53 protein-coding genes, 1 tRNA gene and 1 pseudogene (2 of these 55 running past the window's edge) are annotated in these 55,803 nt (G+C 73.5%); 24 read left to right on the forward strand and 31 right to left on the reverse strand.

Annotation, left to right across the window (positions count from 1 at the left end; all coding sequences use genetic code 11):
- The 8 genes in view from ACQEU6_RS09965 to ACQEU6_RS10000 are tightly spaced (at most 45 nt apart) and all read right to left on the reverse strand, a layout consistent with a single transcriptional unit that may run on beyond the window.
- Positions 1–285 carry the 5' portion of an ATP-binding cassette domain-containing protein gene (locus ACQEU6_RS09965; RefSeq protein ID WP_499330889.1) on the reverse strand. The gene continues 462 nt to the left of window position 1, outside the view, so 285 of the gene's 747 nt are visible here — the first part of the coding sequence; it begins with the start codon at positions 283–285; the stop codon falls past the left edge of the window.
- The gene (locus ACQEU6_RS09970) at positions 282–1,316 is read right to left on the reverse strand and encodes an ABC transporter permease (protein ID WP_499330890.1); all 1,035 of its coding nucleotides are present in this window, start codon (positions 1,314–1,316) and stop codon (positions 282–284) included. Before ACQEU6_RS09970 ends, ACQEU6_RS09965 begins: the two co-directional genes overlap by 4 nt.
- Before the next feature lie 14 nt (positions 1,317–1,330).
- Positions 1,331–2,464: a sugar ABC transporter substrate-binding protein gene (locus ACQEU6_RS09975; RefSeq protein WP_499330892.1), complete on the reverse strand. Its 1,134-nt coding sequence runs from the start codon at positions 2,462–2,464 to the stop codon at positions 1,331–1,333.
- A 1-nt stretch (position 2,465) separates the two neighbouring features.
- A complete protein-coding gene (locus tag ACQEU6_RS09980; protein WP_499330894.1) occupies positions 2,466–3,626 on the reverse strand; it encodes an aldose epimerase family protein in 1,161 nt (386 codons plus the stop codon).
- Positions 3,627–3,671: 45 nt separating this feature from the next.
- The gene (araA, locus tag ACQEU6_RS09985; RefSeq protein WP_499330896.1) at positions 3,672–5,165 is read right to left on the reverse strand and encodes an L-arabinose isomerase; all 1,494 of its coding nucleotides are present in this window, start codon (positions 5,163–5,165) and stop codon (positions 3,672–3,674) included.
- Positions 5,166–5,188: 23 nt separating this feature from the next.
- Positions 5,189–5,863: an L-ribulose-5-phosphate 4-epimerase gene (locus tag ACQEU6_RS09990; protein WP_499330898.1), complete on the reverse strand. Its 675-nt coding sequence runs from the start codon at positions 5,861–5,863 to the stop codon at positions 5,189–5,191.
- Positions 5,863–7,518 carry a ribulokinase gene (locus tag ACQEU6_RS09995; protein ID WP_499330899.1) on the reverse strand — a complete coding sequence of 552 codons (1,656 nt, stop codon included), beginning with the start codon at positions 7,516–7,518 and terminating at the stop codon, positions 5,863–5,865. Before ACQEU6_RS09995 ends, ACQEU6_RS09990 begins: the two co-directional genes overlap by 1 nt.
- A gap of 38 nt (positions 7,519–7,556) precedes the next feature.
- On the reverse strand, positions 7,557–8,636 hold the full coding sequence (locus ACQEU6_RS10000; RefSeq protein ID WP_499330901.1) for a LacI family DNA-binding transcriptional regulator: 1,080 nt from the start codon (positions 8,634–8,636) through the stop codon (positions 7,557–7,559).
- Between the two features lie 248 nt (positions 8,637–8,884).
- On the opposite strand from ACQEU6_RS10000, the gene fdhA reads away from it, so the two are divergent.
- Positions 8,885–10,099 carry a formaldehyde dehydrogenase, glutathione-independent gene (fdhA, locus tag ACQEU6_RS10005; protein ID WP_499340119.1) on the forward strand — a complete coding sequence of 405 codons (1,215 nt, stop codon included), beginning with the start codon at positions 8,885–8,887 and terminating at the stop codon, positions 10,097–10,099.
- 96 nt (positions 10,100–10,195) lie between these two features.
- Here the strand turns inward: fdhA and ACQEU6_RS10010 are convergent, their stop codons facing one another.
- The 3 genes from ACQEU6_RS10010 to ACQEU6_RS10020 form a co-directional block, all read right to left on the reverse strand.
- Complete coding sequence (locus ACQEU6_RS10010; protein ID WP_499330903.1) at positions 10,196–11,425, reverse strand: acyl-CoA dehydrogenase family protein; 1,230 nt, start codon at positions 11,423–11,425, stop codon at positions 10,196–10,198.
- Positions 11,426–11,516: 91 nt separating this feature from the next.
- Positions 11,517–12,500, reverse strand: a complete 984-nt coding sequence (locus ACQEU6_RS10015; RefSeq protein WP_499330906.1) for a glucosyl-3-phosphoglycerate synthase — start codon at positions 12,498–12,500, stop codon at positions 11,517–11,519.
- 156 nt (positions 12,501–12,656) lie between these two features.
- Entirely contained in the window at positions 12,657–14,093 is a 1,437-nt protein-coding gene (locus ACQEU6_RS10020; protein ID WP_499330908.1) for a helix-turn-helix domain-containing protein, read from the reverse strand.
- 150 nt (positions 14,094–14,243) lie between these two features.
- Here ACQEU6_RS10020 and aceA point away from each other — a divergent pair, with 150 nt between their 5' ends.
- The 5 genes from aceA to ACQEU6_RS10045 all read left to right on the forward strand — a co-directional run bounded on the left by aceA (position 14,244) and on the right by ACQEU6_RS10045 (position 19,979).
- Positions 14,244–15,527, forward strand: coding sequence for an isocitrate lyase (gene aceA, locus ACQEU6_RS10025; RefSeq protein WP_499330910.1), 1,284 nt, complete (start codon positions 14,244–14,246; stop codon positions 15,525–15,527).
- A gap of 236 nt (positions 15,528–15,763) precedes the next feature.
- Positions 15,764–17,281 carry a M1 family metallopeptidase gene (locus ACQEU6_RS10030; protein WP_499330912.1) on the forward strand — a complete coding sequence of 506 codons (1,518 nt, stop codon included), beginning with the start codon at positions 15,764–15,766 and terminating at the stop codon, positions 17,279–17,281.
- 106 nt (positions 17,282–17,387) lie between these two features.
- Positions 17,388–18,176 carry an ABC transporter permease gene (locus ACQEU6_RS10035; RefSeq protein WP_499330913.1) on the forward strand — a complete coding sequence of 263 codons (789 nt, stop codon included), beginning with the start codon at positions 17,388–17,390 and terminating at the stop codon, positions 18,174–18,176.
- Positions 18,169–18,987: an ABC transporter permease gene (locus ACQEU6_RS10040; RefSeq protein ID WP_499330915.1), complete on the forward strand. Its 819-nt coding sequence runs from the start codon at positions 18,169–18,171 to the stop codon at positions 18,985–18,987. The genes ACQEU6_RS10035 and ACQEU6_RS10040 overlap by 8 nt, the downstream gene beginning before the upstream one ends.
- Entirely contained in the window at positions 18,987–19,979 is a 993-nt protein-coding gene (locus ACQEU6_RS10045) for an ABC transporter ATP-binding protein (RefSeq protein WP_499330917.1), read from the forward strand. The genes ACQEU6_RS10040 and ACQEU6_RS10045 overlap by 1 nt, the downstream gene beginning before the upstream one ends.
- Here the strand turns inward: ACQEU6_RS10045 and ACQEU6_RS10050 are convergent.
- Together ACQEU6_RS10050 and ACQEU6_RS10055 are read right to left on the reverse strand one after the other, a co-directional pair.
- Positions 19,928–20,593 (reverse strand): response regulator, encoded by a 666-nt coding sequence (locus ACQEU6_RS10050; RefSeq protein WP_499330919.1) that lies wholly within the window; start codon positions 20,591–20,593, stop codon positions 19,928–19,930. The genes ACQEU6_RS10045 and ACQEU6_RS10050 overlap by 52 nt on opposite strands.
- The gene (locus ACQEU6_RS10055) at positions 20,590–22,218 is read right to left on the reverse strand and encodes a sensor histidine kinase (RefSeq protein WP_499330920.1); all 1,629 of its coding nucleotides are present in this window, start codon (positions 22,216–22,218) and stop codon (positions 20,590–20,592) included. The genes ACQEU6_RS10050 and ACQEU6_RS10055 overlap by 4 nt, the downstream gene beginning before the upstream one ends.
- A gap of 158 nt (positions 22,219–22,376) precedes the next feature.
- On the opposite strand from ACQEU6_RS10055, the gene ACQEU6_RS10060 reads away from it, so the two are divergent.
- From ACQEU6_RS10060 to ACQEU6_RS10070, 3 genes are all read left to right on the forward strand, one after another.
- Positions 22,377–23,222 (forward strand): ABC transporter ATP-binding protein, encoded by an 846-nt coding sequence (locus tag ACQEU6_RS10060; protein ID WP_499330922.1) that lies wholly within the window; start codon positions 22,377–22,379, stop codon positions 23,220–23,222.
- A complete protein-coding gene (locus tag ACQEU6_RS10065) occupies positions 23,212–24,144 on the forward strand; it encodes an ABC transporter permease (protein ID WP_499330924.1) in 933 nt (310 codons plus the stop codon). The genes ACQEU6_RS10060 and ACQEU6_RS10065 overlap by 11 nt, the downstream gene beginning before the upstream one ends.
- Positions 24,145–24,212: 68 nt before the next feature.
- A complete protein-coding gene (locus tag ACQEU6_RS10070) occupies positions 24,213–25,268 on the forward strand; it encodes an ABC transporter substrate-binding protein (protein ID WP_499330925.1) in 1,056 nt (351 codons plus the stop codon).
- 67 nt (positions 25,269–25,335) lie between these two features.
- Here the strand turns inward: ACQEU6_RS10070 and ACQEU6_RS10075 are convergent, their stop codons facing one another.
- Positions 25,336–25,806, reverse strand: coding sequence for a hypothetical protein (locus tag ACQEU6_RS10075; protein WP_499330927.1), 471 nt, complete (start codon positions 25,804–25,806; stop codon positions 25,336–25,338).
- A 181-nt stretch (positions 25,807–25,987) separates the two neighbouring features.
- Between ACQEU6_RS10075 and ACQEU6_RS10080 the strand changes: the two genes are divergently transcribed.
- From ACQEU6_RS10080 to ACQEU6_RS10105, 6 genes are all read left to right on the forward strand, one after another.
- Positions 25,988–26,644 (forward strand): hypothetical protein, encoded by a 657-nt coding sequence (locus ACQEU6_RS10080; protein ID WP_499330928.1) that lies wholly within the window; start codon positions 25,988–25,990, stop codon positions 26,642–26,644.
- 4 nt (positions 26,645–26,648) lie between these two features.
- Positions 26,649–27,290 carry a hypothetical protein gene (locus ACQEU6_RS10085; RefSeq protein WP_499330930.1) on the forward strand — a complete coding sequence of 214 codons (642 nt, stop codon included), beginning with the start codon at positions 26,649–26,651 and terminating at the stop codon, positions 27,288–27,290.
- 232 nt (positions 27,291–27,522) lie between these two features.
- On the forward strand, positions 27,523–28,779 hold the full coding sequence (locus ACQEU6_RS10090; RefSeq protein ID WP_499328903.1) for an IS110 family RNA-guided transposase: 1,257 nt from the start codon (positions 27,523–27,525) through the stop codon (positions 28,777–28,779).
- 176 nt (positions 28,780–28,955) lie between these two features.
- On the forward strand, positions 28,956–30,365 hold the full coding sequence (locus tag ACQEU6_RS10095; RefSeq protein ID WP_499330932.1) for an aldehyde dehydrogenase family protein: 1,410 nt from the start codon (positions 28,956–28,958) through the stop codon (positions 30,363–30,365).
- Between the two features lie 185 nt (positions 30,366–30,550).
- Entirely contained in the window at positions 30,551–31,300 is a 750-nt protein-coding gene (locus ACQEU6_RS10100) for a hypothetical protein (RefSeq protein WP_499330933.1), read from the forward strand.
- Between the two features lie 36 nt (positions 31,301–31,336).
- On the forward strand, positions 31,337–32,185 hold the full coding sequence (locus ACQEU6_RS10105; protein WP_499330935.1) for a helix-turn-helix domain-containing protein: 849 nt from the start codon (positions 31,337–31,339) through the stop codon (positions 32,183–32,185).
- Positions 32,186–32,195: 10 nt separating this feature from the next.
- Here the strand turns inward: ACQEU6_RS10105 and ACQEU6_RS10110 are convergent, their stop codons facing one another.
- From ACQEU6_RS10110 to ACQEU6_RS10125, 4 genes and pseudogenes are all read right to left on the reverse strand, one after another.
- Positions 32,196–32,525, reverse strand: a complete 330-nt coding sequence (locus ACQEU6_RS10110; protein WP_499330937.1) for a DMT family transporter — start codon at positions 32,523–32,525, stop codon at positions 32,196–32,198.
- Positions 32,525–33,391 carry an LLM class flavin-dependent oxidoreductase gene (locus ACQEU6_RS10115; protein WP_499330938.1) on the reverse strand — a complete coding sequence of 289 codons (867 nt, stop codon included), beginning with the start codon at positions 33,389–33,391 and terminating at the stop codon, positions 32,525–32,527. Before ACQEU6_RS10115 ends, ACQEU6_RS10110 begins: the two co-directional genes overlap by 1 nt.
- Positions 33,392–33,461: 70 nt before the next feature.
- Complete coding sequence (locus tag ACQEU6_RS10120) at positions 33,462–33,896, reverse strand: helix-turn-helix domain-containing protein (RefSeq protein WP_499330939.1); 435 nt, start codon at positions 33,894–33,896, stop codon at positions 33,462–33,464.
- A 304-nt stretch (positions 33,897–34,200) separates the two neighbouring features.
- Positions 34,201–34,602: pseudogene (locus tag ACQEU6_RS10125) on the reverse strand (RsbRD N-terminal domain-containing protein); the annotation flags it as partial.
- 126 nt (positions 34,603–34,728) lie between these two features.
- Between ACQEU6_RS10125 and ACQEU6_RS10130 the strand changes: the two are divergent.
- Positions 34,729–35,523, forward strand: coding sequence for a class II aldolase/adducin family protein (locus ACQEU6_RS10130; protein WP_499330940.1), 795 nt, complete (start codon positions 34,729–34,731; stop codon positions 35,521–35,523).
- On the opposite strand, the gene ACQEU6_RS10135 is transcribed toward ACQEU6_RS10130, so the two are convergent.
- Complete coding sequence (locus tag ACQEU6_RS10135; RefSeq protein ID WP_499330941.1) at positions 35,492–36,037, reverse strand: MarR family winged helix-turn-helix transcriptional regulator; 546 nt, start codon at positions 36,035–36,037, stop codon at positions 35,492–35,494. The genes ACQEU6_RS10130 and ACQEU6_RS10135 overlap by 32 nt on opposite strands.
- 30 nt (positions 36,038–36,067) lie before the next feature.
- Here ACQEU6_RS10135 and ACQEU6_RS10140 point away from each other — a divergent pair, with 30 nt between their 5' ends.
- Positions 36,068–36,496 carry a VOC family protein gene (locus tag ACQEU6_RS10140; RefSeq protein WP_499330943.1) on the forward strand — a complete coding sequence of 143 codons (429 nt, stop codon included), beginning with the start codon at positions 36,068–36,070 and terminating at the stop codon, positions 36,494–36,496.
- A 25-nt stretch (positions 36,497–36,521) separates the two neighbouring features.
- Here ACQEU6_RS10140 and ACQEU6_RS10145 read toward each other — a convergent pair whose 3' ends face one another.
- Positions 36,522–37,955: an ATP-binding protein gene (locus ACQEU6_RS10145; protein ID WP_499330945.1), complete on the reverse strand. Its 1,434-nt coding sequence runs from the start codon at positions 37,953–37,955 to the stop codon at positions 36,522–36,524.
- Complete coding sequence (locus tag ACQEU6_RS10150; protein ID WP_499330947.1) at positions 37,952–39,601, reverse strand: NAD(P)/FAD-dependent oxidoreductase; 1,650 nt, start codon at positions 39,599–39,601, stop codon at positions 37,952–37,954. The genes ACQEU6_RS10145 and ACQEU6_RS10150 overlap by 4 nt, the downstream gene beginning before the upstream one ends.
- Before the next feature lie 128 nt (positions 39,602–39,729).
- On the opposite strand from ACQEU6_RS10150, the gene ACQEU6_RS10155 reads away from it, so the two are divergent.
- Positions 39,730–40,785 carry a Gfo/Idh/MocA family protein gene (locus ACQEU6_RS10155; RefSeq protein ID WP_499330949.1) on the forward strand — a complete coding sequence of 352 codons (1,056 nt, stop codon included), beginning with the start codon at positions 39,730–39,732 and terminating at the stop codon, positions 40,783–40,785.
- Between the two features lie 36 nt (positions 40,786–40,821).
- On the opposite strand, the gene ACQEU6_RS10160 is transcribed toward ACQEU6_RS10155, so the two are convergent.
- The 7 genes from ACQEU6_RS10160 to ACQEU6_RS10190 form a co-directional block, all read right to left on the reverse strand.
- Entirely contained in the window at positions 40,822–41,844 is a 1,023-nt protein-coding gene (locus ACQEU6_RS10160) for a coiled-coil domain-containing protein (protein ID WP_499330951.1), read from the reverse strand.
- A 196-nt stretch (positions 41,845–42,040) separates the two neighbouring features.
- Positions 42,041–42,481 carry an HNH endonuclease gene (locus ACQEU6_RS10165; RefSeq protein ID WP_499330953.1) on the reverse strand — a complete coding sequence of 147 codons (441 nt, stop codon included), beginning with the start codon at positions 42,479–42,481 and terminating at the stop codon, positions 42,041–42,043.
- A 25-nt stretch (positions 42,482–42,506) separates the two neighbouring features.
- A tRNA-Asn gene (locus ACQEU6_RS10170) sits at positions 42,507–42,577 on the reverse strand.
- Between the two features lie 92 nt (positions 42,578–42,669).
- Positions 42,670–43,671: a GNAT family N-acetyltransferase gene (locus tag ACQEU6_RS10175; RefSeq protein WP_499330954.1), complete on the reverse strand. Its 1,002-nt coding sequence runs from the start codon at positions 43,669–43,671 to the stop codon at positions 42,670–42,672.
- 79 nt (positions 43,672–43,750) lie between these two features.
- Positions 43,751–44,737, reverse strand: a complete 987-nt coding sequence (meaB, locus tag ACQEU6_RS10180) for a methylmalonyl Co-A mutase-associated GTPase MeaB (protein WP_499330956.1) — start codon at positions 44,735–44,737, stop codon at positions 43,751–43,753.
- A 67-nt stretch (positions 44,738–44,804) separates the two neighbouring features.
- Positions 44,805–47,027 carry a methylmalonyl-CoA mutase gene (scpA, locus tag ACQEU6_RS10185; protein WP_499330958.1) on the reverse strand — a complete coding sequence of 741 codons (2,223 nt, stop codon included), beginning with the start codon at positions 47,025–47,027 and terminating at the stop codon, positions 44,805–44,807.
- Positions 47,024–48,847 (reverse strand): methylmalonyl-CoA mutase family protein, encoded by a 1,824-nt coding sequence (locus ACQEU6_RS10190; protein ID WP_499330959.1) that lies wholly within the window; start codon positions 48,845–48,847, stop codon positions 47,024–47,026. Before ACQEU6_RS10190 ends, scpA begins: the two co-directional genes overlap by 4 nt.
- Before the next feature lie 118 nt (positions 48,848–48,965).
- Between ACQEU6_RS10190 and ACQEU6_RS10195 the strand changes: the two genes are divergently transcribed.
- The 3 genes from ACQEU6_RS10195 (at position 48,966) to ACQEU6_RS10205 (ending at position 50,679) form a co-directional block, all read left to right on the forward strand.
- Positions 48,966–50,144, forward strand: a complete 1,179-nt coding sequence (locus ACQEU6_RS10195) for an acyl-CoA dehydrogenase family protein (protein WP_499330961.1) — start codon at positions 48,966–48,968, stop codon at positions 50,142–50,144.
- Positions 50,145–50,284: 140 nt separating this feature from the next.
- Positions 50,285–50,494, forward strand: a complete 210-nt coding sequence (locus tag ACQEU6_RS10200; protein ID WP_499330963.1) for an HGxxPAAW family protein — start codon at positions 50,285–50,287, stop codon at positions 50,492–50,494.
- Between the two features lie 2 nt (positions 50,495–50,496).
- Complete coding sequence (locus tag ACQEU6_RS10205) at positions 50,497–50,679, forward strand: hypothetical protein (protein ID WP_021600299.1); 183 nt, start codon at positions 50,497–50,499, stop codon at positions 50,677–50,679.
- A gap of 43 nt (positions 50,680–50,722) precedes the next feature.
- Here the strand turns inward: ACQEU6_RS10205 and ACQEU6_RS10210 are convergent, their stop codons facing one another.
- Positions 50,723–50,851 carry a hypothetical protein gene (locus ACQEU6_RS10210; protein WP_499330966.1) on the reverse strand — a complete coding sequence of 43 codons (129 nt, stop codon included), beginning with the start codon at positions 50,849–50,851 and terminating at the stop codon, positions 50,723–50,725.
- Positions 50,852–51,016: 165 nt separating this feature from the next.
- Here ACQEU6_RS10210 and ACQEU6_RS10215 point away from each other — a divergent pair, with 165 nt between their 5' ends.
- Positions 51,017–52,102, forward strand: coding sequence for a carboxylate-amine ligase (locus ACQEU6_RS10215; RefSeq protein WP_499330968.1), 1,086 nt, complete (start codon positions 51,017–51,019; stop codon positions 52,100–52,102).
- Between the two features lie 251 nt (positions 52,103–52,353).
- Entirely contained in the window at positions 52,354–53,301 is a 948-nt protein-coding gene (locus tag ACQEU6_RS10220; RefSeq protein ID WP_499330969.1) for an anti-sigma factor RsbA family regulatory protein, read from the forward strand.
- Here ACQEU6_RS10220 and ACQEU6_RS10225 read toward each other — a convergent pair.
- Both ACQEU6_RS10225 and ACQEU6_RS10230 read right to left on the reverse strand, forming a co-directional pair.
- Positions 53,294–54,211, reverse strand: a complete 918-nt coding sequence (locus ACQEU6_RS10225) for a phosphotransferase (protein ID WP_499330971.1) — start codon at positions 54,209–54,211, stop codon at positions 53,294–53,296. The genes ACQEU6_RS10220 and ACQEU6_RS10225 overlap by 8 nt on opposite strands.
- Positions 54,132–55,079, reverse strand: a complete 948-nt coding sequence (locus ACQEU6_RS10230) for a DMT family transporter (protein WP_499330973.1) — start codon at positions 55,077–55,079, stop codon at positions 54,132–54,134. The genes ACQEU6_RS10225 and ACQEU6_RS10230 overlap by 80 nt, the downstream gene beginning before the upstream one ends.
- 75 nt (positions 55,080–55,154) lie before the next feature.
- On the opposite strand from ACQEU6_RS10230, the gene ACQEU6_RS10235 reads away from it, so the two are divergent.
- A protein-coding gene (locus ACQEU6_RS10235; protein ID WP_499330975.1) for a LysR family transcriptional regulator crosses the window boundary here: on the forward strand, positions 55,155–55,803 show its 5' portion. Its footprint extends 272 nt past the window's final position; only the first 649 of its 921 coding nucleotides appear in the window; the start codon lies at positions 55,155–55,157; its stop codon lies off the right edge, out of view.

The raw sequence follows: 55,803 nt of genomic DNA on the forward strand, positions 1-55,803 counted from the left end.
GCTGAGCTCGTTGACCAGCGCGAGGTCCTGGTAGACGGTGTCGACGCCGAGCGAGCGAGCGTGGTCCACCGAGCGCGGGCTCACCTCCGCGCCGTCGATGAGGATGCGCCCGGAGTCCGGCCGCTGGAAACCGCTGATGATCTTGATGAGGGTGGACTTCCCCGCGCCGTTGTCGCCGATGAGGCCGAGCACCTCGCCCTTGCCGAGGCGCAGCGTGACGCCGGAGAGGGCCTCCACCCCGCCGAAGCGCTTGCTGATGCGCTCCACCCGCAGCGCCTCGCTCATGAGCGCCCCGCCCTTCGCAGCCGGGCCAGATGGACGTTCAGCACCATCGAGATGATGATCGCCGACCCGAGGATGATGTTGAACGGGTTCGCGCTGATCCCGATGAGGTTGAAGCCGTTCTGCATCTCCGCCAGCACCAGCGCCCCGAGCAGCGCGCCGACGACGGTCCCCGAGCCCCCGGCCAGGGCGGTGCCGCCGATGACCGCCGCCGACACCGCGACGAACATCGCGTTCGACCCGCCCGAGCTCGGGTCGATGGAGCCGACCCGGAAGGCCTCCAGGATGCCGGCGAGGGCGCCGAGCGCCCCGGTGAGCATGAAGTTGCCGATCTTGATCCGGCCGGTGCGGATGCCTGCCTCGGCGGCGCCGAGCGGGTTGCCGCCGGTCGCGACCGTGTGCAGCCCCCACCGGGTGCGGGTGAGCACCAGGTGGAAGAACACCACGATCGCCAGGCACCAGGTCAGCTCCGCCCAGGCGGCGCGCCCGAACCAGCCCGCCAGGCCGTCCGCCGCCTCGGGGATCTGCGCCGGGTAGGCGTGGGAGGTGGTGAGCATGATGCCCTGCACCAGGAACATCGAGCCCAGGGTGGCGACGAACGACGGCACCCGCAGCACGACCGTCACCAGGCCGTTGCCGAGTCCGATGAGCGCGCCCGCCAGGACCGCCAGCACGATCGCGATGACCGGGTAGACGCCGGAGAAGTCGACCATGTAGTGCATGAGGAAGGGCGCCAGGGCGAAGACCATGCCGACCGACAGGTCGATCTCGCCGCTGACGAGCAGGAACACCTCGCCGACGGCGATGATGGCGTACGGCGCGGTGCCCTGGGAGACGTTGACCAGGTTGTCGTGGGTCAGGAAGACCGACTTGGCGGTCTGGAAGTAGATCAGCAGTCCGAGCGCCACCAGGAGGATGGTCGCCTCCCGGCGGCGCAGGAACGCGTCGGCGGCGAGGCCGGGCAGGCCCCGGGCACGCCGCCGCGGCGGCGTGCCCGGGGTCGACGCCTGGCCCCGCAGGGTACCTTCGCTCACTGCGCGTCCTCCCGTCAGACGTGAGCGATGGCGCCGGACCGGGGCACCAGCTGCTGGGCCGGGCTGGAGCCCTCGTACCGGGTCCTGGTGGTGAGGTACGGGCCGACGGTCTGCCTGCTGACGAAGGTCAGGCCGGTGTTGGTCACCGGCGGGAAGACCAGGCCGCCCGACAGCTTGTAGAACCACAGGGCCAGCACGGGCAGGAACCCCTGCAGGTAGGGCTGCTGGTCGATGGTGAAGTCCAGGTCGCCGGACTTGACGGCGTTCAGCGTGCCCGGGGTGAGGTCGAAGCCGCCCGCGGCGACGCCCCTGCCCTTGAGGCGGTACTTCTGCATGACCTTGCCGATGCTCTCGGTCGAGCCGGCGTCCACCGCGAACATGCCCTTGACGCCCTGGTGGCCCTGGGCGTAGGCGTCGACGGTCGACAGCTCCTTGGGCAGCTCGGCGCCGCTGGCCACCGAGGTGAACCTGATCGGCTTGCCGGAGGACTTGATGGCGTCCCGGGCGCCGTCGATGCGCGGCTGGATGTTCAGCGAGCCCGGCGTGGCGATGAAGCCGACCGCGTCTCCGCCGGTCATCAGTGCCGCGATCTTGGTGCCGAGCTGGTAGCCGGAGGTGTAGAGGTCCTGGCCGATGTAGGCGAGCCGGTTGGTGCCGGGGTCGTCCTTGGCGCCGTCGGCGTTGTAGGAGACCACCGGGATCCCGGCGTCCAGCGCCTTGTCCACCGGCTGCTTGAAGGCGGTCTTGTCCACCACGGCGACCGCGAGTCCGTCGGCCTTGCCGGAGACGGCGGCGTTGGCGGCGCTGACCATCTCGGGCACCGACGAGGTCTGCGAGCCCGTCCACTGGAATGAGCAGCCCAGCAGGGCGCAGGCGTCCTGGGCGCCGTACTGCGTCGGCGTGAAGAAGGGGTTCGTGGTGACGTGGTTGACGAACACGAACTTCCAGTTCGGCGTCTTCGGGAAGTGCCCGGGCCCGCCCTTGGCCGAGGACGGGCTCTTGTTGTCCGAGGAGCAGGCGGCCAGCAGCGCCGACGCGGCCGCCGTCGCGCTGACCAGGCCGGCGCCGCCGAGCAGCCGGCGCCGGGTGGGCTCGCTCAGGCCGAGGGTGTCGACGGCCTCTTCGACCGCCGGATCGATGCGCTCCATGTCAGGCTCCGAACTGGTAGACGGTCGTGGAGTGGTAGGTCTGGCCGGGGTCCAGCTCCGTCGAGGGGAAGCCCGCGTTGTTCGGCGAGTCGGGGAAGTGCTGGGTCTCCAGCGCGAACCCGTCGCCCTGCCGGTAGGCGCGGCCGCCGGTGCCGACCAGCGTCCCGTCGAGGAAGTTGCCCGAGTAGAACTGGAGCCCGGGCTGGTCGGTGGAGATGGCCAGGGTGCGTCCGCTGGCCGGGTCCTGGACGCGCGCGGCGACCTTCCAGCCGGATCCGTCGAGGGCGAAGTTGTGGTCGTAGCCCTGGCCGTAGAGCAGCTGGTCGAAGCCGTCGCGGATGCGGGCGCCGATCGCGGTGGGCCTGGTGAAGTCCAGTGGCGTGCCGTGCACCGGGGCGATCCGGCCGGTCGGGATCAGCTCCGACGAGCCGACGGGGGTGTACCGGGAGCCGTTGACCTGGAGCCGGTGGTCGTAGACCGTGCCGCCGCCCTCGCCCGACAGGTTGAAGTAGGAGTGGTTGGTGAGGTTGACGACGGTCGGCCTGTCGGTGGTGGCGCGGTAGTCGAACCGGATGGCGTCGTGCCGCGTGACGGAGATGGTCACGTCGGTCTTGAGGGTGCCGGGGAAGCCCTGGTCGCCGTCCGGGCTGGTGTGGGAGAGGCGGAGCGCGACGTCGCCGCCGGCCGTGACCGGGGTCGCGGACCAGACATGCTGGTCGAAGCCGGTCGTGCCGCCGTGCAGCGTGTTCCCGTTGTTGTTGGTGGTCAGCTGGTAGGGGTGCCCGTCGAGGGTGAACCGGCCCTTGGCGATGCGGTTGCCGTACCGGCCGATGAGCGCCCCGAAGTACGGGCTGTTCTTGGTGAGGTAGTCGGAGAGGGTCGGGAAGCCCAGCGTGACGTTGGCGAGCCTGCCGTGCCGGTCGGGCGTCTCGATGGTCTGGATGATGCCGCCGTAGGTGATCACCCGGACGCGCATCGAGCCGTTGGTCAGGGTGTAGCGCCAGACCTCGGCGCCGTCCGGCGTCTTGCCGAACAGGTCCTTGCCGATCCCGGGCTTCAGGTGGCGGCCGGACGCCGTGGAGGAGGGGGCGAGTCCGCCGATCGCGGCGCCGGAGAGCGCGGCCAGCGCGACCAGCCTTAAGGCGAAGCGTGATCTGGTCATGGGACGGGTTTCCTCACAGATCTCGGGGGTGGGGTGTCCTGGCGGCTAGAAGCCCTGCGCCAGGCGGTGGTACGCCTGGTTCCAGCGCATCTCGCGGCGGAACCTGGCGACATCGGTATCGCCGTCGATGACGAGCAGTTCCACACCCGTCATCTCGGCGAGGTCGGCCAGGATCTCGGTGGTGACCGCCTGGGACAGCACCGTGTGGTGCGGCCCCCCGGCCGACAGCCAGGCCTCGGTGGAGGTACGGAAGTCCGGGCGGGGCGCCCACACGGCCCTGGCCACCGGCAGCCGGGGCAGCGGCTCCGGGGGCCCCACCACGTCGATCTCGTTGGCGACCAGCCGGAACCGGTCGCCGAGATCGGCCAGCCCGACGACGATCCCCGGCCCCGGCGCCGCGTCGAACACGAGCCGGACCGGGTCCCGCCGTCCCCCGATGGACAGCGGGTGCACCTCGCAGCTCGGCACGCCGGCGGCGATGGAGGGGCAGACCTCCAGCATGTGGGCGCCCAGGATGAGCTCCCGGCCCGGGACGAGGTGGTAGGTGTAGTCCTCCATGAAGGAGGTGCCGCCGGGCAGTCCCGCGGCGGCGCTCTTGAGGGCCCGCAGCAGCAGGGCCGTCTTCCAGTCGCCCTCCGCGCCGAAGCCGAGACCGTCGGCCATCAGGCGCTGCACGGCGATGCCCGGCAGCTGCGTGAGCCCGCCGAGATCCTCGAAGTTGGTGGTGAACGCCTGGTAGGACCCGGTGGCGAGGAAGTCGCGCAGCCCGAGCTCGATGCGCGCGGCGTCGCGCAGGGCCGGGTGGCGTTCGCCGCCGGAGCGCAGTTCCGGGACGACGGCGTACTCCTGCTCGTACTCCCCGGCGAGCTCGGCGACCCGGTGGTCCGGCACCGCGTCGACGGCGGCGACGAGGTCGTTCACGCCGAAGGCGTTGACCGAGGCGCCGAACCGGATCTGCGCCTCGACCTTGTCGCCCTCGGTGACCGCGACGTCCCGCATGTTGTCGCCGAAGCGGGCGAGCCGCAGCGTCCGCAGGTCGGCGTATCCCCGGGCGGCCCTGACCCACGAGCCGATCCGCGCGCGCACCGCGGGATCGGAGGTGTGCCCGGCCACCGTGGTGCGCGCCGTGCCGAGCCGGGTCTGGACGTGGGCGTGCTCCCGGTCGCCGTGCGCGGCCTGGTTGAGGTTCATGAAGTCCATGTCGATGCTCGACCACGGCAGCGCCACGTTCGCCTGGGTGTGCAGGTGCAGCAGCGGTCGCAGCAGCGCGTTCAGCCCGGCGATCCACATCTTGGCGGGGGAGAACGTGTGCATCCAGGTGATGACCCCGATGCAGTCGTCGTCCGCGCCCGCCTGGAGCATCGTCCGCCGGACGGCCTCCGCGTCGGTGAGCACCGGGCGCCACCGCACCGCCGCGGGGACGTCCGGATCCTCGTCCAGCGCCTGGGCGATCCGCCGCGACTGGACGGCGACCTGGTGGAGCGTGTCCTCGCCGTACAACGACTGGCTTCCGGTGAGGAACCAGATGGTCGGTGCCATCGCGGGCCTGCTCCCTTCGCGGGTCACGGACGCTGTCCGTAGGCGTTCTGGTAGCGCTGGTACAGGCGGTCGACGTCCTCGGGCCGCAGCGGGACGGGGTCGCCGAGCTGGCGGGCGAGGTGCACCGCCCGCGCCGCGTCCTCGCACATCACCGCGGCCTTGACCGCGGCCCGCGCGTCCGCGCCGATGGTGAAGACGCCGTGGTTGCGCATGATCACCGCTGGGGAGCGGTGGCCGCGCAGCGTGCCGACGACGCCGCGCCCGATCGAGTCGTCCCCGATGGGCGCGAACGGGCCGAGGGGGATCTCCGCGCCGAACTCGTCGGCCATGGCCGTCAGGACGCAGGGCACCGGCTCCCCGCGGGCGGCCCAGGCGCAGGCGTAGGCGGAGTGCGTGTGCGCCACCCCGCCGACCTCGGGCATGTGCCGGTAGACGTAGGCGTGCGCGGCCGTGTCGCTCGAAGGGCGCAGGTCGCCCTCGACGACCGCTCCTTCGAGGTCGCAGACCACCATCGCCTCCGGGGACAGGTCGTCGTAGGAGACGCCGCTGGGTTTGATGACCATCAGGTCGTGGCCGGGCACCCGGGCGGACACGTTGCCCGCCGTCCACACGACCAGCCCGTACCTGACGAGCTCGGCGTGCAGGTCGCTGACGGTGCGCCGCAGCGCGCGGACCCGCTCGGCGTGTGTGCCCTGCATCAGAGGTCCTCCTTCGGGCCGAGCGCGTCGTTGCGCAGGCGGCGCAGCCGGTGCAGGACCTCGCTGCTCGCGCCGCCCCGGGCCGCGAAGTGGTCGTGCAACTCGCGGTACTCCGCGTAGAGGAGGTCGTGGACCCGGGCCCGGGCGGGATCCGGCGCGTAGGCCGCGGCGACCACCCGCCCCATCGCCTCCGCGGCCTCCGGGACGTCCCGGTAGGCGCCCGCCGCGACCGCGGCGTGGATGGCGGCGCCGAGCGCCGGCGCCTGGTCGGAGGCGGCGATGGAGACCGGCCGGCGCAGGACGTCGGCGTAGATCTGCATCAGCGCCGCGTTGCGTTTCAGCCCGCCGGCGACGACGAACTCCTCGACCGGGACGCCGGCCGCCTCGAACGCCTCGACGATGACGCGGGTCCCGTAGGCCGTCGCCTCCATGAGCGCGCGGTAGACCTCCTCCGGCGTGGTCGCCAGGGTCATTCCCACGATCACGCCGGACAGGTGGTGGTCGACCAGGACCGAGCGGTTGCCGCCCATCCAGTCCAGCGCCACCAGGCCGTGGGAGCCGACGGGGGCGTCCGCGGAACCGGCGGCCAGTTCGTCGTGGTCCCGTCCGGTCAGGCGGGTCGCCCAGGCGAAGACGTCGCCGACCGCGCTCTGCCCGGCCTCGTAGCCGTAGGCCCCGGCGGTGACGCCGCCGTCCACGACGCCGCAGATCCCCGGCACCTCGGCGAGGACCGCGCTGTTGACCACGTGGCAGGTCGACGTCCCCATGATCGCCAGCAGCCTGCCGTTCCCGACCGCGCGGGCGGCCGGCGCGGTGACATGGGCGTCGACGTTGCCCGCGGCCACCGCGACGCCCTCCGGCAGGCCGGTCCGGCGGGCCGCCTCGGCCGTCAGCGTCCCCGCCCGCGCCCCCAGCGGGGAGAGCGGATGGGCGAGCCGCGTCGCCGCGAAGTCGGCGAAATCGGGGTGCAGCGCGGCCAGAAAGTCGGCGGAGGGGTAGCCGCCGTCCTGGTAGAGGCCCTTGTAGCCGGCCGTGCAGGCGTTGCGCGTCTCGCGGCCGGTCAGCTGCCAGACGATCCAGTCCGCCGCCTCGATCCAGCGCTCCGTGCGCCGGTAGGTGTCCGGATCCTCCTCCAGTACCTGCAGCGCCTTGGCGAACTGCCACTCCGAGGAGACCCGGCCGCCGTACCGCTTGATCCACTGCTCCGCCCGCTCGTGCGCCAGCGCGGTGACGCGGTCGGCCTGCGGCTGCGCCGCGTGGTGCTTCCACAGCTTCGGCCAGGCGTGCGGCCGGGGGGCCAGCTGAGGGAGCTCGCACAGCGGGGTGCCGTCCGCCTGGACGGGGAGCACGGTGCAGGACGTGAAGTCGGTGCCGATCCCGACGATCCGGGCCGGATCCACCCCGGCCTCGGCGACGGCCACGGGGACGGCGGTGCGCAGGACGGCCCGCCAGTCCGCGGGGTTCTGCAGCGCCCAGTCGGGCGGGAGCGGCTCCCCCGTGGCGGGCAGCGCCCGCTCGATCACCGCGTCGGCGTAGTCGTGGACGGCGCCGCCGAGCTCGGCCCCGTCGGCGACCCGGACGACGACCGCCCGGCCCGACAGCGTGCCGAAGTCGACGCCCACGACGCAGGCGGCCTGGTCGATGTTAGCGCTCACAATTCCCCCATCGCCGGAGTACGGGCATCGGTCGTCGGTCAGGTGCGCCGGGCCGGCCGGGCGCTGGACCTGACCACCAGCTCCGGCGGGATCAGCACATTCCCCGGCGGCCCCGAGGGTCCGCCCAGGCGCTGCACCAGCAGCTCCAGCGAACGGCGGCCGAGCTCGCCGAAGTCCTGGCGCACCGTGGACAGCGGCGGGACGAAGTAGGCGGCCTCCGGGATGTCGTCGAAGCCGACCAGGCCGACGTCCTCGGGGACCCGGCGGCCGGCCTCGTGCAGGGCCCGGAGCACGCCGAGGGCCATGTGGTCGTTGGCGCAGAACACCGCCGTGACCTCGGGGTCCTCCGCGAGCCGGCGACCGGCCTCGTAGCCCGACCGGGCGCTCCAGTCGCCGGTCAGCATCTCCGGCACAGCCGCTCCCGCGCCGGCCAGGGTCGCGCGCCAGCCGTCGGCCCGCCCGACCGCGTCGAGCCAGGTCCCGGGCCCCGCGACGTGGTGGACCGTGCGGTGACCGAGGTCGAGCAGGTGGCGGGTGGCCGCCACCGCCCCAGCCCGCTGGTCGATCGCCGCGCCCGGAACCCCAGCGGCCAGCCCGCACCCCGCCCCCACCAGCGGCACGAGACGGCCGGCCTGCGCCAGCGCGTCGTTCGTCGAGATGTGCGGGGCGATCACCACGACGCCCTCGACGGCCTGTTCCGCCAGCCGTCCGACCGCGTCCAGCAGGGCCCGCTGCGTGATCGCTCGCAGGCTGACGATGCTGACGAAGAAGTCGGCGTTCCGGGCGGCCTGCTCGATGCCGTGCAGCATCGACGCCGGACCGTAGAGCGTGGACTCGAAGCTCACCACGCCGAGCGTCCTGGAGCGCCGGGTCACCAGGGTCCGGGCCGCCGGGTTCGGCCGGTACCCGAGTTCGGCGATCGCCGCCCGCACGCGGGCGCGGGTCCGCGCCGAGACGTTCGGATGGTCGTTGACCACCCGCGACACCGTCTGGTGCGACACCCCCGCCAGCTGGGCGACGTCGGCCATGATCGGGGGATTCGACGAGCCGTGGTCCGCCACCGCCTCCTCCTCCGCACTCGCGCCGGTGGTGCGTAGGCCGATTGTGAGCGCGAACATTTCACCCGTCAACCCCCCGCCCACGACAGCCCGGGGGGGGGGCGGCCGGCCACCCCTCGCAGTCCCGCCGTCTCGCGGCGCCCGGGCTTCTGCGGCCCGTGCCAGAAAATCGGACTAATAGATGGAAACCGGGTACATCACGGACGTACGCATCGTGGACACCTGTGACGTCCGAGGACGGGGGCGACGAGCACGGGGCCGCCGCTCCGGGCGCCTGCGAGCCGACTCTCTACACGGAAGGAGAGGACGTGGCGGACACCAACCGAGGCGTCGTGTACCAGGGGCCTGGCGAGGTCACGGTCGAGAACCTGGACTTCCCCAAGCTCGAACTGGCCGAACAGGGCGGGCGCAAGCTGCAGCACGGCGCCATCCTGAAGGTACTGGCCACCAATATCTGCGGTTCCGACCAGCACATGGTGCGCGGCCGGACGACCGCGCCCGCCGGGCTCACGCTCGGCCACGAGATCACCGGCGAGGTGATCGAGACGGGCGGGGACGTCGAGTTCATCAAGAAGGGCGACCTCGTCAGCGTCCCGTTCAACATCGCGTGCGGCCGCTGCCGCAACTGCAAGGAGCGCCATACCGGCGTGTGCGAGAACGTCAACCGTGAGCGGCCGGGCGCCGCCTACGGGTACGTCGACATGGGCGGCTGGCACGGCGGCCAGGCCGAGTACGCGGTCGTGCCGTACGCGGACTTCAACCTGCTGAAGTTCCCGGGCGACCGCGACACCGTGATGGAGAAGCTGCCCGACCTGGCGATGCTGTCGGACATCTTCCCGACCGGGTACCACGGCGCCTACACCGCCGGCGTCACGACCGGTTCGACCGTGTACGTGGCGGGCGCCGGACCGGTCGGCCTCGCGTGCGCGACCGCCTGCCTGCTGCTCGGCGCCGCCGTCGTGATCGTCGGCGACATGAACGAGCAGCGGCTGGCACAGGCCCGCGGCTTCGGCTGCGAGACGATCGACCTGTCGAAGCACGGCGACGTGGCCGCGCAGATCGAGCAGATCCTCGGCGTTCCCGAGGTGGACGCCGCCGTCGACTGCGTCGGGTTCGAGGCGCGCGGCCAGGGGCACGAGGGAGCGAAGACGGAGCAGCCCGCGACCGTCCTCAACACCCTGATGGACGTCACCCGCACCGCCGCCGGGCTCGGCATCCCGGGCCTGTACGTCACCGGCGACCCCGGCGCGTCGGACGAGAACGCGAAGGAGGGGCAGCTCGGGCTGCGGATCGGCCTCGGCTGGGCCAAGTCGCAGTATCTCGTCACGGGCCAGTGCCCGGTGATGAAGTACAACCGGCAGCTGATGATGGCGATCCTGCACGACCGGACGCAGATCGCCCGGAACGTCAACGCGTCGATCATCCCGCTCGAGCAGGCGCCGCAGGGGTACGCCGAGTTCGACCGGGGCGCCGCGCGCAAGTACGTCCTCGACCCGCACGGCACGGTGGGCGCCGCGGCCTGAGCCGGCAGGACGCGCGGCGTGCGCGAAGCGGGGAGACGGCCGGGGCACCGGTGGGGTTGCTGCCGAGGTGGCCCGGCCGTCCGTGCGGGCCCGCCGCTAGCGCACCGGGAGGCCGGTGAGGGTGCGGCCGATGACCAGGCGCTGGATCTCCGAGGTGCCCTCGAAGATGGTGAAGATCTTGGAGTCGCGGTGCATGCGCTCGACGGGGTACTCGCGGGTGTAGCCGTTGCCGCCGAGGATCTGGATGGCCTCCTCGGTGACGTGGACCGACATCTCGCTGGCCATCAGCTTGGCCATCGAGCCCTCGGCGCTCTGGAAGTCCTTGCCGGTGCGGGCCATCCAGGCGGCCCGCCACACCATGAGGCGGGCGGCGTCCAGGCGGCACTTCATGTCGGCCAGCTTGAAGGCGATGGCCTGGAAGTCGCCGATCTTCTTGCCGAACTGCTCGCGCTCCCGCGCGTACTGGAGGGCGTAGTCGTAGGCGGCGCGGCCGACGCCGAGGGCCATCGCGCCGACCGACGGGCGGGTCGTCTCGAACGTCTTCATCGCGGCCTGGCCCTTGGAGCTCTTGCCCGCGCGGCTGCGCGCGATGCGCTCGTCGAACCGGTCCTTGCCGCCGACGATCAGGTGGGACGGGATCCGGACGCCGTCCAGGATCACCTCGGCGGTGTGGGAGGCGCGGATGCCGTGCTTCTTGAACTTCTGGCCCTGCCTCAGGCCCGGGGTGTTCGGCGGCACGATGAAGCTGGCCTGGCCGCGGCTGCCGAGGTCGGGGTGCACCGAGGCGACGATCACGTGGACGTCGGCGATGCCGCCGTTGGTCGCCCAGGTCTTGGTGCCGTTCAGCACCCACTCGTCCTTGGCCTCGTCGAACACGGCGCGGGTGCGGATGGAGCCGACGTCGCTGCCGGCGTCGGGCTCGGAGGCGCAGAACGCGCCGAGCTTGATGTCGTCGGCGCTGCCGAACATCTGCGGCACCCACTCGCTGACCTGGTCCGGCGTGCCGACGGCGGCGACGGACGCGGCGGCGAGGCCGGTGCCCACGATCGACAGGGCGATGCCCGCGTCGCCCCAGAACAGCTCCTCGAACGCCACCGGGATGCCGAGGCCGGTCGGCTCCAGCCACTGGGTGGCGAAGAAGTCGAGGGAGTAGATGCCGATCTTGGACGCCTCCTGGATCAGCGGCCAGGGGGTCTCCTCGCGCTCGTCCCACTCCTCCGCGGCGGGGCGGATGACGTCCCTGGCGAACTCGTGCACCCAGTCCCTGACCTCGCGCACGTCCTCGCTGGGCTCCAGCGAGAACGGCGTCTGCTCCGCGCTCGTCATGATTAATAGACCCTCTCTCCAATATGGCGTGTTACCAACGGTAGCACCTCCCCGAGTTACCACGGGTAACACACCGGCGGGAGAGGGCCGGCTATCCGCGGCCCGGAGAGAAGGACCGGGCGCCGGCGTACCCGGCGACCTCGATCATCGGCGGGCGCTCCCCCACGGCCACGTCGGCCGTGCGCGAGTCGTGCCCGTCCGCGCCGCGCCGGAACGAGGTCAGCGCGGTGGAGGGGGCCGCGAGGGGGATCATTCGCCCGTGCCGCTCCAGCCGCGACCAGGCGGTCAGCATGATCTGGCCCGACATCGCCCCGAGCGCCTCGGTGGACTGGTGCGCGTGGATCCGGCGGCCGAGGTCGACCTGCGCGATCGCGTCGAGTCCGGAGTCCTGGTAGACGTCCAGCAGCAGGCCGAGCTCCACCCCGTAGCCCGTCACGAACGGCAGCCGCTCCAGCAGCGCGCGGCGCCCCGCGTACTCGCCGCCGAGCGGCTGCACGACCCCGGCCAGCAGCGGCCAGTGCAGGTTGATCAGGGGGCGCGCGACCAGTTCGGTCACCCGGCCCCCGCCGCCCTCGACGCGCCGCTCCCCCTCGACCAGCGGCCGGTCGTAGCAGCCCTTGACGTAGCCGACGGAGGGGTCGGTCAGCAGCGGCCCGAGCAGCCCGGTCACGTAGGAGGAGGCGAACTCGCGCAGGTCGGCGTCCACGAACACGATCAGGTCGCCGGACGTCGCGGCGAGGGACTTCCACAGGGCCTCGCCCTTGCCGGACATGCGGCCCCGCTCCGGCAGGACGGCGTCCTGCGCCACCACCCGCGCGCCGGCGGCGGCGGCCGCCGCGGCGGTCCGGTCGGCGGAGCGGGAGTCGACCACGACGATCTCGTCCACCAGCGGGACCCGCTCGACCAGGTCGGCGCGCACGGCCGCGACGATCGCGCCGACCGTCGCCTCCTCGTCGCGCGCGGGCAGCACGACGCTGATCCTGGTCGCGCCCTTGGCGGCGAGCAGGAGGCGCGGCGGCCAGTCCTCCGCCGCGCTCGTACGGCGGGCCAACCACGACGCGACCTCGGGCAGCACGCGCTCCCCCTCCCGTGCGGGGCGGCCCGGACCGGGCGTCCGGCGGCCGACGTCCCCCTCACCTCACAGGAAACGCGAGATCCACCCAGTTCACGCACGGTTCCGGCCGCGCGCGGCGAACCGACCCGAAGGTTTAACGCGGCCACAACACGTCCGTCATCCGGCGGCGTGCCGGTCCAGGAACTCGTAGACGTCGGCCTCGTCGACGCCGGGGAACGCACCCGGCGGCAGGACCGACAGGACGTGCGAGTGGGCGCGCGCCGACGGCCACGCCATCCCCTCCCACCGGTCGGACAGGGCCTTCGGTGGACGCTGGCAGCAGTCGCCGTCCGGGCAGGCCGACCTGACCCGCCGGGTCGTCTCCCGGCCGCGGAACCAGCGGGAGTCCTCGAACCGGACGCCCAGCGTGATCGCGAAGTCGCGCTCGTGGCTGGGGTCGATGTGCGACAGGCACCAGTACGTCCCGTTCGGGGTGTCGGTGTACTGGTAGTAGACGGAGAAGCGGTCCGCGGCGCCGAACACGTGCCGGCCGGCCCACTCCCGGCACATCCGCTGGCCCTCGATCGCGCCGTCCTCGTCCTGCGGGAAGGCCAGGCCGTCGTTGGCGTACGCCTTGTAGATCGTGCCGTTCTCGTCGTTCTTGGTGAAGTGCAGCTGAAGGTCGAGATGGTGGGTCGCGACGTTGGTGAAGCGGTGCGCGGCCATCTCGTAGGAGACGGAGAAGACGTCCGCCAGGTCCTCCACCGACAGCTCCCGCGCGGCCTTGGCCTCCTGGAGGAACGGGACGACGCTGCGCTCGGGCATCAGGATCGCGGCGCCGAAGTAGTTGGCCTCGACGCGCTGGCGCAGGAAGTCGGCGAAGTCGCGCGGCTGGTCGTGGTCGAGGGCGATGTGCCCGAGGGTCTGGAGCAGGATCGTCCGCGGCGTGTGCATGCCGAGCTGCTCGCGCTCCAGGTAGATCCGCCGGTTGCGCAGGTCGGTGATCGACCGGACCGAGCGCGGGAGGTCCTGGACGTACTGGAGGCTGAAGCCGAAGTGCCCGACCAGCGTCATCAGCAGCCCCTGCGAGACCGCGCCGCGCCGGTACCCGACCGAGTCGAGGGTCTGGGACGCGACGCGCTCGATTTCGGCGAAGTGGTTGCCGCGCTCGTGCATCTGGCGGCGCAGCTCCGCGTTGGCCTTGCGCGCCTCCTCGGGGCTCGCCGTGGGCTTGGTGCGGCTGCGCCGGAGCTCTCCGTACAGCGCGAGGATGTGCTCGATGACCTCGTTCGGCATCCGCTTGCCGACCTTCAGGTGCGACAGGCCGAGCGTCCGGTACAGCGGGTCGCGCTGCGCCTCCTCCAGCTGGATCTCCAGCTGGGCGCGCCGGCTGGGGGGCTGGCGCCGCAGGAGCTCCTCCACCGGGCATTCCAGCGCGGCGGCGAGGGCCTGCAGCAGCGACAGCTTGGGCTCGCGCCGCCCGTTCTCCAGCAGGGAGAGCTGGGACGGGGCGCGGCCCACGCGCTCGCCGAGCTCCGACAGCGTCAGGCCGCGGGCGCGCCGCAGATGGCGGAGCCGCTGCCCGAACGTGACAAGATCAACGTCACTCGTCAAGTTGAGAGGTTCTTCTGCCCGCAAGGTCGTCACCGCTTCATCATAGCGGAAATTTCGCACTTCTTCTGTTACTCGCCAGTTCATAACGGGCTTGCGCCGGGGGCATAGTCGTGGACAAGCACCCAGGGGACGACACGGAAGGGCAAGCTGATGAGCGACAGTCGCCTCAAGGGCGCAGCCGAGGAGCTGCAGCGGCAGTGGGAGTCCGACCCGCGCTGGAAGGGCGTCGAGCGGACCTACACGGCCGAGGACGTCGTCCGGATCCGCGGATCGGTCCAGGAGGAGCACACGCTCGCGCGTCTCGGCGCGGAGCGGCTCTGGACCCTCCTGCACGAGGAGGACTACGTCCACACGCTCGGCGCGCTGACCGGACTGCAGGCCGTCCAGCAGGTCAAGGCGGGCCTGAAGGCCATCTACCTGTCCGGCTGGCAGGTCGCGGCGGACGCCAACCTGGCGGGCCAGACCTACCCGGACCAGAGCATCTACCCGGCGAACTCGGTCCCGGCCGTCGTGCGCCGGATCAACAACGCGCTGCTGCGCGCCGACCAGGTGCAGTGGGCCGAGGGCGAGGGCGACACCCACTTCCTCGCCCCGATCGTGGCCGACGCCGAGGCCGGCTTCGGCGGCGTGCTCAACGCCTTCGAGCTGATGAAGGGCATGATCGCGGCCGGCGCGGCGGGCGTGCACTGGGAGGACCAGCTGGCCTCCGAGAAGAAGTGCGGCCACCTCGGCGGCAAGGTCCTCATCCCGACCTCGCAGCACGTCAAGACCCTCAACACCGCCCGGCTCGCCGCGGACATCTCGGGCGTTCCGTCTCTCATCATCGCGCGGACCGACGCCGAGGCCGCGACCTTGATCACGACGGACGTGGACGAGCGCGACCGCGAGTTCATCACGGGCGAGCGCACCGCCGAGGGCTTCTACCACGTCCGCAACGGCATCGAGCCCTGCATCGCCCGCGCCAAGGCCTACGCGCCGTACTCCGACCTCATCTGGATGGAGACCGGCACCCCGGACCTGGAGCAGGCGCGCAGGTTCGCCGAGGCCGTGAAGGCCGACTACCCGGACCAGATGCTGGCCTACAACTGCTCGCCCTCCTTCAACTGGAAGGCGCACCTGGACGACGCGACCATCGCCAAGTTCCAGCGCGAGCTCGGCCACATGGGCTTCAAGTTCCAGTTCATCACCCTGGCCGGGTTCCACGCGCTCAACTACGGCATGTTCGACCTGGCGCACGGCTACGCCCGCGAGGGCATGACGGCCTACGTCGACCTGCAGGAGCGCGAGTTCGCGGCGGCCGAGAAGGGCTTCACCGCGGTCAAGCACCAGCGCGAGGCCGGCACCGGCTACTTCGACCTGGTCAGCACCGCGATCAGCCCCGACTCCTCCACCACCGCGCTGAAGGGCTCGACGGAAGAGGGCCAGTTCCACTGACCCGCGCCGGCCGGCGCCGCCGGCCCCGCTCTCCGGCCTGATCCCCAAGGACCCTAAGGCCCCCGCGTCCCTACACCCGCGGGGGCCTTACGGCGTCCCGGGACACCCGCGCGGCCCCTCCCGCCGCCCTCGTCCGTCCCTCACGTTCCGGCCACATTCGGCAATGGATCTCGACAAGCGCCGCCGCGGGGCGCATCGTGAGCCGCGCCAGCGATCTCTCCGAGAGAGGACCCCTGATGGCGCGTCACCCCCGGTTCATCCGGCCCCGGGCGACCCCCGGCCGGATGCTGCCGCTCGCCGTCGCCGCGGTGGGCGTCGTCGCGCTCGCGCCCGCCGCCTCCGCGGACGGGCAGGGCCAACACGGGCGCTTCACCCCCGGCGCCCCCGGAGTCGGCGACTCCTACTTCCCGTTGGAGGGCAACGGCGGCTACGACGTCCGGCACTACTCGCTGGACCTGGCCTACGACCCCGACTACGACCAGCTCGACGGAACCGTGACCGTCACCGCGCGCGCCACCCAGGACCTGTCGCGGTTCGATCTCGACCTTTCCGGGATGGACGTCGACAAGGTCTGGGTCGACCGGCGCAAGGCCGACTACCAGCGGCGCGGCCAGGAACTGGTCATCACGCCGCGGCAGGGGCTGCGCAAGGGGCGCACCTTCACCGCGGTCATCAGGTACGGCGGCGTGCCGCAGACCATCGTGGGCTCGCCGATCGTCTTCGGCTCCCCCTACGGCTTCCTGCACACCCCCGACGGCGCGTTCGTCGGCGGCGAGCCGAACGGCGCCAGCACCTGGTTCCCCGTCAACGACCACCCGAGCGACAAGGCCACCTACGACTACACGATCACGGTGCCGAAGGGCCTGACGGCGGTCGCCAACGGCCGCCCGGCTGGGCACCGCTCCGCCGTCGCCGGCTTCAGCCGCCGCGGGTCCAAGACCCGCGCCGAGGTCTTCAAGTGGCGCGAGGACAGCCCGATGGCGAGCTACCTCACCACGATCGACATCGGCCGGTGGGACGTGAGGCGGGGCCGGACGCCGCGCGGCGTCCCCAACTACACGGCCGTCGACCCCGAGCTGCTCGCCTCCCAGCCGGACGCCGTGAGCTTCTTCTACGACACCACCAGCGAGGTCACCGACCTCTGGTCGAAGACGTTCGGGGAGTACGCGTTCGGCAGCACCGGCGCGATCGCCGACGACGCCCGCTTCAACGGCCAGCCGCTCGGGTTCTCCCTGGAGACCCAGAGCAAGCCCGTGTACTCGGCCGTGCGCAGCACCGGCACGATCGCGCACGAGCTGGCGCACCAGTGGTACGGCGACGCGGTCTCGCCCGCGCGGTGGAAGGACGTGTGGCTGAACGAGAGCTTCGCCACCTGGGCCGCCTGGTACTACAACGAGGTCCACGGCCGCCAGACCGTGCACGACGCGGCCCGCGCCACCTACGCCGCCCGCCCGTTCCCCGACCGTGAGGGCCGCCCGTACTGGTCGGTGCTCACCGCCGACCCGCAGCGCGACACCATGTTCAACGACCGCGTCTACAGCGGCGGCGGCATGATGCTCCAGTTCCTCAGGGAGAAGATCGGTGACGACCGGTTCTTCACCCTGCTCCGGGCGTGGTACGCGCAGCACAAGTACGGCAACGCCGAGACCGGGCAGTTCACCACGCTGGCCCAGCGGGTCGCCGGGCAGGACCTGAGCGGGTTCTTCAAGGACTGGCTCTACTCCCCTGTCAAGCCCGACATCCCGCAGGACTGACCCCGTCCCGCCCGTCGACCGGGGCCCCGGCGCGACCCGCCGGGGGCCCGTTCTGTGTGCGAAAGTACGTGGTGGGCGGTGAGCCACCGGTCTAGGCTCCTGGCAAGTGGGCGTTCTTCCGTGGGTGTGGTGGTACGGGTTCCGCCGGCACACCGCCTATCCGCTCGGATCCCTGACCGAGTCGCTCACCAACACGATGTTCGGTTTCCTGCGCGCCTACGTTCTGCTGGCGCTGTGGGAGGTCCGGCCGTCGCTCGGCGGGTACGCGGCCGCCGACGCCGTGACCTTCTGCTTCGTCACCCAGGCGCTGATCGGGCCGGTGCAGATCTTCGGCGGGATGGAGCTGACCGAGCGCATCCGCAACGGGGACGTCGCGATCGACCTGCACCGGCCCGCCGGGCTGATGGGCTGGTGGCTGGCCCACGACCTCGGCCGCGCGGCGAGTTCGCTGGTGCTGCGCGCGGGCCCGCCGCTGGTCGCCGGCGCCCTGGCGTTCCCCTTCCGGTGGCCGGCCCCGGGCCATCTGGCCGCGTTCGCGGCGGCGCTGGTCCTCGCGACCCTGGTGAGCTTCGGGCTGCGCTACCTGGTGGCGATGGGGATGTTCTGGCTGCACGACGACCGCGGCCTGAGCGCCGTCACGCTGGTGATGTCGCTGTTCTTCTCCGGGATGATCCTGCCGCTCGTCGTGTTCCCCGGGCGGCTCGGCCGGACCGCCGAAGTCCTGCCGTGGGCGGCGCAGATCCAGGTGCCCGCGGACGTGTTCCTCGGCCGGTACGACGGCGCCGGCCTGGCCGGAGCGCTGGCGTTCCAGGCGGGATGGGCGGCCGTCCTGCTCGGGGCGGGCGCGCTGGTCACGCGGGCTGCCCGGCGGAGGCTGGTGGTCCACGGTGGCTGAGCCCGCGGCGCCCGGGGTCCTGCGCGTGTACGGGCTGCTCGCCTGGACGTGGATCCGGGCGGCGGCGCAGTACCCGGTGTCGATGGTGCTGCTCGGCCTGGCCACGGCGGTCGTCTCCGTCCTGGACGCGGTCGCGATCATGGTGCTGTTCTCGCGGGCGCCGCGCATCGCCGGGTTCGGCGTCTCCGAGGTCCTGTTCCTGTACGGCACGTCGGCGCTGTCCTTCGCGCTCTCCGACATCGTGCTCGGGTCGACCGAGCGGCTCGGGGCGCACGTGCGGGAGGGGACGCTGGACGCGATGCTGGTGCGCCCGGTGAGCCCGCTGGTCCAGATCGCGACGGAGGGCTTCACGCCGCGCCGGCTCGGCAAGCTCGTCCCGGCCGTGCTGGTGCTCGGGTTCGCGCTCGGCCGGCTGGACGTCCACTGGACGGCGGGCCGGCTGGCGATGCTCCCGGTCATGGTGCTGTCCGGAGCGGCGATCTTCGGGGGGCTGTGGGTGCTGACGGGCGCGGTGCAGTTCGTGCTCGTCGACAGCCACGGGGCGAGCAAGTCGCTCACCTACGGCGGCGCGTTCCTCACCCAGTACCCGATGACCGTCTTCGGCCGCGACCTGGTCCGCGGGGTGACGTTCGTCGTGCCGCTGGCGTTCGTCAACTGGCAGCCCGCGCTGTACGTCCTGGACCGTCCGGACCCGCTCGGGCTGCCGGGGGCGGCGCGGTTCGCCTCCCCGGCGGTCGCCGCGGCGCTGTGCGCGGCGGCGGCGGCCGCGTGGCGGGCGGGCCTGCGGCACTACCGATCGACAGGGAGCTGATGCCGGTGCCGATGATCGAGGCCGAGGACGTGGTCAAGACCTTCACCGTCCGGGCGGGCTCGGGCGTCCTGCGGCGGCCGCGCAGGCCGGTGCGCGCGGTGGACGGGGTGTCGTTCGCGGTGGAGCGGGGCGAGTTCGTCGGCTACCTCGGCCCGAACGGGGCGGGGAAGTCCACGACGATCAAGATGCTGACCGGGATCCTCACCGCGTCGTCCGGCGCCCTGCGGGTGTGCGGGCTGGACCCGTCGCGGCGCCGCACGACGCTCGCGCGCCGCATCGGGGTGGTGTTCGGGCAGCGGACGACGCTGTGGTGGGACCTGCCGCTGCGCGACAGCCTGGCGCTCGTGCGGCGGCTCTACCGGGTCGAGGCGGCCGCGCACCGGGCCCGCCTCGCCGAGCTGACCGCGCTGCTGGAGCTGGAGCCGTTCCTGGACACCCCGGTCCGGCAGCTCAGCCTCGGCCAGCGGATGCGGGGCGACCTCGCGGCGGCGCTGCTGCACGATCCGGAACTGCTCGTCCTGGACGAGCCGACGATCGGCCTGGACGTGGTGAGCAAGGCGACCGTCCGCGACTTCCTGGAACGCGTCAACACCGAGCGCGGCACCACGATCCTGCTGACCACCCACGACCTCGGCGACATCGAGCGGCTGTGCCGCCGCGTCCTGATCATCGACCACGGCCGGCTCGCCTACGACGGCGGGCTGGAGGAGCTGCGCCGCACCGTGGACGCCGACCGGCTGCTGGTCGTGGAGCTCGCGCGGCCGGCGCCGCCGATCGTGCTGGACGGGATCGAGGCGGAGCGGGTGGAGGGGCCGCGGCAGTGGCTCCGGCTGCCGAACGCGGCGAACGCGGCGGCGGTGGTCGCCGCGCTGGCCCGCGACCACGACATCCGCGACATCTCACTGCGGGAGGCGGGCATCGAGGACGTCCTCGCGGGCCTCTACCGGGGCGACCACGCGTACTGGTGCTCGGGCCGGCCCGTGGCGCCGTAGCGCAGCGTCACCACGACCCGCCCGGCCTCGGCGAGCGCCGCGAGGTAGCGCTGGGCGGTGGCGCGGGAGATGCCGACCTGGTCGGCGACCTCGGCCGCGGACCGCGGCGCGTCCGCCCGCCGCAGCGCGTCGGTGACCAGGCGCGTCGTCACCGGCGACTGGCCCTTGGGCGCGGGCGTGCGGGCGTGCAGCGGCGCGTACAGGTCGCGGACCGCGCCGTCGAGGGCCGCCTGGGACAGCTCGCTCCCGCCGGACAGCGCCTCCCGGTACCGGGCGTAGGCGGTGAGGCGCTCGTTCAGCGCGGCGGCCGTGAACGGCTTGATCAGGTAGTGCAGGGCGCCGCGCCGGAGCGCCTCGCGCACGGCGCGGGGGTCGGCGGCCGCCGTCGCCATGATGACGTCGGCGTCCAGGTCGGGCAGCAGGGTGAGGCCCGAGGCGTCCGGCAGGTAGACGTCCAGCAGGACGAGGGCGGGCCGCAGCTCGGCGGCCATGGACCTGGCCCGCGCGGCGGTGTGCGCGAGCCCGGCGACCGAGAACCCCCGCAGCGCCGCCACGAACCCGGCGTGGACCTGCGCCACGCGGAAGTCGTCGTCCACCACGAGCACGTCGATCATCGCACCGCCTCCGCCCCCAGGACCCCCGGGAGCCGGGCGACCGCCACGGCCCCGCAGCCGTCCGCCCCGCCCGTACCCGCTTCCACGAACGTCACGTCGCCGCCGCGGGCGCGGGCGGTGCGGCGCGCCAGGCCGAGCCCGAGCCCGCGGGAGCGGCCCGCCGCGGCGTCGCGGGTGGAGACGCCGTCGTCGAACACGGCGTCGCGCAGGCCGTCGGGCAGGCCGTCGCCGGAGTCGGTGACGGTGGCGTGCAGGTCGCGGCCGTCGCCGAGCAGCTCGACCTCGACGCGGGCGGGCCGCCGCCGCCCGAGCCGCGCGGCCTCGACGGCGTTGTCGACGAGGTTGCCGACGACGGTCGTCACGTCCAGCGGGTCGGCGACCCGGCCCGGGACGTAGCTGCCGGCGCCGATGTCGAGCCGGACGCCCTTCTCGGCGGCGACGGCGGACTTGGCCGACAGGAACGCGCGCAGGTACGGGTCCGACAGGGGATCGGGCAGGTTGTCGGGCGCCGGGGCGCGGCGCGCCGCGTCCTCCATCAGGGTGCCGACGTAGTCGGCCGCCTCCTCGCTGTGGCCGAGCTGGAGCAGGCCCGAGAGCGTGTGCAGCCGGTTGGCGTACTCGTGGCGCTGCGCGCGGAGGGCGTCGAAGAGGGTGCTGACCGAGTCCAGCTCGCGGGCGAGGGTCTCCAGGTCGGTGCGGTCGCGCAGGGTGATGACGGCGCCGAGGTCGCGGCGGCGCCGGCGGACCTCCCGGCGGTTGACGACCAGGACGCGCTCCCCCGCCGTGACGAACAGGTTCGCGGCGTCGCGCCGTCCCGTGAGGACGTCGCGCAGCGTCCCCTCCGCGGCGAGGCGCCCGGCGGGGGCGCCGCGCTCCGGCCGGGCGCCGAGCAGCCGGGACGCCTCGTCGTTGCAGACCGCGATCCGGCCCGCGGTGTCGACGGCCACGACGCCCTCGCCGACGCCGTGCAGCACCGCCTCCCGCTCGTGGACCAGTTCGACCAGCTCGTACGGTTCGAGGCCGAGCGTCTGCCGCTTCAGCCTGCGGCCGATCGCGGCGGACGCGACGACGCCGAGCAGCACGGCCCCCGCGACGAACAGCGACATCTCGCGCAGCGCGTGGCCGAGCTCCCGGTCGATGGCGCGGGCGTCGAAACCGACGCTGACCTCGCCGAGGATCCGCCCGTCCGGACCGTAGAGCGGCACCTTGCCGCGCGCGGACAGCCCGAGCGTGCCGCGCTCGACGCGGACGACCTCCCGGCCGGCCAGGGCGTCGGAGGGGTCGGTGCTCACGTGCCGGCCGAGCTCCAGCGGGTTCGGGTGGGACAGCCGCAGGCCGCGGTGGTCGGTCACCACGACGAACAGCGCCCCCGTCCGCGCCCGGACGCGTTCGGCGCGGTCCTGCACGAGCCCGCCGGGGTCGCCGGCGGCGACCGCCGCCGCGATCCGGGGGTCGGCGGCGACGCTGCGCGCCACCGTGAGGGCCCGCTGGCCGTACTGGTCGCGGAGCCGGCCGTCGAGCATCCAGGCGACCAGCCCGTACCCGAGCACCGCCACCACGACGACCACGCCCACCTGCAAGATCAGCACTTGGCGGGCGAAGGAGATGCGGGGCCGGACGGGCATGAGTCGCACCGTAGACCATCCCGGCCCGGCCGCCCAGACCCCGCGTGAGCAGAACGCGCAGAACCCCGGGTATCGCGTTTAACGTGGCTATTCGCGGCTTGCGAGCACATCGCGGGCAAGGGTTCCGGTGACGCGCGCCACATTCGTACGGTGCCGCCGTGTCCACATCAGCATCACCCAAGCGAGAAGGCGCCGGGCGGCCCGCCGGGCCCGTGATCGAACTGGACGGCGCCACCAAGCGCTTCCGGTCGGCGGGCGGCGTCCACACGGCGGTCCGGGACCTGCACATGGCCGTGGGGCCCGGCGAGTTCGTCGCCGTGGTCGGCCCGACCGGCTGCGGCAAGTCGACCACCCTGTCCCTGGTCTCCGGACTGGAGCCGGCGTCCGCGGGCCGCGTCCTGGTCCACGGACGGCCCGTGGACGGGATCCCCGACGGGGTCGGCTACATGTTCCAGAACGACGCCGTCCTGCCGTGGCGGTCCGTCCTGGACAACGTCGCGGCGGGCCCCCGCTACCGGGGCGCCTCCAAGCGGGAGGCCCGCGACCGCGCCCGGGACTGGGTCGCGCGGGTCGGCCTCGCCGGATTCGAGGGCTACTACCCCCACCAGCTGTCGGGCGGGATGCGCAAGCGCGTCGCGCTCGCGCAGACCCTCGTCAACGAGCCGTCCGTGCTGCTCATGGACGAGCCGTTCTCCGCCCTGGACGTGCAGACCCGCGGCCTCATGCAGGACGAGCTGCTGCGCCTGTGGTCGGGGTCCGGCGCCGCCGTCGTGTTCGTCACGCACGACCTGGAGGAGGCGCTCGTCCTGTCCGACCGGGTCGTGGTCATGACCGCGGGGCCGGCGACCATCAAGGGCGTGTTCGAGGTGCCGCTGGAGCGGCCGCGCGACGCCGAGGAGGTCCGGCTCACCGGCGGCTTCCTCGACATCTACCGCGAGGTGTGGGACTCGCTGCGCGAAGAGGTCCAGATCACCCGTGAGAGAGGAGCCGGCCATGCGGCATGAGGCGACGACGCGCGGGGCGGGGGCGGCCCCGGCCGCCGGGGCCGCCGGCCGGACCGGGCCCGCCCTGGGCGCCCCCGCGCCGGACGACCACGGCGACCGGGCCGCGATCGCGCGGCTGCGCACCGCCGGGCTGCGCCGGACCCTCGGGATCACCGCCGTCCGGGCCGCGCTCGTGGCGGCCTGGCTCGGCTCGTGGGAGCTGGCCGCGCGCAGCTGGATCGACCCGTTCTACTACTCGATGCCGTCGAAGATCTGGGAGCGGCTCGTCGAGTGGTTCACCGAGGGCACCTCGCAGGGATCGATCTGGGAGCAGATCTCGGTCACGCTGCAGGAGGCCGTCGCGGGCTTCGCGCTCGGCGCGGCCGGCGGCGTCGTGCTCGGCATCGTGCTCGGCCGCAGCCGGTTCCTGTCGGACGTGTGCGCGCCGTTCATCAAGGCCGTCAACGCGATCCCGCGCATCATCCTGGCCTCGCTGTTCATCATCTGGTTCGGGCTCGGCATGCAGTCCAAGATCGCGACAGCGTTCGTGCTGGTGTTCTTCGCGGTCTTCTTCAACGCCTTCCAGGGCGCCCGCGAGGTCGACCGGAACCTCGTCAACAACGCGCGGATCCTCGGCGCGGGACGGATGCAGGTGCTGTGGACGATCGTGGTCCCGAGCGCCACCTCGTGGATCCTCGCCTCGCTGCACTCGGCGTTCGGGTTCGCCATCATCGGCGCGATCGTCGGCGAGTACACCGGCGCCGACCGGGGCCTCGGCCTGCTCATCAACCACTCCCAGGGCACCTTCGACGCCGCCGGGATCTACGCCGGGATGATCATCATCACCGTGCTGGCCCTGCTCGCCGAGTACCTGCTCACGCTGATCGAGGGTCGGCTGCTGCGCTGGCGCCCCACCGCGTCCGGGCACGACGTCCAGCTCTGACCCGCCCCGCCCGGCCCCGCCACCGGGCCCTTCCACCCCCGTCACCCCGCACGACCAGGAGAACCGTCATGCCCAGCACCTCCGTCCGGGCGGGCGCCGCCGCGCTCGCCGCCCTCACCGCCCTGTCGTCCCTGTCCGCCTGCCGCGACTCCCGTTCCGGGTCCGGGGCGGACGGCGGCTCCGGCGGCACCGTCAAGATCATGGTGGGCGGGATCGACAAGGTCATCTACCTGCCCGCCAAGCTCACCGAGCAGCTCGGGTACTTCAAGGAGCAGGGCCTGGACGTCCAGCTGCTCACCGAGCCCGCCGGCGCGCAGGCCGAGAACGTGCTGATCTCCGGGGACGTCCAGGGCGTCGTCGGCTTCTACGACCACGCCATCCACCTGCAGACCAAGGGCAAGTGCGTGCAGAGCGTCGTGCAGATGGCGGACGTGCCCGGCGAGGCGGAGATGGTCGCGACGTCCAAGGCGGGCTCCCTGACGTCCCCGGCCGCGTTCAAGGGCAGGAAGCTCGGGGTGACCAGCCCGGGATCGTCCACCGACTTCATCACCCGTGCGCTGGCCGTGCGCAACGGCGTCAAGACCTCCGACTACACGACGGTGAAGGCGGGCGCGGGCCAGACCTTCATCTCCACCATCGAGAACGGCGGGATCGACGCCGGCATGACGACCGACCCGACCATCGCCAAGCTCGTCAGCACCGGCAAGGCCAAGGTCATGGTCGAGATGCGCACCGAGGACGGCACCCGCAAGGCGCTCGGCGGGCTCTACCCGTCCAGTTCGCTCTACATGGACTGCGCGTACGTGAAGTCGCACGGCGAGACCGTGCAGAAGCTCGCCAACGCCTTCGTCAGGACGCTCGGCTGGATCAGGCAGCACAAGGCGGCGGAGATCGCGGCGAAGATGCCGAAGGACTACGCGGGCGGCGACCCCGCGCTGTACGAGAAGGCGGTCGGCGACTCGATCAGCATGTTCAACGGGGACGGCGTGATGAAGCCGGACGCCGCCGAGAACGTCCTGAAGGTGCTGGCGCAGTTCTCCCCCGAGGTCGCGGAGAAGAAGGGCCAGATCAACCTGGCCGACACCTACACCACGCAGTTCGTCACCAAGGCGAAGCAGGGCTGACCCGCTCCCGCCGGAGCCGACCGGACGCCGCGGCGGCGGGCCGGGCCTCGCGTGGAGGCCCGGCCCGTCAGCGTCCGACGGCGGAGTGGAAGTCCGCGTCGGCCGGATCCTCCCGGCGGCCCGAGCCCCAGCGCCGCGGCGCCCAGGCGGGCATCAGCAGCGCGAGCCCCATCATCCCGTACACGCCGGACCCGAGCAGCATGCGCAGGCCGAAGTCCATGTCGCCGGCCGGCGGCACCCGGCCGGGCAGGTCCAGGGCGCGGCCGGGGTCGGCCAGGAAGTAGGCGGACGCGCCGAGCAGCGCCAGCGCCGGCACCAGCGCGACCAGCGGCGACGCCCACCGCGCGACGATGATCACGCCCATCACCAGGCCCACGGCGGCGAGCAGGGCGAACGCGCCGTAGATGCGCGTGCGGTCGGTGATCTCCTGTCCGGTGCCGTCGAAGGACTGGCCCGCCTGGACGTACCCCCAGGCCGCGCCGTACACCAGCGCCGGGGTCAGCAGGACTCCGAGGACGAGGCCGAACGCGTGGCGCACCGCGCATCACATCCATTCGAACGCGCCCGCCGCGGGGCGCGGGATTCCGGTAGCGCCCCAATCAGAACACGCGCGCCGGTGACGGCGCAGGAAATCCGTACCGTTTTATGGCGGTTCGTTTTGAACGCCTTTGGCTGGGCATCGCGGTCTCATTCGATCCGGCAGCACGTTGGAGGAGACAATGTCGACCGCGATAGGGGTCGTCGTCGCCGTGGTGGTCGTGGCCGTTCTCGCCGCGGCCGGGTACCTCGTGATGGCCCGGTCCCGCACGGCGCGGCTCAGGCGGCGGTTCGGCCCCGAGTACGACCGGGTCCTGGAGCGCCAGGGCGGCCGCGCGGCCGCCGAGCGGGAGCTGCGCTCCCGCGAGCAGCGCCACGAGGAGCTGGAACTGCGCGACCTCGACCCCCGGCGCCGCGAGGAGTACCGCGAGCAGTGGGTCCGCGTCCAGGAGCGCTTCGTCGACGCCCCCGAGGCGGCGGTCGAGCAGGCCGACCAGCTCGTCACGGTGGTGATGGGCGAGCGCGGCTACCCGACGCACGGCTTCGAGGAGAAGGTCGCGCACCTGTCGGTCGAGCACGGCCGCACAATGGACCACTACCGGCGGGCCCACACCATCAGCGGGAGGGCCGCGACCAAGGAGGCGTCCACCGAGGACCTGCGCCAGGCCATGGTGCACCACCGCGCCCTGTTCGAGGAGTTGCTCGCCCCGCACGGCGAGGCGCACCACGGCGGGGAGCACGGCACGAAGAACCCCGCGGAGCGGCGCGCCGACGAGCCCGCCGCCCCCGTCGGCCCGGCCGCCGGGCACCGCGGCGACGACCCGACCACGAGGAGCTGACCCGATGGAGCACAGGCGAACCGAGCCCGGAACGCCCGCGGCCGCCGGGCCGCTCACCGGCGGGCGCGCCCCCGCCGCGGGAACGGCGGAACCCGGGACGACCGACGACCGGCGCGTCGCCGGGCCCGCCCCGGCCGCCCCCGGAGCGCCGGAGCCGGGGACCGTGCCCGACACGGTCCCGGACCCGATCCCGGCCGGCCGCGGCGCGGACCGGCCCGAGACCCCCGTCAGGGAAGCGGGCGCGACCAAGCCCCCGAGCCGGGGGGCCTCGGCCCGGGACACCGACCCGGTCGGGACGCCCGTCCGGGCCGCGGAGCCGAAGCACGCCGCTCACGGGAAGCCGGGCACGGCTCCCGGCGCCGCGGCCGGCGGCGTCCAGGAGAAGCTGATCGCCTCGACCGAGGCCGAGCGGTTCCGGGAGCGGTGGCACGCGGTCCAGGCCGGCTTCGTCGACGACCCCGGCGAGTCGGTGCGCCAGGCGGACGGCCTCGCCTCCGAGGCGGTCGACGCCCTCGGGCGCGCGCTCGCCGCGCACCGGCGCTCGCTCACCGGGGCGCTGGACGGCGGCGCGCCCGCCGACACCGAGCGCCTCCGGCTGGCGCTGCGCGGCTACCGCGACCTCCTGGACCGCATCTTCGCCGCCTAATGAGAGCTACCGGGTCACTCCAGTCGCTGGAGGAGACTCGGGTCCGTAGCCGCCGTCGAGTGAGCACCCGTTTCACCAGGGAGCAGTTGAGCCCTTGAAGCAGATCGTGCCCTTGCCGGTGGCCGGAAGAACCGACCGCCGATGGGATGTCGTCGCCCGGCCGATACGCCGTGAGCACTTGATCATTAGGTCGCTGGGGTTCTTTCGCAGGCTCGCATTGATAGGGAGATCCGTGAAGCTGTTCGTCGGCGACGACTGGTCCGAAGACCGCCATGACGTGGAGATCCAGGACCCCGCTGGACGCCGTCTGGCCAAAGCCCGGCTGGACGAAGGGGTGGCCGGTGTCGCGCGACTCCACGAGCTGATCGCCGCGCACCTGCCCGAGGACGCGAAGGCGGCCCAGGTGGAGATCGGAATCGAGACCGACCGCGGACCGTGGGTGCAGGCGCTGCTGGCTACTGGCTACCAGGTGTTCGCGATCAACCCGTTGCAGGTCGCCCGCTATCGGGAACGTCACAGCGTTTCGGGCGGAAAGAGCGACACCGCCGACGCGCACACGTTGGCGGACATGGTCCGCACCGACTCCCACCAGCTGCGCCCGATCGCCGGAGACACCCCGCAAGCTGCCGCGATCAAGGTCGTCGCCCGCACTCACCAGACCCTGATCTGGGAGCGCACCCGGATCATCCTGCGACTTCGGCACGCGCTGCGCGAATACTTCCCCGCCGCGTTGGCCGCCTTTCCCCAGCTTGCCGAGCCCGAGGTCCTCGAACTTCTCCTGGCCGCTCCGGATCCTCAGACCGCCGCCGCCTTGACTGCGGCCCGGATCAAGTCGGCGCTCAAAAGAGCACGCCGTCGCGGCATCGACGCCAAGGCCCAGGCGATCAAACAAGCGCTCAGGACCGAGCAGCTGACCCAGCCACCGGCGGTGGTCGCGGCCTACGCCGCTGCCGTCCGAACTCACGTGGCGCTGTTGCTCACGTTGAATGAACAGATCGCAGCCATGGCGACGCAGGTCGAAGCCTCGTTCATGCAGCACCCTGACGCCGAGATCTACCTGTCCCAGCCCGGCCTGGCCACCGTGCTCGCCGCCCGGACACTCGGCGAATTCGGCGATGATCCCGACCGCTACGCCACCGCCAAGGCGCGCCGCAACTACGCCGGCACCAGTCCCATCACCCGCCAATCCGGCAAGAAGAAGGTCGTCTCAGCCCGCTACATCCGCAACGACCGGCTCGCCGACCCCCTCATGAGACAAGCGTTCACCGCCATCCGCACCTCACCCGGAGCGCGCGCCTACTACGACAAGCAGCGCGCACGCGGCCTCAGCCACTTCCCAGCCCTGCGTCAGGTCGCCAACCGCCTCGTCGGAATCCTGCACGGATGCCTCAAGAACGCTACGCCCTACGACGAAGCAATCGCCTGGTCCAACCAGGCCGCCCTTGAGACACCGACACCTCCAGGACGTCGACCAGCGCATGCAGCTTGACATCCAAACGACATGGGATGTCTGACCTCTCGAAACGGGCGCCCCCGCGGATCCCGCGGGGCGCCCGTCGCCGTCCGGGATCACGGGACGGCCGGGTCAGGGCCCGGCCGCTCGTCAGGGAGGCGGCGAAGGTGAATACTGAATCTCGTTCGGTATCCCCGTGAGCGGAGGACAAGGTGTCCGAGAACTTCTCGATGACCATCGACGGCCGGGCCGTGACCGCGCCCGGCACCTTCGGCGTGATCGATCCGGCGACCGGTGAGGTGGCCGAGCAGGCGCCCGACGCGTCCCGGGAACAGCTCGACGCGGCGATGGCCTCGGCGCACGCCGCCTACGCCGAGTGGCGCCGCGACGAGGCCGCGCGCCGCAAGGCGCTGCTCGCGGCGGCCGAGGTCATGTTCGCCAGGTCCGAGGAGATCGGCCGGATCCTCACGCTGGAGCAGGGCAAGCCCCTGGCCGACGCGACCATGGAGGTCGTCGGCGCGGGCGTGTGGCTGAAGTACTTCGCCGACCTCGAACTGCCCCGCGAGGTCATCCAGGACGACGCGAGCGCGCGGGTGGAGGTCGTGCGCCGCCCCATGGGGGTGGTCGCGGCGATCACGCCGTGGAACTACCCGCTGCTCCTGGCGATCTGGAAGCTGGCCCCGGCGCTGCTCGCGGGCAACACGATGGTGCTCAAGCCGTCCCCGTTCACCCCGCTGTCCAGCCTGAAGCTCGGCGAGGTGCTGCGCGACGTCCTGCCGCCGGGCGTGCTGAACGTCGTCACCGGCGGCGACGAGCTCGGCGCCTGGATGACCGGGCACGACGTGCCCCGCAAGATCAGCTTCACCGGCAGCGTCGCGACCGGCAAGCGCGTCGCGGCCGCCGCGGCGCCCGACCTGAAGCGCGTCACGCTGGAGCTCGGCGGCAACGACCCGGCGATCCTGCTGGACGACGCCGACCCGGCCGCCGTCGCCGACCGGCTCTTCGGCGCCGCGTTCCAGAACAACGGGCAGGTCTGCTCGGCGATCAAGCGGGTGTACGTCCCGGAGTCGCTCTACGGGGACGTGGTGGACGCGCTCGCCGAGCGGGCCAGGGCCGCGCGGGTCGGCAACGGGATGGACGAGGGCGTCCAGTACGGGCCGATCAACAACCGGCCGCAGTACGAGCGGGTCGGCGAGCTGGTCGCCGACGCGCTCGCGGGCGGCGCCCGCGCGGCGGCGGGCGGCCGGCCGATCGACGGGCCCGGCTACTTCTTCGAGCCGACCATCCTCGCCGACGTCTCCGACGGAACCCGGATCGTGGACGAGGAGCAGTTCGGCCCCGCGCTGCCGATCGTCGAGTACACCGATCTGGAGGACGCCGTCGCGCGCGCGAACGGCACCCACTTCGGGCTGTCCGGCTCGGTGTGGGGCGCCGACGCCGACCGGGCCGCGGAGGTCGCCGGTCGGCTGGAGTGCGGCACCGCGTGGGTCAACACCCACCTGGCCCTCGCCCCGAACCAGCCGTTCGGGGGGTTCAAGTGGAGCGGCGTCGGCGTGGAGAACGGCCCGTGGGGCCTGTACGGGTTCACCGAGCTCCAGGTGATCCACCGCTCGAAGGCCTGAGCACGTCCGGTAGGGGCCCGGGGCGAGCCGCCGGGCCCCTACCCCTTTTCGGTGCGTCCCACATGAGCGGAAAGGCACGACTTCGAAGTGAGAAAGTAATGCCGCCGCTACTGGCGGCCTGATCCCGGAATGGGACACTTTCTGGACGGGGGCGTGGATCACCGCACCGACCGTGGAGGAGCCGGATGGACACCTGGGACGTCATGCGGCGGGACGACCTCGGCGACGTCGTCCGCGTCGCGGTGCACGACTCCCGGGTCTCCGCGCTGGCGCAGGTCATGGTCCTGGAGAGCGACGTCCGGCACCGGGCGACGTACCGGGTGGACGGGCCGCCGGGCCCGGCCGTGCGCACCAACCGCGATCTGTACCTGGTGTTCCTGCAACTCGGCCAGGAGGCGAGGGCGGCCTCGTGGTCGCTGTCGGCGTTCCTGCGCTCGCTGTGGAAGGTCGGCGCCGCGCTCGCCGACCGGCCGCGGCTGGAGCCCGACGACGTGGCGGCGATGTTCGCCGCGGCCGCCACCACGCCGCCCGCCGCCTTCGACCCCGCCTGGAGCGGCAAGGACCTGTCGCTGCCCGGCGACGAGCCGGACGGGTACGCCGACTGGGAGCGGGTGCTGCTCTCCCAGATCGCCGACCTGGAGGACTTCCTCGCCGCTCCCCCGGGCCCGCAGGCCCGGTTCGGCGTGGAGGCGCCCCGGCCCCCCGGCTCGGGCGCCCGCGCCACCCCGGCCCGCTGGTACAACTTCGATCCGGCGACGTACCTGGAGTGCGCGGTCGCGGGCAGCCTCGGCGGCTGGGACGCGGCCGACGGCGCCCGGGTGCCGCTCCCCCCGGCCCCCGGCGAGCCGCCGGCCCGCTCCTACGTCCGCACCGTCACCACGATGAGCTGGACCGATCTGGCCCGCATCGCCGTGTGCGGGCAGATGTACGAGTAGCCCGTCCTGTCCTCCTCAGGTGGTAGGACTGGCACCATGGGCGACAGGCCGGTCGAGTTCAGCGACCTGGGCGGCTGGTGCCGGGCGCGGGGCCGCCCGCATCCCGCGCTGCGCCCGTTCCTGCGCGCCTACGACGGCTACTGGGAGACGGAGGCCGTGCCGTCCCGGATGCGGACCCTGCCCACCCGCACCACCGTCATGATCCTCAACCTGGGCCCGCCGCTCCACCTGGAGGTCCCCGACCCGGGGGTGCGCGACCGCGCGTACGGGTCGTTCGTCGCGGGAATGCACGACGGCCACGGCATGTACCTCAGCCCCGGCGGGCAGCGCGGCATCCAGCTGGACGTGACGCCGCTCGGCGCCTACACGCTGCTCGGCGTCCCGATGGCGCGGCTCACCAACGCCGCCGTCGACCTGCCCGACCTGCTCGGCCGGGAGGCGCGGACACTGGTCGAGCGGCTCGGCGACACGCGAAGCTGGGCCGCGCGGTTCGCCCTCCTGGACGCCTTCCTCCTGCGCCGCCTCGACTCCGGCCCGGTCCCCGACCGGGAGGTGGTCCGGGCGTGGCGGCTGCTGGACGGGGACCCCGCGGTACCGGTCGCCGACATCGCCGCCGACGTCGGCTGGAGCCGCAAGCACCTGACCCACCGGTTCCGGGAGCAGGCCGGGCTGCCGCCCAAGGTGATGGCGCGGGTGCTGCGTTTCCAGCGCGCCGTCGGGCTGCTCCAGGACGGCGCCGGGCTCGCCGAGGCCGCGTTCACCTGCGGCTACTACGACCAGGCCCACCTCAACCGTGACTTCCGCGCCCTGTCGGGCTGCACGCCGACCGAGCTGATCGGCGGCCAGCTGGAGCAGCAGCGCGTCTCCACGCTGGGCGAGGCCTGAGCCAGGCGGGTCAGCCCTGGTGCACCCCGCCGCCCAGGTTCATCACGACGACGCCGAGCACGATGATGACGGCGCCGGCGATGGTCGCGGGTCTGACGGGCTCGTCGAACAGCAGCACGCCGCCCGCGAACGCGCCGATCGTGCCGAGCGCGGACCAGATGGCGTAGACGGGCCCGACGTTCAGCGACGTCAGCGCCTTGGCCATGAAGACGAACGAGATCAGGTACCCGGCCACCACGATCAGCGACGGTCCGAGCCGGGTGAAGCCCTCGCTGGCGCGCATCGCCAGCGTCGCCGTGACCTCGAAGGCGATCGCGAGGCCGAGCAGGACGAACGGCATCAGCTTCCGTCGCCGTGCTCGGCGGCGATCGCCTCGAAGACCTTCGTGTCCGCCGCGAACGGCGAGCCGGGGCGGGGCCAGTGCAGCGCGATCTCGGTGATGCCGAGTTCGGCGTAGCGGCCGGCCAGGTCGGCGAACGCGCCGGTCGACTCCAGCCAGGGCTCCTCGTTGAAGCCCGTCAGCAGGACGAGGTCGTCGAGGCGGCGGCCCTCGGCGTCGCACGCGGCGCGCAGGGCGTCGAGCCGGGAGCGGACGATGCCGTACGGCTCGTCTCCCTCGCCGTGGGCGCTGGTCACCCAACCGGTGCCGTGCCGGGCGGCGACCCGCATCCCGCGCGGCCCGTTCCCCGCGATGACGAGCGGCACGCGGGGCCGCTGGACGCAGCCGGGTTCCTGCACGACCTCGCGCGCGGTGTAGTACTTCCCCTCGAACGAGGTCTCGGGGGCGGTCAGCAGGCGGTCGAGCAGGTCCACCCACTCGGCGAAGCGGGAGGCGCGCTCGTCCGGGCTCCAGTCGTCGCCGACGATCCCGGCGTCGGACGCGCGGCGCGTGCCGCCCGCCCCGACGCCGACGGTCAGGCGCCCTCCGCTCACGTGGTCGATCGTCTTGATCGCGTGCGCGGTCGGCACGGGATGCCGGAAGTTCGGCGAGGTCACCAGCGTGCCGATCCGGACGCGGGAGGTGACCGCCGCGGCGGCGGCGAGCGTGGTGTACGCGTCGTACCAGGGCGTCGTGCCGCGCCAGGCGATGTGGTCGTACACCCACGCGTGCCGGAACCCGAGGTCCTCGGCACGCCGCCACAGCTCCCCGGCCTCAGGCCAGGACTGCATGGGCCACATCACGGCGCCGATCCTCGGTGCGGTCACCGGCTCCTCCGTTCTCTCCGGCGTCCCCCGCGGAACGCCCCCACCCATAGATACATGCCGCCGCGGCCGCTCACGCCCCGGACCCCGCAAGCCAGCGGTGCAGGGCCCACCACCAGTTCGCGGTGCGCGACACGGCCGCGCCCGCCGCGGGATCGAGCAGCGGCCGCCCGGCCAGCTCCTGGAAGCGGCGGATCCGGTACTTCACGGTGTTGCCGTGGACGTGCAGCGCCTCGGCCGTGGGCTCGATCCGGCCGCCGTGGTCGAGGTAGGCCAGCGCGGTCTCGGCCAGCTCCCGGTGGAACGGCTCCCCGGGGTCGAGGCCCGGCAGCAGCGCGGCGGCGAGCAGCCCGCCGAGCTCCGGCTCGGCCTCGGTGGCGGTGAGCAGCGCGAGGTCGGCCAGCTCCCGCATCCCGGTGAGCCCGGCGGCGGCGCCCGCGCGCAGCGCCCGCCGCCCGAGCGCGTACATCGGGGCGACCTCGCCGGGGCGGACGGGCGGCGCCGCCACCAGCAGGGGGCCGGCGCCCCGCGCCCGCGGGGCGAGGGAGCCGGGCGGCGAGGGCCGCGAGCCGCCCGTCGACGAGACCGCACAGCCCCGGCCCGGCGGCGGTGAGCGCCGCCTCCAGCCGCCCCGCCACGGCCGGGTCGCTGACGTCGGAGACCACGCAGTGGTAGGCGGCGCGGGCGTCGAGCGGGGCGAGCACGGGGACGGCCTCCCCGTGCAGCAGCTGCCGGAGCATCTGGAGGCGCCCCTCGCGCACGGTCCGCGCCATCTCCAGCTCGGCGACCCGGTGCGCGTGCACCATCCGCTGCACGAGCGCGGTGGTGATCTCGTCGATGCGGGTCACGCCGTCCAGCAGCGCCGCGTCCGGGACCCCCATCCGGCGGCCGTCGGTGACGAGCGCCCGGACGAGGTGGGCGCGGCCCGCCTGGAAGCCGTCCAGGAACGCCGCGACGGGCACCCCCTGCCGGGCCCGGTCCGCGCCGAGCCGCTCCGCCGCCGCGAGGACGTCCTCGCTCGGCTCGCCGTCCTCCAGCGCGGCGAGCACCCCGCGGACCAGGGCGCGGGTGTGGCGCCTGGTCTCCTCCTCCGGCAGCGCGGCCACCAGCTCCGACCGGCCGCGGGCGGCGCGGACCGTCGCCTCCAGCAGCACCGGATCGTCGGTGTGCTCAAGCAGCAACCGCAGGAACCGATCGCCCGGACTGGGCCTCATCCCCCCATTGTGCGTCCTGGTTGTCCCTTCCGGACAACCAGGACCGCGGCATTGGGCGCCGCCGGTCTAGCCGGCCGGCCGGGCCATGGTGTTCGGTGGTCGTGAGACGAGCCCGAGGAGTGAGCGATGTCCGACGAGGAAGAGTTCCTGGAGAAGCTGCCGACCGACCTGATCTTCCGGCTGCCGCCCACGTTCGACGACGTCGCGGACGAGCGCCGGCACCGCAAGGAGCGGCTCGCCGCGGCGCTGCGCGTCTTCGGCAAGTTCGGCTTCGAGGAGGGCGTGGCCGGGCACATCACCGCCCGCGACCCCGAGCGCACCGACCACTTCTGGGTGAACCCGTTCGGCATGTCGTTCAAGCACATCCGGGTCAGCGACCTGATCCTGGTGAACCACGAGGGCAAGGTCGTCGAGGGCCGCTACCCGGTCAACGAGGCGGCGTTCGCGATCCACTCGCAGGTGCACCAGGCGCGCCCGGACGTGGTGGCGGCCGCGCACAGCCACTCCACCCACGGGCGGGCGATCTCGGCGCTCGGCCAGAGGCTGGAGCCGATCACGCAGGACGTGTGCGCGTTCTACCAGGACCACGGCCTGTTCGACGACTACACCGGCGTCGTCACCGACCTGGAGGAGGGCAAGCGCATCGCCGCCGCCCTCGGCGGCCACAAGGCCGTCATCCTGCGCAACCACGGCCTGCTGACCGTCGGCGACACCGTGGACGCCGCCGCCTGGTGGTTCATCACGATGGAGCGCTCGTGCCAGGTGCAGCTGCTGGCCAAGGCCGCCGGGCAGGTCGTCCCGATCGAGCACGACAACGCCGTCCTGACCCACGAGCAGATCGGCAACGACCTCGTCGGCTGGATCAACTACCAGCCCCTCCACGACCAGATCACCCGCGAGCAGCCCGACCTGTTCGAGTAGGCCGCCCGTCCCCCGGCCCCGGCGCGCCCGGCGGAGCCGGGGCCTTCGCGTCCCCCGGCCGCGCCCGCGGGTCGTGGTGGGCGAGCAGGACGCGGGCGATGCGCTCGAAGGCGGCCCGGTCGTCCGGGGTGAGCGGCGCCAGCAGCTCGGCGTCCAGCTCGGCCGCGCGGCGGGTGACCTCGTCCAGCTCCGCGCGCCCCTCGGAGGTCAGCTCGACCACGTAGCGGCGGCGGTCGGCCGGGTCGCGCTCGCGGCGGACGAGCCCGGCCCCCTCCAGCCGGCCCACGACCTCGACGAGGTCGCTCGGGTCGATGCGCAGCCGGACGCCGAGGTCGCGCTGCGAGGCGGGTGCGGCGTCGTCCAGCGCGGACAGGACGGCGAAGTGCCAGAGGCCGAGCCCGTGCTCGTCCATCATGCGGCCCATCCGGGCCCGTCCGGCCCGCCCGACCCGGGCGAGCACGAACGCGGTGATCCCGAGCAGGCGGGGCGGCAGCGGCCCGGCGTTCTCGTCCATCCGCCTATTGTAGGGTTACCCCAATCATTGGTGAATACCCATGAACAGGGGACGGCGATGGACGGGCTGTATCCGCGCCTTCTGGTGGACGACTTCCGCGCCTGCGCGGGCTTCTACGAGGCGGCGCTCCGCGCGCTGCTCGGGATCGAACCGGTCAAGCTGATCCCGGAGGCCGAGTACGCGAACTGGGACCTGCGGGGCGAGGCCGCGCTGGTCGTGATGGGGCGCTCGCGCATGGCGGAGGCCGCCGGAACCGCCGGCCTGCCCGCCCCGTCCGGGCAGGACGGCTCGATGCTGGTGTTCCGCGTGGACGACGTGGACGCGGCGTCCGGGACGCTCCGCGGGCTCGGCGCCGTCCAGGTCGCCGAGCCGCGGGACCGCCCCGAGTGGGGGCCCGGGCTGCGCACCGCCCATCTGCGCGACCCCGGCGGGAACCTGCTGGAGCTCCAGTCCTACTGAGCGGGAGTCCCCGTGAGCGGGAGTCCTACCGAGCGGGCTCGCCCGCGGGCTCCTCGGCGGGCCCGGCGAGCGGGAGCAGCACCTGGAACCGGGTGTCGCCGGGCAGCGACTCCACCCGGATGTCGCCGCCGTGCCGTCCCGCGACGATGCGCCAGGAGATGTCGAGGCCGAGCCCGGTGCCCTGCCCGACCGGCTTGGTGGTGAAGAACGGCGTGAAGATCCGGTCGAGGTCCTCCTCGGGGATGCCGGTCCCGGTGTCGGCGATCTCCACCAGCGCGTAGTCGTCCTCGCGGGCGGTGCGGATCGTCAGCGTGCCGCTGCCCTGCATCGCCTGCAGCGCGTTGACGATCAGGTTCGTCCACACCTGGTTCAGCTCGGCCGCGTAGACCGGGACGGGCGGCAGCGCCTCGTCGTAGACGGTCTTGACCGTCACGCCGTCCCCGAACTTGCGCTTCAGCATGGTGAGCGTGCTGTCCAGCAGCTCGCGCAGGTCGGTGAGCTGGTAGGGCGCCCGGTCGAGCTGGGAGTACTGGCGGGCCGAGTCCAGCAGGGCGGTGATGCGGCCCATCGCCTCGGAGATCTCCGCCTGGAGCTGGGTCACCTCCATCACCTCGGCCAGCCAGCGCGTCGCGGCGGGCAGGTGGCCGCCCGCCGCCCGCTCGACCTCCTCGGCCTGCTCGACGCCGATCCCGGCGGCCACCAGGCCCGGCGCGAGTTCCCACGCGTCGCCGACGCCGTGCTCCTCCAGCCAGTCGCCGAGCTCGTCCTCGGCGTCGCTGACCTCCAGCGGGCTGCGGCGACCGCCGGGCGCCGCGGGCAGCGCCGGGCGCAGCGAGACGAGCGCGCTCAGATGGGTGCAGTCGACGCCCTGCGCGGCGAGGTCGGCGAGGCTCTTCTGCGCGCCGATCAGCCGGTCGCCGAGCTCGGCGCTGGCCCGCGCCGCGGCGGCGGCCGGGTTGTTCAGCTCGTGCGTGAGGCCCGCGGTGATCGTGCCGAGCGCGGTGAGGCGCTCGCGCTGGTCGACGACCCGCCGCGCGTTGGTCATCCCGAAGAAGATGCCCTCCAGCAGGTGCGTGGCCATCGGGAACCACTTGCGGACCATCTTCGCGAACTTGTACGCCGGCAGCACGAAGACCCGCGAGGGGCGCGTCGCGCGCAGCGAGTGCTGGTACCTCTGCTCGATCTTGTCGCCCAGGTACGCCTGCACGGCCCCGCCGTAGGTGCCGGGCCTGTCGGTCCGGCTGACCTGCGCCACGTGGCCCCGGACGTTCTGGGTCATCACCATCTCGCCGTCGAGCAGCACGTAGAGGAACTCGGCGGCGTCGCCCTGGGCGCAGATGATCCCGTCCTGGGGGTAGGCCGCGACCGTCCCGCAGGCCGACAGCCAGCCGAGCTTCTCGTCGTCCAGGTTCTCGAAGAGGAACAGCTCCCGCAGCTGCTCCGGTGTGGCGGTGCTCATGCCTGCTCCAGGTAACGGTGGACCAACGCGACGGCCATCGCGCCGTCGCCGACCGCGGACGCCACCCGCTTCATCGACTCCGAGCGGACGTCGCCCGCCGCGAACACCCCGGGGACGCTGGTCTCCAGGTGGTAGGGCTGGCGGCCGAGCTGCCACCCCGCGGGGCGGCGGCCCCCGCCGACGAGGTCGGGCCCGGTCAGGACGTACCCGCGCGCGTCGCGCTCGACGAAGCCGTCCAGCCAGCCCGTGCCGGGTTCCGCGCCGATGAACACGAACAGCCAGTGCGCGTCGATGGTCTTCTTCCCGCCCGGCCACGCGAACGTGAGCCGCTCCAGCCGGTCGGCGCCCTCCGCCGCGCACACCGTCTTGCCGGTGTGCACCTCGATGTTGGGCGTCGCCGCGATCTGCTCGACCAGGTAGTGCGACATCGACTTCTCCAGGCTGCCGGCCCGGACGATGATGTGCACCTTCCGCGCGTACTTGGCCAGGTGGACGGCCGCCTGGCCCGCGGAGTTGGCGCCGCCGACGACGGCGACCTCCTCGTCCGCGCACGACGGAGCCTCGGTGAGGGCGGCGCCGTAGTACACGCCGCGCCCGACGAAGTCGTCCACGCCCTGCGCGTTGAGGCGCCGGTAGGAGACGCCGGTGGCGAGGATGACGGCGTGCGCGGCGATCTCCGAGCCGTCCGACAGCCGCGCCACCCGGGCCGTGCCGCGCGACTCCAGCGCGGTGACCTCGCCCGCCTGCAGCAGCTCGGCGCCGAACCGGTCGGCCTGGCGGCGGGCCCGGTCGGCGAGCTGCGCGCCGCTCACCCCGTCGGGGAACCCGAGGTAGTTCTCGATGCGGGAGCTCTGCCCGGCCTGGCCGCCGAGGGCGCGGCGCTCCACGACCACCGTCTTCAGGCCCTCGGACGCGCCGTACACGGCCGCGCCGAGCCCGGACGGGCCTCCGCCGACGACGATCAGGTCGTAGAAGCCGGTGGACGGGGTGCTCGGCAGCCCGACCGCGGCAGCCAGCTCGGCGTCGGACGGAGCCGACAGCGTCCCCCCGTCCGCGGTCACGATCAGCGGCAGCTCCGGGCACGCGGCCGCCGCGACCAGCTGCGCGCCCTCGGGGTCGCCGTCCATCAGCCAGGTGTAGGGCACCTGGTGGCGGGCCAGGAAGTCGCGGACCTCGTAGCAGCGGGCCGACCACCGGTGGCCCACCACCCGCAGCTCGCCCGGCGGGCGCCGGTCGACGCGCGCCCAGGCGTCCAGCTGCTCGTCGATCACCGGGTAGAACTTCTCCTCCGGCGGGTTCCACGGCTTCAGCATGTAGTGGTCGAGGTCGACGTCGTTGATCGCGCGGATGGCCGCGTCGGTGTCGGCGTAGGCGGTGAGCAGGATCCGGCGCGCGAACGGGAACAGGTCCATGGCGCGTTCCAGGAACTCCACGCCGTCCATCCCGGGCATCCGGTAGTCGGCGAGCAGCACGGCCGTGTCGTCGCCGCGCAGCCGCAGTTCGCCCAGCGCCTCCAGGGCCTGCCCGCCCGACTCGGCGCGCACGATCCGGTACGCCTCGGCGTACCGGCGGCGCAGGTCCCGTGCCACGGCCCGGGACACGCCCGGGTCGTCGTCGACCGTCAGCAGCACTGGTTTGGACAACATGTCCCCCTCCATCCGGCACAACCCCGTACGAAAGCCTACGTCGATCCGGACCCGTCCCGCGGCACCGGATCGGCCGATCGGGGGCCCCGCCGCCCCGCCGCCGCCGCGCCATCGGCCATGATCGAGTCATGGACCTGCGTGTTGCCCTGATCGGATACGGCACCGGCGGCTCGGTGTTCCACGCCCCGCTGATCTCGTCGGTGCCGGGGATGCGGCTGGCCGCGGTCGTCACCGGCGCGCCGGAGCGGCAGCGGGCCGTGCGCGAGCGGTACCCCGAGGCGGAGGTCCTCGACAGCGTGGACCGGCTGTGGGGCGCGTCGGGCGCCTGCGACCTGGTGGTGGTGACCGCCCCCAACCGGCAGCACGTGCCGCTGGCCCGGACCGCGCTGACCTCGGGCCTGCCCGTCGTCGTGGACAAGCCGGTCGCGGCCACGGCCGCCGACGCCCGCTCCCTCGCCGCGCTGAGCGCCGTCCGGGGGCTGCCGGTCTTCCCCTTCCACAACCGCCGCTGGGACGGCGACTTCCAGACGGCGCGGCGGCTGGTCTCCTCGGGCGCCCTCGGCGACGTCCGGCGCCTGGAGTCCCGCTTCGAGCGCTGGCGGCCGGAGGTCAAGGAGAGCTGGAAGGAGAGCGCCGACCCCCGCGACGCGGGCGGCATCCTGTTCGACCTCGGGTCCCACCTCGTCGACCAGGCGATCGCGCTGCTCGGCCCGCCGGACCGGGTCTACGCCGAGATCGACACCCGCCGCCCGGGAGCGACGGCGCCCGACGACGTGTTCGTGGCCCTCACCCACCCGGGCGGCGCCCGGTCGCATCTCTGGATGAGCGCGACCGCGCCCCAGCAGGGCCCGCGCTTCCGCGTCCTCGGCAGCGGCGCCGCGTACACGGTCTCGGGCATGGACGTCCAGGAGGAGCAGCTCCGCGCCGGCCTCACCCCCAAGGACCCCGGCTACGGCATCGCCCCGCCCGGGTCCGGCGGCCTGCTCGGAACCCCCGGACACGAGACCCCGGAGCCCACGGCCGCCGGGGCCTACCCCGACTTCTACGCGAGCGTCCTGCGCACCCTGCGGGACGGCGCGCCGCCCCCGGTCGCCCTCACCGAGGCGATCACCGGGCTGGAGGTCATCGAGGCCGCCGCCCGCTCCGCCCGCGAGTCCGCCGTCGTCGAGCTCGGCGACCGGTGACGGAGCCCGCGCGGACCCCCGGGAGGCGGAGACCGGTCAGAGCACGGAGACGTGCACGTGGTCGAAGTGGTTCTGGGTGACGCTGCCGCGGTCCTCCATCTGGCTCCAGCCGCCGCTGCCCCGCATGTCGTAGATGCGCTGCTTCCAGATGACGTACTTGATGCCGAGGCGGGACGCGTTGTCGATCACGTACTGGGCGACGCGGTCGCCGTGCGCCTGGGCGGAGGCGCTCGGCATCTTGCCGCCGGTGCTCTCCATGAAGTCGCAGGCCCGGCCCGAGCCGTGGTCCTGCGGGTCGCCGGGCCGCGAGCAGCCGATGGTGGGGAAGGCGCCGAACTTGCCGTCGATCTCCAGCAGCGCGGTGCGCATCCGCGCGGTCATCGAGTTGCCGACGATCGGGGACTTGGTGCCGCTCGCCCCGTCCGGGCGGCCGCCGCCGCTCGGGACGGTGGTGCGGGTCGCCTCCGGCTTGTACTTGGCGAGGAGCTTCTTGACGCGGGCGCGCTGGCCCTCCAGGTCGTCGATCTCCTTCTTGACCGCGTCCAGCTTCTTCCTGGCCGTCGCCCGCGACTGGACCGCCCTGGTGTTCAGCGCCTCCAGGCTCTGGATGCGGCGGCCGTTGTTGCGGCTGATGTGCTCGATCACGGCGGCGTCGCGGACGGCGGCGCCCGGCTCGGCCGAGGAGATCATCGGGATCACGTCGAGGCGGCCGGTCATGTAGGTGCCGGCCGCCAGGCGGGCCACGTCGATCCGGGCGGCGTCGTACTCGCGGCCGGCCCTGGCCGCGTCCGAGCCGGCGCGCTCGGCGGCCTTCTTCGCCTCATCGAGGGAGACGAGCTCGCCGCGGTACTCCTTGGAGAGCTTCTCCGAGCGCGCCTTGAGCTTGGCGTACTCCTTCTTCAGGTTCTTCGGCTCCTGCGGGAGGGCCGCCGCGCTCCCGGACACCGGCGGCAGGGCCGCCGAGACGCCCGCCGCGATGGCCAGCGCCGCGAGGCGCTTCGCCGCTGCGCGCCCGCGCGGGGGACGGGGCGTTCTGCCGGGGGGATCGAGGGCCGCCACAGATCTCTCCTAGATAACAAAGCTCAAGATTGGCGGCACATTACCACAATCGCCCTATTTGCCTCACAAGCTCCACAAAACACATAGAGTCACGCGCGTACTACCGGACGGCGCCGCCGCGACGGCCCAGGGGCCGGACCGCACGACGCGGTCCGGCCCCTCCCCCGGCGGCGCCGGGCCGTTCCGGCGGCCCCCGTCACGGCCCGACGAGCTCCTCCCAGCGCGGCACCCGCGGCCGCGACGGCAGCCGCAGCCCGGCCTCGGCGAGCGTCCGGTCCCCCTTGCGGTTGTTGCACCTGCCGCACGCCAGGACGGTGTTCTCCCAGGTGTCGGCGCCGCCGCGGGACTGCGGGTGGACGTGGTCGATCGTGTTGCCGTGCTTCCCGCAGTAGCAGCAGCGGCCCCCGTCGCGCAGGTACACGCCGCGCTTGGTCCAGGGCGGGCGCCTGCCGTGCCTCCACCGCATCGCGACGTAGCGGACGAGGCGCAGGACCCGCGGCACCGGGAAGCGACCGAAGGTGCGGCCCTCCTCCGCCTCCTCGACCACCGCCACCTCGCGCACCAGCATGCGGATGGCGTGCCGCAGATCGACCCTCTGCATGGGTTCGTACGACGCGTTCAGGACGAGCACGTTCACCGGGTCACCTCCCTAGCCCGTGCCGCTCCCCCGCCAGGATTCGAACCTGGATATCCGCATTAACAGTGCGGCGTTCTGCCGTTGAACTACGAGGAAATGCTTCGGCAATTCTCCGCCTTCCGGGCATTTCCCGGAAGACCTCCATGAGAATGCCCAGCGGCGGGCCGCGGAGGCAACGTGTTTTCGGGTCAGCGACCGGGGGCGGGGAGGGCGGAGACCTCGGCCTGGTACTCCAGGGACTCGCGCTCCAGCCGGAAGCCGAGTTCCTCGTTCACGGCGAGCATGTGGGCGTTGTCGCCGGAATTGTCCGTTTCGATTTCCCGCACGCCGGGGCACTCCTCCCCCAGCCAGCGCAGCATCGCCGCCTTCACCCAGATGCCGAGCCGCCTGCCGCGGTGCTCGGGCACCACCGCCGTGTCGTACTGCGCCGCGCGCCCGGCGTACCCGGCCGGCACCACGACCTCGGTGAACCCGGCGATGACGTCTCCGGACAGCGCCGCGACCGTGTAGAGGTCGTCGCCGCGCTTGGCGACGATCTCGGCCATCTCGCGGACGCGGTGCGCGTCCCAGGGCGTTCCCTCGTACTCGGCGAAGTCGGCCATGGCGTGCTTGGCGCGGGCGAGGGCGTCGGCGTGCTCGTCCGGCACCGCTCCCCGCCAGCGCACGAGCCGGTACCCGGCGGGCGCCTCGGCCAGCAGCCGCGCCACGCGCTCGGCGGGGACCTCGTCCAGCCGCAGCAGCATGCCGCGCAGGGTCAGCACGCACTCGAAGCCGTGCGACTCCAGGAACGGGACGGCCGGGGTGCCCGCGAGAACCTGGGCGATCACGCTGGAGCGGCCGTCGGCGCGCAGGCCGTGCGCGGCCGCGGCGAGGAGCCGGGCGCCGAGTCCGCGCCGCCGGTGCTCGGGGCGGACCCGGATGTCGACCTCGCCGGGGCGGTCCGCGCCCGGCTCGCCGGGCAGCCGCAGCGCCGCCACCGCGGCCAGGGCGCCGCCCGCCCCCGGTCCGCCGGGCGCGGCCGCCCACAGCCGCTGCCGCGAGCCCGCCTCCGCGCCGAGCAGTAACCGCGCCGTCCGCTCCGGGTCGGGCGCGGGCTCGCCGTCCGGCTCGGCCGCGTGGACGGAGGCGAGCACCGAGTGCCACCCCCGGATCTGCGCGTCCGTCGGATCAGCGAGTGCGATGACGTCCATCCGACTTTTGTACCTGATCCCCGCGCGCCGTGACCGGGACCTGGGACAACCCAAGGTTTCGGACATACGGGAACCCCGTTCAGCGGTCCCGCGAGAACGCCTCCAAAATGCGCTCGGCGGCCAGCGCGGGGGTCACCGTCCCCTCCGCGACCTCCCGTTCCAGACCCGGCGCGGCCTCCCGGACGCCCGGATGCCCCCGCAGGTCGGACAGCAGCCGCTCGCGGACCAGCGCCCACGTCCAGGCGACCTGCTGGCGGCGGCGCCGGGCCTCCAGTTCGCCGGACTCGCGGAGCCGGTCCTGGTGCTCGACGAGCGCCCCCCACACCTCCGCCAGCCCGGTGCCCTCCCTGGCGCTGCACGTCAGGACCGGGGTGCCGCGGACGCGCTCGTCGCTGCGCAGCAGCCGCAGCGCGCCCGCCAGCTCGCGGGCGGCGCGCTCGGCCTCTCCGCGGTGCTCCCCGTCGGCCTTGTTCACCGCGATGACGTCGGCCAGCTCCAGCACGCCCTTCTTGATCCCCTGGAGCTGGTCGCCGGTGCGGGCGAGGGTGAGGAACAGGAAGGAGTCCACCATCTCGGCGACGGTCGTCTCGGACTGCCCGACGCCGACCGTCTCGACCAGGACGACGTCGTACCCGGCGGCCTCCATGACCACCATCGCCTCGCGGGTGGCCTTCGCGACGCCGCCGAGCGTCCCGGCGGTGGGCGAGGGGCGGATGAACGCGGCCGGATCGGTGGCGAGGCGCTGCATGCGGGTCTTGTCGCCGAGGATGCTGCCGCCCGTCCGGGTGCTGGACGGGTCCACGGCGAGGACCGCGACCCTGTGCCCCTCCCCCGTCAGCCGGGTGCCGAGCGCGTCGATGAACGTGGACTTGCCGACCCCGGGCACGCCGGTGATCCCGACGCGGCGGGCGTCCCCGGCGTGCGGGGTCAGTTCGACCAGCAGCTTCTGCGCCAGCTCCCGGTGGTCCGGGCGGGCCGACTCCACGAGCGTGATCGCCCGCGCGATCCACGCCCGCGACCCCTCCCGCACCCCGGCCGCGTAGTCGTCGAGGCCCGGCGCGCTCACGACGCTCCCCGCACGCCCGCCGGGCGCCTCGCGGCGCCGTTCACCCTCGTCACTCCCGCCTCGCTCCTCAGGCGCGCTCGGGCGCGCCGTGCCCGAGCCCGGCGGTGAGCTCCTCCAGCAGGCCGATCGCGGCGTCCGCGAGGACGGTGCCGGGCGGGAAGATCGCCGAGGCGCCGGCCGCGCGCAGCTCCTCGAAGTCCCCGGGCGGGATGACCCCGCCGACGACGATCATGATGTCGTCCCGGCCCAGCGCGGCCAGCTCCTCGCGCAGCGCGGGGACCAGCGTCAGGTGCCCGGCGGCGAGCGAGTTCACGCCGACGATGTGCACGTCGGCCTCGACGGCCTGCAGGGCCACCTCGCCGGGGGTCTGGAACAGCGGGCCCACGTCGACGTCGAAGCCGAGGTCGGCGAACCCGGTCGCGATCACCTTCTGGCCGCGGTCGTGGCCGTCCTGCCCCATCTTCGCCACGAGGATGCGGGGGCGGCGGCCCTCGGCCTCCTCGAACGCGGCGGTCGCGGCCCGCGCCTTCTCGATGCTCGTCACCCGCCCCGCCTCCTCCCGGTACACGCCGGAGATCGTACGGATCTGCGCCGCGTGCCGCCCGTAGGCCCGCTCCAGGGCGTCGGAGATCTCGCCGACGGTCGCCTTGGCCCGGGCGGCGTCGATGGCGAGCGCGAGCAGGTTGTGCTCCAGGCCCCGCGGGCGGGTGCCGTCCTCGGCGGCCTCGGCGGCGCGGGTGAGGGCCTCCAGCGCGGCCCGCGCCGCGGTGTCGTCGCGCTCCTCGCGCAGCCGGCGCAGCTTGTCGATCTGCTGCGCGCGCACGGAGGCGTTGTCGACCTTGAGGACCTCGATCTCCTGCTCGACGTCGGGCCGGTACCTGTTGACGCCGATGACGGGCTGCCGCCCGGAGTCGATGCGGGCCTGGGTGCGGGCGGCGGCCTCCTCGATGCGCAGCTTGGGCAGCCCCTCGTCGATCGCCTTGGCCATGCCGCCGGCCCGCTCGACCTCGGTGATGTGGCCCCAGGCGCGGCGTGCGAGGTCGTAGGTGAGCCGCTCGACGTAGGCGCTGCCGCCCCAGGGGTCGATGGTGCGGGTCGTCCCGGACTCCTGCTGCAGCAGGAGCTGGGTGTTGCGGGCGATGCGGGCCGAGAAGTCGGTCGGCAGCGCGAGGGCCTCGTCCAGCGCGTTGGTGTGCAGGGACTGGGTGTGGCCCTGCGTGGCGGCCATGGCCTCGACGCAGGTGCGGGCGACGTTGTTGAACACGTCCTGCGCGGTCAGCGACCAGCCGGACGTCTGCGAGTGCGTCCGCAGCGAGAGCGACTTGGGGTTGCCCGGCTCGAACGTCTTCACCAGCCGCGCCCACAGCAGCCGGGCGGCGCGGAGCTTGGCGACCTCCATGAAGAAGTTCATCCCGATCGCCCAGAAGAACGACAGGCGCGGTGCGAACGCGTCGATGTCGAGGCCCGCCTCCCGCCCGGCGCGGATGTACTCGACGCCGTCGGCGAGCGTGTAGGCGAGCTCCAGGTCGGCGGTGGCCCCGGCCTCCTGGATGTGGTAGCCGGAGATCGAGATGGAGTTGTACTTCGGCATCCGCTGCGAGGTGAACGCGAAGATGTCGGAGATGATCCGCATGGACGGCTGCGGCGGGTAGATGTAGGTGTTGCGGACCATGAACTCCTTGAGGATGTCGTTCTGGATGGTCCCCGCGAGTGCCTCCGGCTCCACCCCCTGCTCCTGCGCGGCGGCGATGTAGAGCGCGAGGACGGGCAGGACGGCGCCGTTCATGGTCATCGACACGCTCATCCGGTCCAGCGGGATGCCGTCGAAGAGCTGCCGCATGTCGTAGATGGAGTCGATCGCGACCCCGGCCATGCCGACGTCGCCGGCCACGCGCGGGTGGTCGGAGTCGTAGCCGCGGTGCGTGGCCAGGTCGAACGCCACCGACAGGCCCTTCTGCCCCGCCGCGAGGTTGCGGCGGTAGAAGGCGTTGGACTCCTCTGCGGTGGAGAAGCCGGCGTACTGCCGGATCGTCCACGGCTGGGTCGCGTACATCGCCGGATAGGGGCCGCGCAGGAACGGCGCGATGCCCGGATAGGTGCCGAGGAAGTCGAGCCCGGCCAGATCGTCGCCGGTGTAGAGCGGCTTGACGCCGATGCCCTCGGGGGTGTCCCAGGTCTGGGCCTCCGGATCGGCGCCGGTGGCGTCGGCGACCGCGGCGCGCCACCGCTTGGCGGCCTCGTCGGCGGGGGGCGCCGTCCCCAGCTCGACCTCGGTGAAGTCGGGGATCATTCGTTCACTCCCAGATCGTGGAGGGTGGTCTCCAGTGCCTCGACCGCGTCGCATCCCGCGTGCACGCGGCCGTCGACCCCCTCGTAGGTTCCCTTACCCGCCAGCCAGACCTTCATCGCGCCCGCGTCGCGCAGGACCCGCGCGGCGTCCGCGGCCCGCTCCTCGTAGAGGGCGTCGCTGGAGCAGAGGCAGGCGACGGCGGCGCCGGACGTCCCGAACTCCTCGGGGGCGCCCGCGACCGTCTCGATCCCGCCCGCCTGGAAGAGGTTGGCGGCGAACGACGCGCGCGCCGTGTGGACGGCTATCGGCCCGAGCGTCGCGAGGAAGATCTTCGGACGGGCGCCGGTGGCCTCGGCGTGGGCGTCGGAGCGGTCGCGCAGGGCCTCGAAGTCCTGTGCGTAGGCGACGACCGGGAGACCGCCACCGGGCGCGGGCGGCGCCGGGTCGCGCCGCGGCGCCGTCTCGGCGAGGTCGGGGAACTCGCTGACGCCGGTGAGGGGCGCCTTGCGGCGGGCGATGTCCCCGCGCCGCCGCTCCCAGGTGGCGGCCAGGCGGCGGGCCACGAGGCCCGAGCCGAGGGCGGCGGCCAGGCCCCCGGCCTTCTCGATCTCGGTGAACCAGGCCCAGGCGGCCTGGGCGAGCCCCTCGGTGAGGCTCTCGGCGTACCAGGAGCCGCCCGCGGGGTCGACGACGCGGGCGAGGCTCGACTCCTCCAGCAGCAGCGTCTGGGTGTTGCGGGCGATGCGGCGGGCGAAGCCGTCGGGCAGGCCGAGGCGGGCGTCGAACGGCTGGACGGTGACGGCGTCCGCGCCGCCGACCCCGGCGGCGAACGTCGCGATGGTGGTGCGCAGCATGTTCACCCACGGATCGCGCCGCGTCATCATCGCCGAGGAGGTGACCGCGTGGACGCGCGCGGCGGTGCCCTCGGCGGCGCCGCCGACCTCCGCCACCCGCGCCCACAGGCGGCGCGCGGCGCGGAGCTTGGCGATCGAGGAGAACTGGTCGGCGTTGACGGCGAGGCGGAACTCGATCTGCCCGAACGCCTCGTCCACGCTCAGCCCGGCGCCGGTCAGGGCGCGCAGGTACGCGACGCCGGCGGCGACGGCGGCGCCGAGTTCCTCGGCGTCGCCGCCGCCCGCGTCGTGGTACGGCGTCCCGTCGGCGACGACCGCGCGCAGGCGGGGGAACTCGCGGACGCAGCGGACGGCGAGCGCGGCGGCCTCGTCGAGCGACCCCGGCGTGCCGGTGCGGGCCGCGAGGCCGAGCGGGTCGGCGCCGAGGTTGCCGGACGCCTCGGCCGCGTTCCCGCGCTCGGCGACCAGGGCCAGGAACGCCCGCGCCGCCTCGTCCGCCGACGCTCCCGCGTCCAGCACCACCGGGGCCAGGTCGAGCAGGACGCCGCGCAGCGCCTCGGGGAGCGCGGCCACGGGCAGACCGCCCTCGCCGAGCCGCAGCCAGACGGAGGTGGCGCCGTTCTCCAGGTCGGCGAGGACCGCCTCGCGGGTCACGGCCGGGTCGGGGTGGGCGTGCCGCTGCCGGACGTCCCATCCGGCGATGCCCTCGCCGTCGGGGCGCACCTCGCGCACGTAGGGGGCCAGCCCGGGACGTCCCGGCGGCGCGTCGTCGCGCGTGTAGAGCGCGGCGATCGGCACCCCGTCGTAGGAGTCCCGGGTCAGCAGATCCTCGATCTCGTCGAGGGGGGTGTCCTCGTTCGCCGCGCCGGACCTGCGCAGCACCCCCTTCACCATCTCCCGCCACCGGTCGCGGTCGGCCGTGGGGAAGGCGGCGGCCAGTTCGAGTTCCTCAGGCGGCACCGTCATGTCCTGGATCGTAGGTGAGCGGCCGAATCCGGCTCGAAACCGGGTCCCGCTGACCAGTACGGGGTGCGCGCCGCGGGCCGTCGGTTAGCGGTGCGCCGTCCGGGAAGAGGGGTGGGTCATGACCCTGGAGACACTCCCCGGCGACCTGTACCACATGCAGGAACTCCTCGACGGGCGGGAGAAGGAGATCCTCGCGAGGGTGCGCGGCTTCCTGGAGGCGAAGGTCGCGCCGATCGCCGACGGCTGCTGGGCGCGGGCGGAGTTCCCGTTCGACCTGATCCCGCGGTACGGGGAGCTCGGCATCGCCGGCCTGGCCTACGACGAGTGCCCGGGCGACAGGCCGAGCAGCCTGCTCACCGGGTTCCTCGCGATGGACATGGCCCGCGTGGACCCGTCCATGGCGACGTTCTTCGGCGTGCACGCGGGGCTCGCGATGGGCAGCATCGGACGGTGCGGCTCGGCGGAGCAGCGCGAGCGGTGGCTGCCCGCGATGGGGCGGATGGAGAGGATCGGCGCGTTCGCGCTCACCGAGCCGGACGGCGGCTCGGACGTCGCGCTGGGCCTGCGCACCACCGCGCGGCGCGACGGCGACCACTGGGTGCTGAACGGCGCCAAGCGCTGGATCGGCAACGCCACGTTCGCCGACCACACCGTCGTGTGGGCCAGGGACGAGGCCGACGACCAGGTGAAGGGATTCGTCGTCGCGAAGGGCACGCCCGGGTTCACGGCGACCCGGATCGAGAACAAGATCGCGCTCCGGACGGTGCAGAACGCCGACATCCTCCTGGAGGACTGCCGCGTCGCCGAGTCCGACCGGCTGGCGGGGGCGAACGGCTTCCGGGACACCGCCGCGATCCTGCGCCAGACCCGCAGCGGCGTCGCCTGGCAGGCCGTCGGGGTGATGCTCGCCGCCTACGAGATCGCCCGCGACTACGCGGTGGAGCGCGAGCAGTTCGGGCGGCCGATCGCCAAGTTCCAGCTCGTCCAGGACCTCCTGGTCAGGATGCTCGGCAACGCCACCGCCTCGCTCGGCATGGTGGTGCGGCTCGCCCAGCTCCAGGACGAGGGCCTCTACCGCGACGAGCACTCCGCGCTCGCCAAGGCCTACTGCACCAGCCGCATGCGCGAGGCGGTCGGCTGGGCGCGCGAGCTGATGGCCGGCAACGGGATCGTCCTCGACTACGGCATCGGCCGGTTCGTCGCCGACGCCGAGGCGCTGTACTCCTACGAGGGCACCCGGGAGATCAACACACTGATCGTCGGACGCGCGGCGACCGGTCTGGGGGCGTTCGTCTGACCCGTCCCACCCTGCGGCGGCTCTCCCGACCGCGAGGGGCGATCTTTCGGGTACCCCCGGAGACCCCGTGGCTAGGGGCGTTGCTAGAGTTCGGCGACGTAACCCCAACCCCCGAACCACCGCAGAGGAAAGACGAACGCATGTCGACTGGCAGCCACGCCGGGCGCCCCAAGTCCTGGGTCGCCGTGGCCATCATCTTCATCGGTTTCGCCATCGGCGGCGTCGGCATCACCCTCGGCCCCGACTGGGTCGTGTTCGGGGTGGGCGCCGCCCTCGTCGCGATCGGCGGCATCGTCGCCCTGGCCGTCGACATCATGACCGATGTCGTGGTCGACGAGCCCCGGGCGTAGCGGTGTTCGGCCGGCCTCCGATCGAGGAGCGGATCGCCGCGCGGCAGCGCGAGCGCGGACCGCTCAAGCCGGGGACCGTCTTCCCGCACGGTCCCGCCAAGATGCTGTTCTTCTTCGGCATCGGCGTGGTCGTCGTCACGCACCTCATCGCGCTGTCGATGTACTTCGTGGACCCCGGCCCCTGAGGGCTGCCGGGCGCCCGCGCGCGGCACGCGCCGGCGGCCCGTCTCAGGGGCCGCGATCCGAGCCGCTCGGCGGGCCGTTCCGCTTGTCGCCGAGACAGAACAGCCCCGCCAGGACGAACACGGCGACGGCGAGCAGGATGACGAGCACGCCGATCGGAGTCGAACCGGGCACGGGATCTCACCTCTCCCTCTGCGTTGCGTCTCCCCGTACGGTGCCCGCCGAGCGCCGGGTCACAAGAGGGTCAAGAAGATCCCTTACCACCCATTCGGGCCGTCCGGCAGGTGCGCGCGGCGCGGCGACGACGTAGCTTCGAAGTCCCGAGCCCGAGGTGGTGGGATGGCCCTGCGATTCGGAATCGAGGAAGAGTACTTCGTCGTCGATCCCGTCTCCCGGGAGGTCGCTCCCCACGCCGGCGCCGTGGTGCGCCGGGCGGGCGCCTCACTCGGCGAGCGAGCCTCCACCGAACTCGTCGCCTACCTCGCCGAGGCCAAGACCTCGCCGTGCGACGACCTGGACAAGCTGGGCGAGCAGATCCGCTCGATGCGGGCGGTGATGGCCGCCGCCGCCGCGGCCGAAGGCGTCCGGCTCGCCGCCACCGGGACGCCGGTGCTGGGGGAGCTCGTGCCCGCCCCGATCACCCGCGGCGCCCGGTACGCCGAGAGCCTCGCCTTCTACCGCGGCCTGGACGACGAGCAGAGCATCTGCTCGTGCCACGTCCACGTCGAGATGCCGGACCGCGAGCGCGCCGTCCAGGTCAGCAACCACCTGCGCCCCTGGCTGCCGACGCTGCTGGCCCTGGCGGCGAACTCGCCGTACTGGGCGGGACGCGACACCGGCCACGCCTGCTGGCGGGCGCTGGCCTGGGCGCGGTGGCCCGCGGCCGGGCCGCCGCCCTACTTCGCGTCGGCGGACCACTACGACGACCTCGTCGGGGCACTGCTCGACTGCGGCGCCCTGATGGACACCGGGACGATCTTCTGGGACGTCCGGCCGTCGGCGCGGCTGCCCACGATCGAGGTCCGGCTCGCAGACGTCGCCCCGACGTCCGCCGGGGCGGCGGTGTTCGCCGCGCTGGTGCGGGCGCTGGTGCAGGTGTCGTCCGAGGCGGTGGACGCCGGCGAGCGGGCGCCCGACCCGCCGTCCGAGGCGCTGCGCGCCGCCTACTGGCTGGCGGCGCGGCACGGTCTGGCCGGGCGCGGCCTGGACGTGCGCACGGGGCGGCCCGCGAGCTTCGGCGCGCTGGCCGGGGAGCTGCTCGCGCACGTGCGGCCCGCGCTGCGCGGGGCCGGCGACCTCGACACCGTCGCCCGCGGCGTCCGGCGCCTGCTCGCCGGAGGAACGGGCGCGGAGCGGCAGCGCGCCGCCTACCGCGGCCGCGGGAGGCTGACCGACGTCGTCGACGCGGTCCTCCTGCCCGGCTGATGACCCCTCGGTCACGTGGCGGCGGGCGGCCGGCGTGGCGGCCCGGACGCGATTGGTCCGGATATTGTCTGTTTTCAGGAGCCGCCTCGCGGGTAGCGCCGATGCGAACTCCAGATCCGCTGACCTCGGGGGATGTCCGCATGGCCCTGCTCGTACGGCTGCCCTCCTGCGCGTACCCTCGGTCGGATGCAGGTGACGGCGGCACCGGACGGAGCGATCGAACGATGAGCCTCGGGCCCGGCGGAACGGGCGTGGCACGAGAGGACGCGTTCACGCACCCGGCGCTCTTCTACCGCGGCGACGAGGAGTACCTCGCGGGCACGGTGCCGTTCATCCGCGCCGGCCTCGACGAGGGCGACCCGGTCGCCGTCGCGGTGCCCGGCGCCCGCGCGGCCCTGCTCACCGGCGCGCTCGGCGCGGCGGGGAGCCGGGTGACCTGGATCGACATGGCGAAGGCGGGCCGCAACCCCGGGCGCATCATCCCCGGCGTGCTGCGGCACTTCGCCGACCGGCACGCCGCGGGCCGGGTGCGGATCGTCGGCGAGCCGGTCTGGCCCGGCCGCTCCGACACCGAGTACCCGGCCTGCGCGCAGCACGAGGCCCTGATCAACCTGGCCTTCGCGGGGCGCGCCGTGACGATCCTCTGCCCCTACGACGCGGCCCGGCTGGACCCGACGGCGATCGCCGACGCCCGCGCCACCCATCCGGTCGTGATCGACCGGTGCGGCGCGCGCCCGAGCGGCGACTACGCCCCGCACCGCGTCATCGGCGACTACAACCTGCCGCTGCCCGAGCCGGCCGCGGCCGCGGGGGCGGTCGCGATGAGCTTCGACATCGGCGCGCTCCCCCTCGTCCGCGAGTTCGCCTGCCGCTGGGGGGCGCGGTTCGGCCTCGGCGCCGCGGCCGTCGGCGACCTGGAGCTCGCCGTGAACGAGCTGGCCGCCAACTCGTGCCTGCACGGCGGCGGCACGGGGACCGCGCGGCTCTGGCCGGAGAACGGCCACGTCGTCTGCGAGGTCAGCGACGCCGGGACGATCAGCGACCCGCTCGCCGGCCGGCGCCCGGCGGACATGAGCCCGAACGGCGGCCGCGGCATCCTCATGGTCAACCACCTCGCCGACCTGGTCCGCGTCCACACCGGCCCGGGGGGCACCGCGGTCCGCGTCTACATGCGCACCCGGAGCCCCGGCCTCAGCTGAGGGCCCGGCCGATCCCGGCGAGGGCCTCGGCGAGCAGCGCGTCCCGACCGGTGGAGGCCGCGTACTCGGCCAGCGTCGCCGTGAGGTTCAGCGCCAGGACGCGCGCGGCGGCCTCCTGCTCCCGCGGCACCGGCCCGTACTCCGCGAGGAGCGCCTCCCGCGCGGCGCCGTCGAACCCCGCGTAGGCCAGCGACAGGTCCAGGGCCGGGGCGCCGCGGCAGACGTCCCCCCAGTCGATCACTCCCGCGGCACGGCCGCCGGGGGTGAGCAGCAGGTGCCGGACGTGCAGGTCCCCGTGGACGAGCACCGGCTCTCCGCCCGGAGCGGCCCGGCCCTCGGCCGCGGCCAGGAACTCCTCGACGGCCGGGTCCCGCCTCCACACCCCTCGGGCGGCGATCGCGTCGAGGCGGCCGCGGGTCCGCGCCGCCCGCCCGGCGGGGTCGGCGCGTCCCATCGGATCGAGCGGCAGGCCCTCCCCCGCGTCCCGGGCCAGGGCGGGGTCGTGCAGGGCCCGCAGGAAGGCCCCGGTCTCGGCGGCGGCGGCGATCCGGTCCCCGTCCGGCGGCCGCACGTCGGCGAGCTCGCGGCCCGGGATGCGCCGCGCGCCCCAGAACGGCCAGGGGAAGTCGTCCGACGGGTCCCCGACGAAACGCGGCACGGGCACCGGCAGCGGCAGCCGGGGCGCGAGGACGGGCAGCACGGCGATCTCGCGCTCGACCCCCGCGATCGCCACCCGCCGGCGCGGGAAGCGGAACACCCACTCCCCGCCGACGAGCAGGACGGTGTTGTCCCAGCCGGTGGCCAGGCGCTCCACCGGCGCACCGCGCAGCTCAGGGAACCTCCGCCCGATCAGCGTGCTCGCCAGTTCGGGCGTCACCTCGTGCTCGGGCGCCCATTCCGGAGTCGTCACGCGGAGAAACGCTACCCATGCCGGCCAGCCAGATCGCGGTGACGACGAGGCCGCACCCGGCGAGCTGCGCCGGGCCGGGCCGCTCGCCGAGGACCGCCGCGCCGAGGGCGACCGCCAGCACCGGCTGGAGCAGCAGGAGCGTCCCGGCGACGTCGGCGCCCAGCCGGGGCAGCGCCGCGCCGATCAGCACCCAGCCGCACACCTGTCCCGTCATGGCCAGCGCGGCGAGCCAGCCGAGGGCGGGCCACCCCGGCGCGAGGTCGACGCCCTGCCACGAGCCGCCGATCGCGAGGGAGGCCGCTCCCGCGCCCAGCGTCGACAGGAGGACGGGCTGCGCCCGGTGCTCCTGGCCGCGCCCGGCGAGGCGGGTGAGGAAGAGGTAACCGCCGTAGGCCAGCCCGGCGCCCGCGCCGAACAGCGATCCGAGCACCGGGTCCGGCCCGTACGTGCCGTGCCCCGCGATGCCGCCGGCCAGCGCGACCCCGGCCAGCAGCACCGGCACCGCCGGCGCGAAGGCCCGTGAGGGCCGTTCCCCGAACACCGCGAACGCCAGCAGCGGGACGACGACGACCTGGACGTTCACCAGCACCGTCGCGATTCCCGCCCCGACGCAGTCGATCGACGCGCCCCACAGCACGAAGTCGGCGCCGAGCAGCAGCCCCGCGAGGACGTCGGTCCCGGCGCGGCGGCGCGGCCCCGCCCGGCGCCGCTCCCAGCGGGCCAGGGGCACCAGCACCGGCAGCGCGAGCGCGCACCGGAAGAACGCGGCCGTCCCGGACGAGACGCCGGACAGCCGGAACAGGATCGCCGACACCGAGATGAACGCGGCGCCGGCGATCAGGAGCAGCCGCGGATCGATCCGTCGCATGCGCACCACGCTGCCGTCCCGCGACTAGTTAGCACAAGCGAATACTAGTAAGCGGAAACCAGTAGCATTACTACTGTGACGATTAACGTTGAGCGCCTGCGCGCCCTGCACGCGGTGGCCGTGCACGGTTCGATCGCGGCCGCCGCCGAGGCCATGCACGTGACGCCCTCGGGAGTGTCGCAGCAGCTCGCCAAGCTGGAACGCGAGACGGGCCACTCCCTGCTCGAACCGCAGGGCCGGGGCGTCCGGCTCACCCGGGCCGGACACGTCCTGGCCGGGCACGCCGAGCGGGTGATGGCCCAGCTGGCCGCCGCCGCGGCCGAGCTCGACGGGCTGAGCGAGGCCGCCGCCGGACCGCTGCGGCTCGGGGCGTTCGTGACGGCGGCGCGCTCGGTGCTGCCCGCGGCGCTCAACGCGCTGCGCGAACGGCATCCCGGCCTCACCCCGACCCTGCAGGAGGCGAACACCGACGAGATCCTGCCCGCGCTCACGCGCGGCGACATCGACGTCGCCGTCGTCGAGAGCTGGGACACGCTGGTCACGCCGTTCCCCGCGTCGGTGGCCCACGTCCTGCTGTCGTCCGACATCATCGACCTGGCGCTGCCGGCCGGGCACCCGCTGGCCCGGCGGCGGGCGGTCGCCCTGGACGAACTGCGCGGGATGCGCTGGGCCTCGTGGACGGCGGGCGGCACCTGCGACCAGCAGCTCGTGCAGACGCTGCGCG

It is taken from the genome of Spirillospora sp. CA-108201 (genome assembly GCF_050936235.1).
Classification (GTDB): Bacteria; Actinomycetota; Actinomycetes; order Streptosporangiales; family Streptosporangiaceae; genus Spirillospora.

Coding starts and splice junctions, on each gene's coding strand:
- ACQEU6_RS09975 (WP_499330892.1), bottom strand. CDS start 2,464: ATGGAGCGCATCGATCCGGCGGTCGAAGAGGCCGTCGACACCCTCGGC.
- ACQEU6_RS09980 (WP_499330894.1), bottom strand. CDS start 3,626: ATGACCAGATCACGCTTCGCCTTAAGGCTGGTCGCGCTGGCCGCGCTC.
- araA (WP_499330896.1), bottom strand. CDS start 5,165: ATGGCACCGACCATCTGGTTCCTCACCGGAAGCCAGTCGTTGTACGGC.
- ACQEU6_RS09990 (WP_499330898.1), bottom strand. CDS start 5,863: ATGCAGGGCACACACGCCGAGCGGGTCCGCGCGCTGCGGCGCACCGTC.
- ACQEU6_RS10000 (WP_499330901.1), bottom strand. CDS start 8,636: ATGTTCGCGCTCACAATCGGCCTACGCACCACCGGCGCGAGTGCGGAG.
- ACQEU6_RS10010 (WP_499330903.1), bottom strand. CDS start 11,425: ATGACGAGCGCGGAGCAGACGCCGTTCTCGCTGGAGCCCAGCGAGGAC.
- aceA (WP_499330910.1), top strand. CDS start 14,244: ATGAGCGACAGTCGCCTCAAGGGCGCAGCCGAGGAGCTGCAGCGGCAG.
- ACQEU6_RS10030 (WP_499330912.1), top strand. CDS start 15,764: ATGGCGCGTCACCCCCGGTTCATCCGGCCCCGGGCGACCCCCGGCCGG.
- ACQEU6_RS10045 (WP_499330917.1), top strand. CDS start 18,987: ATGCCGGTGCCGATGATCGAGGCCGAGGACGTGGTCAAGACCTTCACC.
- ACQEU6_RS10050 (WP_499330919.1), bottom strand. CDS start 20,593: ATGATCGACGTGCTCGTGGTGGACGACGACTTCCGCGTGGCGCAGGTC.
- ACQEU6_RS10055 (WP_499330920.1), bottom strand. CDS start 22,218: ATGCCCGTCCGGCCCCGCATCTCCTTCGCCCGCCAAGTGCTGATCTTG.
- ACQEU6_RS10065 (WP_499330924.1), top strand. CDS start 23,212: ATGCGGCATGAGGCGACGACGCGCGGGGCGGGGGCGGCCCCGGCCGCC.
- ACQEU6_RS10070 (WP_499330925.1), top strand. CDS start 24,213: ATGCCCAGCACCTCCGTCCGGGCGGGCGCCGCCGCGCTCGCCGCCCTC.
- ACQEU6_RS10080 (WP_499330928.1), top strand. CDS start 25,988: ATGTCGACCGCGATAGGGGTCGTCGTCGCCGTGGTGGTCGTGGCCGTT.
- ACQEU6_RS10085 (WP_499330930.1), top strand. CDS start 26,649: ATGGAGCACAGGCGAACCGAGCCCGGAACGCCCGCGGCCGCCGGGCCG.
- ACQEU6_RS10100 (WP_499330933.1), top strand. CDS start 30,551: ATGGACACCTGGGACGTCATGCGGCGGGACGACCTCGGCGACGTCGTC.
- ACQEU6_RS10105 (WP_499330935.1), top strand. CDS start 31,337: ATGGGCGACAGGCCGGTCGAGTTCAGCGACCTGGGCGGCTGGTGCCGG.
- ACQEU6_RS10110 (WP_499330937.1), bottom strand. CDS start 32,525: ATGCCGTTCGTCCTGCTCGGCCTCGCGATCGCCTTCGAGGTCACGGCG.
- ACQEU6_RS10130 (WP_499330940.1), top strand. CDS start 34,729: ATGTCCGACGAGGAAGAGTTCCTGGAGAAGCTGCCGACCGACCTGATC.
- ACQEU6_RS10135 (WP_499330941.1), bottom strand. CDS start 36,037: ATGGACGAGAACGCCGGGCCGCTGCCGCCCCGCCTGCTCGGGATCACC.
- ACQEU6_RS10145 (WP_499330945.1), bottom strand. CDS start 37,955: ATGAGCACCGCCACACCGGAGCAGCTGCGGGAGCTGTTCCTCTTCGAG.
- ACQEU6_RS10150 (WP_499330947.1), bottom strand. CDS start 39,601: ATGTTGTCCAAACCAGTGCTGCTGACGGTCGACGACGACCCGGGCGTG.
- ACQEU6_RS10155 (WP_499330949.1), top strand. CDS start 39,730: ATGGACCTGCGTGTTGCCCTGATCGGATACGGCACCGGCGGCTCGGTG.
- ACQEU6_RS10175 (WP_499330954.1), bottom strand. CDS start 43,671: ATGGACGTCATCGCACTCGCTGATCCGACGGACGCGCAGATCCGGGGG.
- scpA (WP_499330958.1), bottom strand. CDS start 47,027: ATGATCCCCGACTTCACCGAGGTCGAGCTGGGGACGGCGCCCCCCGCC.
- ACQEU6_RS10190 (WP_499330959.1), bottom strand. CDS start 48,847: ATGACGGTGCCGCCTGAGGAACTCGAACTGGCCGCCGCCTTCCCCACG.
- ACQEU6_RS10195 (WP_499330961.1), top strand. CDS start 48,966: ATGACCCTGGAGACACTCCCCGGCGACCTGTACCACATGCAGGAACTC.
- ACQEU6_RS10200 (WP_499330963.1), top strand. CDS start 50,285: ATGTCGACTGGCAGCCACGCCGGGCGCCCCAAGTCCTGGGTCGCCGTG.
- ACQEU6_RS10215 (WP_499330968.1), top strand. CDS start 51,017: ATGGCCCTGCGATTCGGAATCGAGGAAGAGTACTTCGTCGTCGATCCC.
- ACQEU6_RS10230 (WP_499330973.1), bottom strand. CDS start 55,079: ATGCGACGGATCGATCCGCGGCTGCTCCTGATCGCCGGCGCCGCGTTC.